This window comes from Microcoleus sp. MOSTC5 (genome assembly GCF_036701825.1).
GTDB lineage: Bacteria > Cyanobacteriota > Cyanobacteriia > Cyanobacteriales > Microcoleaceae > Microcoleus > Microcoleus asticus.
The window spans coordinates 1-57,671 of sequence record NZ_JAUBRK010000017.1 but is presented as its reverse complement, the minus strand read 5'-3'; the positions used below and the strand labels follow the sequence as shown (position 1 = coordinate 57,671).

Here is a 57,671-nt window from a genome sequence, read left to right as displayed (position 1 = left end):
TCGGCATGGCCCAAAAGACTGTGGAAGGCAAATTTCTGTTAGTCAATCAAAAACTTTGCGAGATTTTGGGCTACACCCGCCAAGAATTGATGGAAAAAAGATTTCAGGAGATTACTTGGCCGGAGGATTTGGCAAGCGAACTGGAAATTTTGCGCCAATTGTTAGCAGGAGAAGTTGAACATTATGGTATGGAAAAGCGCTACGTCCGCAAAGATGGAGAGTTGGTATGGGCAAACTTAACGGTTTCGGTGCTGCGAGAACAAGATGGCAGTCCATTTCTGATGGGTGTGGTAGAAGATATTAGGGAACGCAAACAAGCTGAGGAATCGTTGCGGTTGCGCGCTGAAGAATTGACTTGGACGGCGCAGATGCTGGCTAAAACGACGAATGTTTTGAGAAAGCGGAATCAAGAATTAGACCAGTTTGCTTATGTAGTTTCTCACGATTTGAAAGCGCCGCTGAGGGCGATCGCAAATCTCAGCAGTTGGATAGAAGAAGACCTCAGCGAGTCGATGACAGAGGATACTCTGCACCAAATGAACCTGCTGCGCGGCAGAGTTCACCGCATGGAAGGTTTGATTGAGGGACTGCTGCAATATTCCCGCGTCGGACGCATTCAAGTGTCTTCAGAAAATGTACAAGTTGAAAAGTTATTAGCAGAAATTATTGATTCGTTGGCACCGCCGCCTGGATTTGAGATTAAAATTGCACCGGGAATGCCAACTTTTGTGACCGAAAAATTGCCGTTACAGCAGGTTTTTTCTAATTTAATTAGCAACGCCATCAAGCACAATCGATGTGAATCGGGTAACGTAAAAATATCGGTTAAAGAGTTAGATGATTTTTACGAGTTTTCTGTAGAGGATGACGGGCCCGGGATTGCTCCTGAATATCACGATAAAGTTTTTGTAATTTTTCAGACCTTGGAAGCTCGGGATAAAGTTGAAAATACTGGCATTGGTTTGTCGCTGGTGAAGAAAATTGTCGAAGGTCAAGGGGGTACTATTTCCCTAGAATCTGCCGAAGGTCAAGGAGCAACTTTTCGGTTTACTTGGCCGAAGCAATCTATTAGCAAAGACGGAAAATAAAACTACTCAAAACCTCGGGTGCGCGCGGAGCACCCCGATCGAAATAGTAAATGTATGGTGCGCACGGCTCACCGCCAGCCCGATAGCGACTGTTTAAACTGCATCACAACGGATTTCAATGATAAATCCATCAGGATCGTAAAAGTAAATGCCGCGTCCTGTAGCGCGAGTGACGGGGCCGCTGTCGATCGCAATTTGATTTGACTTTAGCACTTCCAGAGCGCGATCGAACAAATCCGGCTCGATATCGAAGGCTAAGTGGTTGGCGCGAGTAAAAGCCTTCTCCGGGTCAGGGTTTGGCGGTTCCAAGTCTGGCTGCCAAAATAGGTCAATCACAGTGCCGTCTGGGGTGACGAAATTAGCGACTTTACCAGCGGCTACCATTTCTGTTAAAGTTGCGGGGATTTCTGCACCTGTGAGTTCGTGCAAACCGAGAATTGTACCGTAGAAGTAGCGGGAAGCTTTCATGTCGCGCACGTTTAAAGCGATATGGTGAACGCGCCGCAAGTTCCCCGGCGCCAGGACAATTTTGACGGTATTTTCGGTAGTTTGCATGATAGTCAATTGCGAATGTGTTAAAATTGAATGCTGTTATATTTATTCAGATCGTGTCCGGGAAAATAACCGTTTTAAGTTGGTAGTTAGGACTTCATTCCTCTGATTTCTATGAGGACTTCACTCCTCACTACAAACACTTTTATTAAGGGCGTGCGATCGGACATAATATCAATTCTGGTTATTTTTCTTTAGGGAACGATGCCATGCCTACAAATAGCATTGCCAACCCGCCTGCAAGAATTGCGAAGGCAAGTAAACCCACAACTAAATCTAATCCCGATGTATTTTCCATTAAATTAAACCGTTCTCCAATTCAATCCCATCATGGGTATTTGTTAATTGCTGAGTGCTTCCAAACAATGGGGAAGAGAAGAAAAAAAGAAGCTCTCAACTTAGAAAAGAAGCATCTTAAGTTCTTCCCTCTTCCCTAAACATCCATCCGTTAAATCCGTTAAATCCTATAGACTGCTTCGTCGCCTAACTTCTTATTTTGCCAATTCTCGATCGATCGCAGCGATCAATTCTGGCGAATCTGGGCCCACGCTGCTGCGGAATCTGGCAACCACTTCACCCTCTTTGCTAACTAAGAATTTCTCAAAATTCCAGGAAACCTCACCCTTGGGTTCGACTGCACTCGTAAGCTTGGCGTACAGCGGATGCTGCTGACTGCCGATCGCGCGTACTTTGTCAAATAATTCAAAGCTGACACCGTATTTTGTAGTACAGAAATTGACTATTTCTGAATTACTTCCGGGTTCTTGAGCTCCGAAGTCGTTGCAGGGAAATCCTAAAACGCGGAGTCCAGCCGCGCCGTACTTCTGGCTCAATTCTTCGAGTCCTTTGTATTGAGGTGTATAGCCACATTGGGAAGCTACGTTAACTATCAAGAGTACCTTGCCAGCGTACTCTCCTAGCTGCTTGTCTGCGCCTGCGATCGTTTTTACTTGAATATCGGAGATTGTGCTGGGCATTTTCAAATACTTTTAAATTTGACCAGCATAATTTTACCGCAATTGGGTACAATTTTGTCTAGATGCCGATCGCTAAAAATTTAAATATCCCGACCGGACCGAGTTTACGGATCTCGGGCTTAATATTATAGATATTGGTGAACCCGCCCCTACCAAAATAACGGTTAATTTACCGAACACGATCTTAGTAGATGCGGGAAAAATTTGTCCGCAGAAACGATCGCCACAATCCGCTATGAGATTTAAGTTTCTCGCTAATAGCTAAAATCCACACCGAAAAGGACGAATAGTTTAACTCTCTGAGTGGTGTTCCGTCATCCATTTTTGGTAAGTATCCTCAAGTTGCTTGTCTTCCAGAACGAGTTCTAGGCGGACTTTGACGCAACCGTGGCGGGGTTGAGAGGCGATCGAATTTAAGATTTTGCTAGCTTTCTGCACAGAGGTAAATTCAGCCTTAACTGTCGGTTCCTGGCGATCGCTCTTAATCTCCGTCAAATCTATACCGGTGATGCTTCCCTCGCCCAAATCTATTTCTGCCAACACCTTCGGATCGTCGCCGACTTGTTCGACAATCAGCTTTTCCCACTGGATAGGCACTTGTACCATCCGAGTTTCAATTTCTTTGCGCACGATGACTTCGCCGACTTTGCGCTTGCTGCGATTGATCACCAATCGTTCTTCTAGCAGGCGAATTACTTCTCGATCGACAATATCCAAGTTTTCCTCATCCTCAGCGGTCTCCACATTTTCATCTGTGCGATCATCGGCATCTGTTAGATTCGACATAACTGTTGAGGGATTCGTTAACTCGCTGTTGTTAAATTCATTATGCGATTCTGAGGCATTTTCTAAAGACTCGCGTCCGCCATTTGCCGATGCAGGCTGCAGCAGATCGACTTGATCCGAATTAATACTTACAAACAGCGCTTTTTGGTGATAATCTACTTTTTTTAGCAGCTTAATACTTAGTAAAAAAGTGCGCGTATTTTCGCTGCCTAGCCCTGCCACCACAAAGTTCAACTGACCGTTAGGATCAAAATAGACATCTTTAACTTTGCCTACCAAGTGACCTTGGTTGTCTTTGACTGTAAAACTTTTTAGCTTAGTTCTGACTTTTTCCGGAACCCGGTTGAGACGGGCAATTGATTTTGCAGTTGCTATCTTTTCTGCTGAGGCTTGACCGTTCATTTTTTAAAATTTCCTGAAACTTTTCTGCTTGGGGATTTCTCTTAGGAATTGATCGAGGCGGGAAAAGTGCATAAAGTTTGCCAAAACCAGACAATTTTTGTACTTCACCCGCCCCGTTCTATAGGAATTGCGCGATGCCACAAATCTCACCTGCGCAGTGCCAGAATTATGTGATTCATGCGCAATTCCTATGCAATACCTGTTGCGGTTGGTTTAGATATCTTTATTATCTACAACCGCAGTTCCGTCGCTCTTAACGTCTAATTCTTCACGACGCAAGGTTTCTTCGCCCTCAACCGTGCTGCGAACCACTTCTTTTCTGACGTTGACTTCTTCCCGCACGAAAGCTTCCTTGTGAATGTCGGCGGTTTCTTCGTAAACTTCCATGCGTGCAACTTCCCCTGATTGGAAGTCAGCGTCACCGACTGAAACTACTCGACCCGCTTCTACGGGCGTTACTCGCTCGATTACCACTCGTTCTTTTTCAATGGGTACTGAAGCTCGCGCTGTTTCAGTTTCTACGCGCTTGCCAACTGCTACTTCGCCTGTCTTTGCGCGGTGTTTGTTAGCAATCAAGCGTTCTTCATAAAGCTTGAGATTTTGGTGCTGCTGTTCGTTGGTTTCGTAGAGGGGGCGGTCGATATCGTAGCTGTAGCTGCTGCGATCGTAGCTAGCAGGAGTTGCAGTGCTTGCAGCGGTAGTATCTTGATTGCGGTAAACGCCTCTTACCTGTTCTTCGCGATCGTAATCTACTGCTTCTAATTCATTGTAAGCCGGCAATTGTTCTGCTTGAGCTTTGCTCCGAAGGCCTGTTGCGTACACGCGACGGGCTCCGTAGTCGAAGCGAGCAGAGCCGATTGGCAGCAATACTTTTTTGCCAAAAATCCAAATACCGGTATCAATTACCAGATAGCGGAAACGACCCGTGTCATCAACCAAAGCGTCATAAACGGTGCCTACTTTTTCATCAGAGTCGCCAGCATAAACATCAAATCCCTTGATGTCGTCTCCCGCAAAGATTTCTTCCTGATAATTAGGATAAAATTCTGCTAATCTTTGAAGTGCCATGTTTTTTTTCCTCTTTGCTCTACTTAAATTAATAGTAGAAATTAATTCGTTCAGTTCCCTCTCCCTAAAGTCAGAAGTGTATAATTTAGTGCCTTTAATACTATAGGAATACTACGGCATCTCTTTTTCTGTGCTAGCGCGCTCAGCTATTTTAAAGATTGTAAATTCCTCTAGATGCAAATAGTGGCTGTTGGCAAACTCAGCATTACACGAGTTTACATTAATTTACATTAAACAGGACTGACGCAGAAAACAGGTTTCTTATACCAATTCTGACAAGTAGTGCTACATATAGATGGTGCGCGAGCATCTGTAGGAACATAGCAATGGGGTGTCCTTATCGCGAGCTGCTACTGTTAATAATTGTTAAGTAGATGGTTACAAATGAACATTACATAGTGAGCTACAAAAATCAAAGCCCCTCATCTTGCAGGAGAGGGGCTTCGGGAAAGCTAGAAATTTGAAGTTCAGAGGTGATTTAGTTGAGTTCTGATAGTTTCTATCCTTTTGCGGTTAACTCCTAAATCTGACTCTCCCAGACGCGAAGCCGATCGCACGTGGATGACTTTTGCTGCATCATCTACCAAAAATTCAACGTCATCAACAAACCCCATCAAAGCACTGGTGAACTCCGCATATAGGTAATTATCCGTTGCCGTGATAATTTTAGTTTTTCCCAAAGACTCGATCGCCCCTTTGAGCTTGGCCATCGCTTCAGCAGGGGACGAAGTGTATGCCAAAGGCTCAATTTTGTGTTCCGCATCTTGACTGAAGCTGCTGACGCAGTTGGGGGAACTCGGGCACGCTGCAAGTTTTCCTGACACAATCCCGATATTGGCAGGTCTTTTTCCAGCAAACATTGTTTTTTCTCCGGGTATAGCGATAAAAGTAGCGATCGACAGTACCGCTACTGCTAGCAATGACATTAAAATAACTAAGACTCTTTTCAATGCTGTCGGCGATTTTGTTTCAACTGTTTGCAAAGGATTAGCCCTCCTGAAAGTGCAAATTTAATTTAATTTAGATATTAATTGAAATTAACCTCTAAAAATCACAAAAATTTACTTTGTGCTTCAATCAACCAGTAAGTCAGGATTCTTCCTTTACCTTTAACCGGGATATGACCCCGTTCTTCAAAAACAAACTGCTCTTTCAAACGCTCGTAAGTCTGCACCGTCACTTGAATTTTACCAGGCAATCCGTTCGACTCCATCCGCGAAGCAACATTAACAGTATCCCCCCATAAATCATAGCTAAATTTGCTAATCCCAATAATTCCCGCCACCACCGAACCGCTGTGAATTCCGATCCGCAATTGAAAATTTTCTCCCATTTTGACATTAAACCTCCTCAAAGCTGCCTGCATCTCCAAAGCTAAAAGTGCGATCGCCTCAGAGTGATCTTCCCGCGGCGTCGGCAAACCCCCAACCACCATATAAGCATCCCCAATAGTCTTAATCTTTTCCAACCCGTGCAACTCCGACAACCGATCGAATTCCGAGAAAATTCCGTTCAAAATTTCTACCAACTGGGTCGGACTTTTGTGAGAAGAAAACTCTGTAAAACCCACCAAATCAGCAAACAATACGCTCACCTCATCAAAATGATCTGCTATCAACTTTCGCTCTTTTTGCAAGCGCTCGGCAATAGGTTTCGGTAAAATATTCAGCAGCAATTTCTCTGTTTGCTCTTGCTGCAATTTCAGCGCTGCCTCAGCTTGTTTCCGCTGAATCAGCGAACCGAGCTGCGTAGCAACCGCGCTCACTAATTCCAACAACCGCGGCTGACCTTTCAGAACTTTCTCGCGATAAAAAATCAAAATAGCTAACACTTGGTTGTCCGCCAAAATCGGCACTCCAAAAGCCGCTTTTAATCCCACATTCACCGCGATTTCCGATCGCAAAAAAACTTGTTCCGGTGCAGTAGAAACATCCTCGATCCATTCACACTGCTGCGACTGCCAAATCCTCCCCGGGAGTCCCACACCGGGAGCAAAAATTAACTGCCAACTTTTTTGTCGGAATTCGGCAAAACTCAAGTCGCTGATGTACCTGCCTGTAGCGCATTTTAAAAAGCCGTCACTGCAAGGAATCCAAGCTTCGCCCAGATTCCATTCAATAGTTTGGCAAATTAAACCTAAAATCACATCTATAGCAGACTCAAAATCCTCAGATTTGCTAATAGCTTGAGTAGCCTTCAGCAGCAATCTCGTTTCCATTTCAACCTGGCGGCGCTCAGCGATTTCCTGGTGCAACTGGAAGTTTTGATCGGTCAATTTTTGATTTTTTTCTTGCAATTGCATTTGCAATAAACGCACAGTAAGTTGATTGCTCACTCGCGCCAATACTTCTTTCACCTGAAAAGGTTTTGTGATATAATCTGCTCCGCCGACTTCAAAAGCTTTTGCCTTATTTATTCCTTCTTCTAGCGCGCTGAGAAAAATGATCGGAATTTCCCTATATTGCGGGTCTGATTTCAGTTTTTGACAGAGTTCGTAGCCGTCAATATCCGGCATCATAATATCTAGTAAAATCAAATCTGGTGCGCTAGATTCAATCGCATCTAGGGCAGAAAAACCATTAGTAACAGGTCGAACTTTATAGCCGTTTTTTTGCAGAATTCTAATCAACAAACGCAGATTATCTGGCGTATCGTCAACTACTAAAATATCTGCTTGATAGTTTTCAGTTTGTTCCGCCTCGATCTGCATTATCTGATTCCTCCGTCTCGGTAATTACATTGAAAATTTTCTGGTAATCAAAATTATCGAGATGACCCTGGAGGATTTCGGCAAATTCAGGATGAGCATCCCTTATTCCCTCGATTGTCCTGGAAATTAAGTCAAAATCAGCACTGCGGATTACCTGCTTAATGTTGTTTATCCATTCTGCGGGAAGTTTGGGCAAACAAGCAAGCTCAGCATTAGAGGGGGAAGCAGATAGATTATTTCGATCGCCTGTTGAGATAAAGTCCGTTGAGTTAGAGTAGACATACTTCACCCCCAAATGCTTGTTGAGGGTATCAAATATATCTTTTTTGCAGAAAGGTTTGCTAATAAAATCGTCGCAGCCGACCAATAAAGCAAACGATCGCCTTCCTTCAATTGTACTAGCTGTCAAAGCAATAATCTTGGGAATTGGGGATTCAGGATCGGAAATATTCATTTCCCCATTTTTTTGCTGCTCTTGCTCTCTCTGCTGTATACTCGCCTTAATTTTTTTAGTAGCTTCGTAGCCGTCCATCACTGGCATTCGCACATCCATCAAAATTAAGTGCGGGTGCCAATTTTCCCACATTTCTATTGCTTCGCGGCCGTTGGTTGCTTGTTGCAGCCCGAAACCCAAGGGAGAAAGCATTTTGACTAAAAGTTGGCGGTTGTCTTCGCGATCGTCCACAATTAAAATCCGGTAGCACGGTTGATTAGGTTCCAACCCAGTAACTTCGCGGTTAATTTGCAGGGCTGGAATATCAGCATCATAAACCGCATCGACTGGAATTTCAAATTTAAAAGTAGTGCCGAGTTCCAGTTGACTCTCTACGACGATTTCTCCTCCCATCAGGCGGACAAATTGACGGCTTATATTTAATCCTAAACCCGTGCCTTTATGATTTTTTTGACCGGAAGCTGTTTGCACAAATGCCTTAAAAATATTGTCCAGTTCTTCCGGAGCAATGCCAACTCCTGTATCTTCTATTTTAAACTGAAGGAAAAAACCCGGAACTGTTAAATCCTCAGCCTCTTCCTTCAAATCAACTGTTTCAAAATTACTGCGAGTTCTCGAAAAATCCCGAATACTTATTGTGGTGTCAAAGCAAGCTATGGGAGTTTCTAATAAATTAATAAATTCCGAATTCTCTAACTTTGTAACTTTTAAAATAATTTCGCCTGATTGCGTAAAATGAATCGCATTACTGAGAAGATTAATCAGCACTTGCCGCAGTTTAGTATCATCGGTTCGTACGTACTGGGGAACGTCAGGAGCGCGCTGGAAAAGCAACTGCAATTCTTGATTTTGGGCCCGCAGTTGAAACATATCTTGCAAATCGTCAAGCAAGCGGTAGAGATCGAAAATTTTCGGGTCGATCGTCATCCGCCCCGCTTCGATTTTTGACAAGTCTAAGACTTCATTAATCAAGGTCAGCAAGTGTTCGCCACTACGGCGAATAATTCTCATATTTTCTCGGTTTTCCAGAGTAAGATTCGGGCTGGGCTCCATGATTTGCGCAAAGCCGAGTATGGAATTGAGAGGGGTGCGCAACTCGTGGCTCATATTGGCAAGAAACGTGCTTTTAGCTGTGTTTGCTGCTTCAGCAGCTAATGCGGCTTGTTGCAGTTGTTCTGTGCGTTCGTCAATTTGAGCTTCTAAGGTGCGCTGGTAATCTGCTAGTATTTTTTCGGCTTGTTTGCGATCGCTAATATCTTGAAAAGCTGCGATCGCATAAGCAACATTTCCGCTAGCGTCAAAAATCGGCGTGGTATTGATCTCGATCGCAATTATTTTTCCATCTTGACGGATTTCTACATCGTCAACCTTGACAAATTCTCCTTTCAGTGCGCGCAAAATTGGCAGATTATCCGGCGGGTAAAGCTCATCAGTATTGGCAACATAAAGTTGATAAGTTGCAGCTAATTGTTCCGCAGTGCTTTCCGAGATAGTGTCTGCACCCAGCAATTCCCCCGCTGTCTGGTTGAAATAGGCGATCGAGCCATCGGGATTATAAACAGATACCCCCACGGGCAAAGCTTCTAAAAATTGCCTCAGGCGGCTTTCACTCGCAGACAGGGCCTCATTTACTAGCTTTAACTCCTCGTTTACTTCTTGCCGTTTCAGGATTTCATCTGTTAACTTTTGGTCTTGCAAGTAACTGTGAACTGCTTCTACTACCGTTAATTTTAAGTCCTCATTTTGCCAAGGTTTAGGGATATAACGGTACAATTTAGCATACTTGATAGCATTGCTCAAAGCTTCCAAATCAGCTTGCCCGGTCAGCATAATCGTCAGCGTCTCCGGCGAGTTTTCGTGGATTTTTCGCAGCAGTTCGTCCCCTTTAATATCCGGCATGATATAATCGGAAAGCACCAAAGCAATCTCGTATTCATCCGCCTGCAAATCTGCGAGCAACTCTAAAGCATCAGCGCCCCCTTCAGCCGTTTCAATAATACACCGATCGCCGATCGCCTTTTTTAGTTCAATCTTTAAACTGTTCAAAACATCAGGTTCATCATCAATACAAACAATCACAGGTTTTTTCATAACTTAGCCAGCCCAGATTTTATAATCTTTATTAAGTCTTTGCTTTGCCACGGCTTGTACAAACAACAGTATAAATCGGCTTCTTCTACTGCCCGCTGAAGTGCCGCTGCATCAGCTTGTCCCGTCAACATCACCTTAATAATTTTAGGATATTTTTGGTGAACTTTAATTAAAAGTTCGTCACCTTTGATTCCGGGCATCAGCCAATCAGAAACAACCACAATTACCTGAGCTTCTTCTTGAAAATCCTCAAGTAAATCTAAAGCTTCATCACCGCTTTCCGCTAATTCATAAAAGTAATCATTTTTAAATTCATTTTTTAGCTGCATCTTGAGAGTATTCAAGATATCTGGTTCATCGTCAACGCAAAGAATTACAGGCTTATTCATCTTTTCCTCTCTGCTTTAATTTTAGTGGTTTACCGACATGACTTGCTTCTACATTATTGATTTCTGACGAGGATGCACGAGATATGTCCCCTATCTTATACCATTTGAGATTTGAGATTTGAGGTTTGAGATGCGGAACGACTAATTTCATAAGGGTTGGGAACTTGCCTAGAGTTACATTTTTTTAAAAGTGGTATTATTTTAATAGGACTTCCGAACAGAAACTCGGTTTATCGCCCTAAATCTTGTCTTTGTCAGGGAGACAGCAACGAGTTTCACCGGGAATCAGACCCCTACAGATAATTTTTGTTTAATAGATAGGCAGCGATACTGTAAAAGTTGTCTGCCCCGGTACAGAAGCTACAGCAATTGTGCCTTCGTGTTTTTCAACAATTTTTCTCACAATATCCAATCCCAAACCGCTACCTTCGCCCGCAGATTTAGTCGTAAAAAATGGCTGAAAAACTTTGGGAATAACTTCTGGGGGAATGCCTTTGCCGTTATCAGTAAATTTGAGGAAAATATTTGCCTCTTCCTGCTGAGTTTCAATTGTCAAAATACCTTTATAATCCATTGCTTGCAGGGCATTGTGAACGAGATTGGTCCAAACTTGATTTAAGTCATCTGGATAGCACATAATTTTGGGTAAATCTCCATAATTTTTAACTACTTCTATACCGTGTTTAAGTTGATTTTGATAAAGCGTTAACACAGTTTCAATGCCGTCGTGCAAGTTCGCCTGGACTTTTTCTTGTTTGCTATCGAAATGAGCGTAGGTTTTCAAGGCAAATACTACTTTGCCAGACTTCGCTGTCGCTCTTTGGATCAAGCTAATACTTTTTTTAAAGCTAGCAAACTGGTAAGCAGTATTTAAAACTACTTCCCAATCCGGCAATTTAAAAAGTGGCAACAAGTTTTCTATGTTTTCGTAGATTTCCATGTCAACTAAAGTATCGGCAATGTCTTCCGGGTTTTCAACAGATTCTGCCATCAGAACCCCCGTCAACTTCTGCTTGAATTTCCGCTTCTCTTTGCTGGTAAATAAAGTTTCTTGATGGGTAGATCTATACAGCAAAGTTAAAAAATAAGCTTGGCTTTCTTCAGAAAGGTTTTGAAAAATTTGAGGCATTTTTTCTAAAAACTCGTCTCCAAAATTAGCTATATTATTAATAGACGAACCTATAATGCCCAGTGGAGTATTGATTTCATGGGCAATGCCGGCAATCAGTTGTCCCAGGGCTGCCATTTTTTCCGACTGAACCAAATGCTCTTGGGTGGCTTGCAGTTGGTGGATCGCAGTTGCTAAATCTTGATTTTTTTCTTGCAAAGTTTGTTGCAGCGAACAAATTTTTAAATGAGTTTCTATTCGCGCTAAAACTTCTTCAACCTGAAACGGTTTAGTAATAAAGTCTACTCCGCCAACGCCAAAAGCTTTAACTTTATCCATCACGTCGTTAATTGCACTGATGAAAATCACCGGAACGTCTTTTGTGACTTCAGAATCTTTGAGCTGCTGACAAACTTCATAACCGTCCATCTCCGGCATCATAATATCCAGCAGCACTATATCAGGGGGTATTTTTTGGGCTGCAGACAATGCTAGCTTGCCGTTGGGAACCGGGCGAACTTGATAGCCTTTTTCGCTCAAAATTCCTGTCAGCAGCCGCAGGTTTTCTGGAGTGTCGTCCACTACTAAAATATTAGCTCGATTGGTGTTCGGTAAAGTAGAAGTCATCGGGTATTTACTGGTTCTCACTGATATCGATTATGTTCAGAATTCTGTCATATTCAAAATTATTAATGCAATCTTGAAGCGTGTCCGCAAGAGAGGAGTTGACAGTGCGGATTTGTGCGATCGAACTGGCGATCGCGTCCATGTCCACACTCAAAATATTCTGCTTGAATTGGGCTATCCAGTCTGGAGAAAGAGAGGCAAAAGCCTCCGGTGTCAGCACCTCCTGACTTGACTCCCCTATACTTGCCCCACTGACTACGCTTGGATCTTCATAAATATAGCGTACTCCTAAATGTTTTCCCATTGCCACAAAAATATCCTCCTCTCGGAATGGTTTCCGCATAAAATCATCGCAACCAGCCGAAAGAATCACCGCCCGTTCTTCCTCCAAAACGCTAGCAGTCAAGGCAACAATCGCCGTTGCTTGCCCGCCAGTTGTAGTTTTAATTTGTTTCGTTGCCTCGTAGCCATCCATCACGGGCATTCTCATGTCCATCCAAATCAGATGCGGTTCCCACTCCATAAAAATATCCACCGCTTCTTTACCGTTATTAGCTTCTCTTAACTCAAACCCTAGTGGACTGAGAAGTTTTACCAACAGTTGGCGGTTCAAAGGTTTGTCGTCCACAATTAGCAAGCGATAACTTGGCTGATTCGGTTCGAGGGCAACCACTCGACGTTGAGTTTTTTTGCTTTCAATATCACCAGCTTCAACCAGATGAACTTGGATATCAAACTGAAATACTGCACCCTTTCCGAGGTTGCTGGCAACAGTAATTTCACCTCCCATTAATTGCACGAACTGGCGGCTAATCGCTAAACCTAAACCCGTTCCTTCCTGAGAATCTTTACCTGTTTTTGTCTGCACGAATGCTTCAAACAACTGATGGATTTCATCAGGAGCAATGCCTGCACCGGTATCTTGAACTTCAAAATGTAGCGAGTAGCGATCGGGCAATCGATCGCGGCTATTTTGGTCTACACCCCGCCTTCCTCCTTTGATTTGCACCGAGACTCCGCCTTGTGAAGTGAATTTAATTGCATTGTTGAGCAAATTAATTAAGACTTGGCGCAATTTCACTTCATCGGTACAAATGTAATGGGGTACTTCCGCGCCTCGCTCGAACACTAATTGCAAGCCTTTTTCCTCAGATTTGAGAGCAAACATATCTTCTAAATCGTCGAGCAGCCTGTACAAATCGAAGTTTTTTTCATAGAGAGTAGTGCGTCCAGCTTCGATTTTTGACAAATCTAAAACTTGGTTAATTAAAGCCAGCAAATGTTCGCCGCTGCGCAGGATAATTGCGACATCTTCTTGATTTTCAGGAGATAGAGTTTTACTGCGCATCATGACTTGAGCAAAGCCGATGACCGCGTTCAAGGGCGATCGCAATTCGTGGCTCATATTGGCGAGAAACGTACTCTTAGCTTTGTTTGCTGCTTCCGCCGCTTCTTTCGCCTGCTGCATTTTGATTTCCGCTTGTTTGTTATCAGTAATGTCTTTAATAAAACCTTCGTAGTAAAGTAAATTTCCTGCTTCATCGCAGACAGCGCGACAATTTTCGGAAATCCAGATTATGCTGCCATCTTTGCGGTAAATTTCCGATTCAAAGTTTGATAGTATCCCGTACTCGTCGATCAGCGCTGTAAATTCGTCGCGGCGGTTGGGCTTCACGTAAAGCTGGTTCTTGAAATTGGGCTGTGCTGCTATTAATTCTGCGGGCGATTCGTAACCGTAAAGCTGAGCTAAGCCGGGGTTAGCACTGATGTATTTCCCGTCACTAGCAGTTTGAAAAATTCCATTCAAAGCATTTTCATAAATGTTGCGGTACTTTTCTTCTGCTTCCCGGAGGGCAGTTTCTGCTTGTTGGCGATCGGTAATATCGCTAGAAATCGACAAAAAACAAGCTTCTCCGTCAATATCGATGGTTTCTATCGACAGCAGCGCCGTCCTTTCTGTACCCTTTCTATTGCGAAACCTCAGTTCGTAATTGTGAATTGCCGTCTTGTCTTTTAACATTTGAATCATGCGATCGCGCTCTCCCAAACTCGCCCAGAAATTGAGCTGCACCGCTGTTTTACCGATAATTTCTTCCTGACTGTAGCCCATCATCCGGCAAAAACTTTCATTAACTTCTAGGTGGCAGCCATCACAGATTCTCGTGATCGTAATCGCATTCGGACTAGAACGAAAAGCTTTAGAAAATTTTTCTTTTGCTTTGGCAAGATCGGCGGTGCGTTCTGCAACTTGCACTGCTAAATTGTGGTTGTATTCCCTTAATACTTTCTCCGCTAGTTTGCGTTTTGTAATATCTTGAAAAGCGCACATTCCATAAATAATATTTCCTTGAGCGTCGTAAATAGGAGTTCCCCAAATTTGCAGGGGAACAGTTTTGTTATTGGAGGAGATTTCAATGTCATCAACAGTGACACTTTTGCCCTGCAAAGCATTTAAAATAGGGTCGCGTTCCGCCGGGTAAATTTCCTGAGTTCCAGCTAAATAAACTCGGTATAATTGGCGCAAGCTTTCGGCATCTGCTGGCACAATTCCTTGAGATAAAAGTTTCTCTCCTGTAGGGTTAATGTAGTGAGGTTGACCGTTTGGCTCTGCAATAAAAATGCCTAGCGGTACTGCATCGAGAAATTGTTTGACTCGGCTTTCGCTTTCCGATAGGGAAGTAAATGAATGCTGCAATTGCTCTGCCATGCTGTTAAAAGCAGCAGCAAGTTCTCCGAGTTCATCTTCGCGACTCAGAGTGAGCTTTGTATCCCATTCATTCCGCGCCAAAGCTTTCGCCGCCGCATTCAATTTTAAAATCGGCTGAACTACCCATTTAGCAGTAAAAATTCCCAGAATTGCCGCCCCAATCAAAGCTGCAACCGACAACAAAAAAGTCGTGCGCGTGTTGAGGTTAATTTGCTCCATAAAATCGGACTCGGGTACAACTACTACAATCAGCCAATCCAACCCTCGCTCGTCTTTAAAAGGAGCTACCTGAATAAAATTTTTCTTGCCGTCAACATCAAAACTAAGCTGTTGAGAATTAGAAATTTTAGCTAAGTTCTCGTAGGATTTCTCTAAATACTGTGCGGTTTGGCGAATTACCGGATTCTCGCTTTTTGAAGCTTTGATGCGTCTTGTTTCTTTACCTTCCACCACGAATTCTTGACTCGCCGTTGAAGTGGCGATTAACATCCCCGATCGCTCCATCACAAAAGTTTGCCCCGACTTGCCAATTTTGAGGTTGACGAGAAATTCTTTGATTCGGGAAAACAGCAAATCGCTGCCAGCTACTCCTAACAGTTTGCCAGCGTCATCGTAGATAGGCAAAGCAGCAGTAATTGCCAGTTCCCTAGTCAAAAAATCTGTATAAATTTGACTCCAAATAGGTTTTTTTGCCGCTACTGCTGCTATGTACCAAGGGCGAACTCGCGGGTCGTAAATATCGGGTGAAATTTCCACTAATTGAACGCGCTTTCCCTGAGAGTCAGCAGTATATCGAGCTAATTTATTGCCAGTAGAGCTGTCAGCAGCCGATATCAAAGTCCGATCTTTAGTGCGGATTGCTCCCGAGTGGTCTCCATTTTCTGTGGCTGTGTAAATGATGCTGATCGAATCAAAATATTGAATTTGTTCGAGGAAATGAAGTTCTAGTTTTTGTTTGTCTTCTAGGCTCAACTGCCCCACTTTTATACCTTGAACGTTCAGGTGATTGACTATGTGGGGAATTGACATATAATTTTCAATACGGTCTTTGATGCGATCGCTAATTTCTCCCCGCAACTGAGCGGCAACATCGTTGACCGCCCGCTGACCGTTTTGGAACGACAGCCAACCTACAACTCCTACGATGCCGACAATTTGCACTAAAAAAGGAACTACTAGCACAGTTTGTAATGGAACTTTGCCGATAATTCTGGTAACAAAGCGATTGAGCGGTGTAGGAAACATATTCATTCTATGCAATTATCAAGTGAGTGAGGTACAGATTTGTAATCGTAATTTGTAATTAGTAATTGGTAATTGATAAGTGTTAAAATGCGAGGTTTATTTGTTTGGAGTGCGTGACCTCAGAAACCCGGTTTATTTCTGCTGGATTTCTCGTTATTTAACCAGAATTTTTTCGTAGAAACCGGGTTCATCGCCCAAGTTTATTAGGCTTATTGCATAAATTTTTTGTATTGAAAAATAAAGCGCAGATCCAACGCAGATGCAACGCAGAGGCATTTCAAGATAGGAGAGCGCATACCTGCAATTCAAGTCTATTGTGGTTGTTCGAGCGGACATGATAAAGCGCTTCCCTGAAAAGTGCTTTATCGTGTACACCGCCTACTTATTCCAGGCAATGGAAATTACTATGAGCGCAGGACTGGGATTGTAAGTTACTGACAACAGTACAGGTATGAATTTAAATTACTATAGCGTATTTCTGCGGAAAGGGAGAGTACGATCGCCCTATCTACAGCCGCGCGCACCATAAAAACCTGCATTTACCTGCGATTCAACTCCATCCTTTCGCCGTAACGTAACAGCATATCCAAACTCTCCAAACGATTTTGCCAAGTTTGAACTTGATAGCTATTTTCTGCAGAATGCAAGCGCATCGAAGATTGAAATTGAGATTGAAAACTTCTTAACAATCTTTTAGCAGTTGCTAAACTTTCCGTTGAAGGATTTGCCGCCAATTTGCTCAAAGCTTGCGCCAATTCATCCGATCGACTTTCCAAAACTTTCAGTTCAGATTCCGACACCCGCAACTGATTGTTAGCCAACAAAAAACTCCATTCCTGCTTGAGAGCAGTATACCGCGAAGCCGCCGCCGCAAACGGCTGCCGGTAAGGAATCGGCTCCGCAGCAGAAGTGGAACGCACCGGCCGGCCTTGAGTGCGGTTAAAAAACCCCTGCATCGCGCTGCTGATACTTTCTACCGCAAAAATAGCATAGCCCCCAGTCGGCAAATCGCGCAAAGCTTGAATTTGGTCGATCGCCACAACTTCCGGGAGAGTCAATAACTTAACCGACGGAGAAATCAAAGCCGAACCGAGAATTTGTTCCTTTACCAGCGGTTCGGTGATGCGCTGAAGTCGGTTCGTATCCAAAGCATAAGTCATCGGCACAATCAAATCTACAATGCCCTGACGAGCCCAAACTTCCCAATTTTGCTGAATTTTGTAAATCCGCTGACTTTCCGGGTGCGGGAACACCGCCACCGACAGAATTGTGCGCGGATAATTCTGCCGCAAAAGCTGAGAAACTTCAGCTACAAAAGTATTAATTTGATTAGTTTTAAACTCAACCCACTGCCGCCACAAACTGCCGTCCCTGGGGGAAATATTCACCGGATCTGCACCAGTCAACTGCCTAAATTGCTGCCTTGCCGCAATACCGTAACCGTAAGTAAAATTCGCATTGTCATCTTGAAAAGGATAGCGAATATAGTCTAATTGTACCCCATCTACTTTGTAGTTGTTGGCAATTTCGCTGACAATTTGCAGCACATAATTCCGCGCTTCCGGGTTAGCTGGATCGAGATAAAATTTACCGTCGTTAGGATGTTGCGTGCGTCCTTTATTGTCAATATTTGCCCACTGTGGATGAGCGGAAAGCACCGGCCCGGGATAAGAACTAGGCTGGCCAATTAAAGTATTGTGGCGCTTATTTCCTGTGGCAAAAACCCAAACCCAAGCGTGCAGTTCCATGCCTCGCTCGTGGGCTAATTTAACCGCAGATGCCAGCGGATCCCAGCCAACAGTCAGGGGATTTTGTTGCGGTGCAACTTGACTCGGATAAATCGTATATCCGGCATTCAAAGTTTCAAAGAAAACAGTATTGATACCGGCGGCGGCGAGCCGATCGAACACTGCCGCCAAACCCTGTTCAGATCGCGCTGCGACGATCGTACCGCGATCGAGCCAAACCGCCCGAATTTCAGCCCCAACCCGCTGCCCTTCCTTCGGGTAATTTTGCCACAGCAACTGTCGCGCTTCCACCCACTGCTTTCTAGCCTCCGCATAGTTTTGCTCTTGCAGCAGTTGGTCAAAAGTTTGTAAAACCTGCCGCGCTTGGGCGATCGCCCGCGCCGTTGCCCCTTGCAGAACAGGCGGGCGGCTGGCTGCCGGGCCGCCGGCACTGTTGCTTGCAGCCACCAGTTGAGGGGGGGTAGCAGCATTGAGATTGACGGCGGTATTGGCTGAATTAGCTGCTGTCAAGGCGCTTTCAAACCTGCCAAGGAGGTTGGTGAGTTCTTGGCGCATCAAATAGGCTTCAATGCTGACGATCGGCTTATTGGAATTTGCCTGCACGTCCAAACCCGCCGGCGCAGACTGATCGGAAGGGTCTGTAAAAGTTGCAGGTACTGGATCGGGAAGCGCACCCGAGGGAGAAACTCCGCTCAGCGGGGTACTGCGCGGCGAACTAGGCGTGTTTCTAGTGACTCTGGAGGGGGGATTTGGTAGCGGGGTCGCGGCAGCAGTGGGCGGCGCTACAGGCTGCGAAGCGATTGTGCCTCCCCAGCGGGCGATCGAGGCTTGCAGCCAAGCCTTATCTACATTTGCCGAACCGTCGCTACCCCAGCGCCAGCCGAGATATGTAGCGCGGTCCGTGGCGATGGCTGCGGAGGAACCGGAACTATCTTTCCAAGTAGCAATAGTTTGACTGTTTGCATCAGCCGGAATCAAGACACCGCCTTGGACTGAGGCATTTTTTTGTTCTGGTGGCACCCAACTGCTAGAAGTAGTGCAAGCCAGATCCCGACAGCGGCTGCGCGGTTGCGGGGTCGCCGGTTGGGTTAACGGAAAAGCCCAATAGGCCCCGAGGAGCGATCGCAAAGACTGGCGCACCAAGGCCGGGGAACTCCGGCCGACGGGCCCCGAAGCAATCAAGCGACCGCCCTGGGAGGCCCAAGCTTCTAAAACTTTAATTTGTGCCGGAGTCAAAGTTTCAATGTTGGGCAAAAACAGCACGTTAACGCCTGCTAAATCCGCCGCATTTTTGATTTCTTCGAGATTGATTGGTTTGTAAGCAATGCCGCTTTCCCAGAGGCGCGTGGTAATCTTCACCCAGTCGGGAGAATTCTCGGAACTGCGAACAACGCCCAGAACTACTTCTGCGAAACTCGGAGAGGGAAATAGGATGAAGAGATTGAGTAACGTACTAGCTAGAGTTCCAATTAAGACTCTTTGCAAGAAAGTGAAAAAGCGAATTTTTTGAACCTGGGAGCAGGCATCAGGCATTTGATGAGGCTTATTGATTTGTTGCATAAATATGAGAATTACTCACCACACCACTAAAGAAAAATTCAATAACAATTAAGAGCGATCGAGCGATTTTAGATTTTAGATTTTAGATTTTAGATTTTAGATTTTAGATTTGGGATTTAAATCTTGGTCTATTCCTCATGACAGTTGACAGGTGACTGTTTGGAAATTTGAACAATACCGATGTAACCGGAAACGATTTTAGATTAAAACCTAGGTGCATTTGGGTTGAAAAACCCCAAATACAATTTAGATGCCGCACAGCTTACAGCCAACAGTCAACTGTCAACAGCCAACTGTCAACTGTCAACTGTCAACTGTCAACACTTTTCTAAGTTGCAGCTTCATTCACCGGAAATCTATCAATTAACTGCATCGCCCGACAAGCATTCCTCCGCAAAGAATCCGAAACATGAGGAACATGAGGAATCTGAGACAAGAAATCCAAAGTCCGGCGCAAAATCCGCACCACATCCCCTTCATCCAAACTCGTATGGCTAATCAGTTCCAGCCATTCAACGCCTAGAGCCCACTGTTCGACCAAAGTCACTAAATCCCGTTCCAGCCAAATCGGGATCGCAGCTTCGTGGCGGTACTGAACTTGAAACAACCGGCGGCGCAAGCCTTTTTGCAGATTGTCCAAAGGTGCTAAAACTTCAGGCGACAGCGAGTAGTGAGTCCAACTGTCGGGCCTGGAAACTTCTGTAACTAAGGCCGCGCAAGCAGCAGCTAGGTGGTGGGGGTCGAGTTCGTCAAACTCCGCAGACATCAGCGACAAACCCAGCCACAGTTCGTTATCGCCCCGAATGGCGGCGCAAGCTTGGCCCAAGATTGTGGGCACCAACCTGTCGGAGGATTCATCTCGGTTTCCAGTTGCCGAAACTACTTTTTCCAAGCAGCCGAAATTCAGCAAGATGTCGATTAAGTTGAGAAATTGCTCCCAGTAGCGAGCTCGCTGCTTTTCTAACTCTTGTTCGCTTTTGCGGATTTCTTTTTTCAATTCTTCCCGGCGGCGCTGGCGTTTGAGCAAAGTACCAGGATTGCCCCATTCTAGAACCGGGTGAATTTCTAGCTGAGCTTCTAGGGCTGCGATTTTCTGCTGTTGCTCGATCGCCTCTGGGCTCGGTTCCGGTGTCGGCAATTCTGGGATCGATGCAGCAATTGAAGCAGTTTCTTCATTTGCCAAGCGGCACTGGCCGAGTCTCAGGGGCATTTCCGACGGCGGGTTCAAGGTATCTGCAACGCTCAAGCGGGGTAATTCGGCGTGCAGGGTAGCGACATCGCTAATGGCGACGATATACCAGCGGTTATCTTTGCCCAAGCACACCAAATTTGGAGCTTGGCCGGAACCTGCGATTTTGGCAACCAATACGGCGGGTACAGGAGTTGTGTGCGATCGTTTGGCTGTCGGAACGTGCTTACCTTTGAGACTCAGAACCGTGCCGAGCACTGCAAAAGCCACAGCTACGGACATTTCCTTAAATCGCGCTTCTTCAGCTTGCTGCAATAAAGTTTTCAGCAAACGTTTGTCTTCTTTGAGTCTTCCCTGCAATTTTTCGTAATGGGCGAGCTCTTTTTCCAGGGTGGAGACATTTCCTCCGGCCGCCAGGGACTCTTCCAGCACCGCCAATTCTGTTTGCAATCGGTCTAATTCTGCTTGCTGCGGCTGCAAGTACAAGGTAGACAGGTATTGACCAAAACTCCGCTCTACCAACTCTTGAGCTTCGTCGAGAGTGTGAGTTTGCAGCAAATTCAGCACCATGCCGTAGCTGGGAGTAAACTGACTGGCGAGGGGGTCGGCTTTGGCTGTTGCCAAATAAGAGGCTTCTTTTGCGCCTTCAAAGCGCGTCTGAACTGCGACTACGTGCCCGAGCTCGTCCATCCCCCGCCGACCCGCCCGACCGGCCATTTGCAGGAATTCTGAAGCGTTTAGCAGTCGGTGTCCCTTGTCGGTGCGCTTGGACAGGGTGGAAATGACTGTGGTGCGGGCGGGCATATTAATCCCGGCTGCTAGGGTTTCGGTGGCAAATACGACTTTAATCAAACCTCTGCCAAAGAGTTCTTCTACTAAACCTTTCCAAGCGGGCAAAATACCTGCGTGGTGGGCGGCGATGCCTTTTAAAAGTGCTTCTTTTTGACCGAAGCGTTCTGCTTCTGGGTTTCGCTGTAAAAAATCGTCAATGATGCGTTTGAGTTCGGCTGTTTCGGCTTCGTTAACCAGGGAGAAATTGCCGACTTCTGCGACTGCTTGGTCGCACCCGCGACGGCTGAAGATGAAGTAAATTGCTGGTAGCATATCTCGATCGTCCAACCGGGCCAAAACATCGGTCAAACTCGGAGTGGGGATGCTGCCTCTTTCTACTTTTTGCTGCTTCTTTTTGGGGACTAACCGGACATTAACTCTTTTGCCGGTCTCGTCTAGCAGGGGAAATATCCCTTTTTGGTTGGCGAAGTGGAATTGCAGCGGCACTGGCCGAAAGTCTGAGTAGACGAGCTCTGTGGGCCCGTGGACTTTGTTAATCCAGTCTGTGAGTTGCTCGCTATTGGCAACGGTTGCTGAGAGGGCGAGCAGTTGAATTTCGCTCGAACAGTAGATGATGGATTCTTCCCAGACGGTACCGCGCTGGCGATCGTTCATGTAGTGACACTCGTCGAGCACCACGGTTTCGACTCCGGTGAGGGAAGTACCGACTTCTCCTATAGGCGTACCGTAGAGCATATTCCGAAATATTTCGGTAGTCATCACCAAAATCGGCGCATCTCGATTGACGGAGATGTCGCCGGTGAGCAAACCTACGTTGTCGTCTCCAAATTGATTGCGGAAGTCGCGCAGCTTTTGGTTGGACAGAGCTTTGAGGGGAGTGGTGTAGAAGACGCGCCGCCCCCGATCGAGTGCTTGATGGATGGCGTATTCCCCGATTAACGTTTTCCCAGAGCCTGTGGGAGCGCACACGACAACGGATTTACCTGCATCGAGGGCGGCGATCGCCTCTCTCTGAAAGTTATCTAGCTCGAAGGGAAATATGGTCTTCAGATCCAGCTCTGGGCGGTTCTGGGCAGTGTCTGGCACAAGGATTATTATAAGGTTTCAGGGTAAGTATGCTTAAATCTTGCTGAAAGCAAGTCAGCAGAGGACTGTATTGATTTTAGACCTTCGTCAGCAAATCGGCTATGAAGGAATAAGTCTGTTGGCAGTTGGCAGTTGGCAGTTGGCAGTTGGCAGTTGGCAGTTGGCAGTTGGCAGTTGGCAGAAGAAATAAAAAAAATTGTGCCTTCTTCCTTCTTCCTTCTTCCTTCTTCCCTCTTCCTGACATCCGTTACATCCGTTACATAATCCGTTGCCGAACTTCCCTCTTCCTTCTTCCTTCTTCCTTCTTCCTTCTTCCCTCTTCCTTCTTCCTTCTTCCTTCTTCCTTCTTCCTTCTTCCTTCTCTATGATTCCAGTTATTTCGACTATTCCTGTGGTGCAGCTTGCTTCGGGCGATCGGCTTTCACTGCAAGTCTATCAGTTCCAAGGTGCGATTCCCGGCAAAAAAGCTTATCTCCAATCTAACCTCCACGGTGCTGAGATTAGCGGTAATGCGGTGATTTACCAATTAATTGAGTTTTTAAGGTCTTTGGACAGCAGCCAGTTAAGCGGCGAAATTTGGCTAGTTCCTGTTTGCAATCCTGTGGGTGTGAGTCAGCGATCGCACCATTTTTCCCCTGGTCGGTACAATCTTTATGATGGGGTAAATTGGAACCGAATTTTCTGGGATTTTGAAAAACAAGGGGAAGATATTCTGGGTTTTGCTAATTCTCACATTCATCTCGATGCCGATACTGTCAAAGTTAATTACAGAAAAGCGATTGCTTTGAGTTTTGCCAAAGAGTTGGCAAAAATTAACGCTCCTAGTTGCCGCCCCTACAGCGAACTTTACCGATATCAGCTACAATCTTTGTGTTTGGATGCTGACTATGTGCTGGATTTGCACAGTTCTACGAATCAAAGTTTAGATTACCTTTACTGTTTTAATTCCCGCGAGGAGAGTGCAAAAGCTTTTTTGCTCGATCGCACAATCTTGTTTGACGAGTACGATGGCGATGCTTTTGACGAGGCGTTTATCAAGCCTTGGCTGGCTTTGGAGAAGATTTTGGCCGAGTTGGGAAGTGCGATTAAATTTGACGTGGAAGCTTGGACTTTAGAATTAGGTTCGGGGATGGAAATGAATCCCGAGTCGGTGGCGAATGGCTTGCGGGGCATCAAAAATTACTTAGCAAGTAAGGGTTTATTGAAAATTGATGGATTTCCTCTCCCGGAAACTGCGGCGCATCAAGTTATTTTCACCCCCAAAAATTCGGTTAACAAATACTACGCGCCAGCAGGCGGAATGATTCAAAATCGAGTGCAATTGGGTAGTTATGTCAAAAAGGGCGATCGGCTTTATCAAATTCTCAGCTTTAATAAGAATGGGGAATTTCCGAGTTTGGTTGATGTTTGTGCTGAGTCGGATGTTTTCATTTTTGATGTTTCGACAAATCAGTCAGTAAATCAAGGAGAGTATGTGTTGTCTGTGATGGCAGATTGAGAATACCAAGAAACCCGGTTTCTTGAATAAACCGGGTTTCTGAAAACCTATTGCTAGTCGAACCATAATTTACGATCTAATATTGAATAGGGCTTGTTTAAATTCCGCTGCACTTTTATAATAAATTTCAGGATTGTCAATTAAAGCGCGATCGATAACTGTGGCTAGCGGTTGAGGAATAGCAGAAGTGCGATCGTCCACAGGAACCCCATCATTTTGTAAAACCGTCAAAAACTGGTCTTGACCCTGCAAATTTCGCGGGAAATATCCCGTTATCATCACATACAAACAAGCCGCTCGATTTGGGATTATAGAAAATTTTACTCCCCCCCTTAGCAAGGGGCTAACTCTTACTCCCCCCCTTAGCAAGGGGCTAACTCTTACTCCCCCCCTTAGCAAGGGGGGGCTGGGGGGGTAAAATACCCGATGTTCTCAACGATTTAATCTAATCTACCTTTCTAACTCTTACTCCCCCCCTTAGCAAGGGGGGGCTGGGGGGGGTAAAACACCAGAAGTTCTTAGCGATTTAATCCCCTCTACAATAACATCTAAAACCCCATCCAAATTATGATAAACATCCTCATTAGTAAACCTCAAAAATTTAATTCTGGCCGACTCAATAAAGGCCTGCCTTTCTGCATCATATTCTACAGCGCCCTCCACAAAATGGCTGTCACCATCAACTTCTAGTGCTAACTTGATTTCCTGTGAGTAGAAATCTAGCACAAATGCTGCTACACTATATTGTCTGCGAAATTTACAATTTTCAAGCCGTCTGTTTCTAATGTGTTCCCATAGTCGCTTTTCAGCTTCTGTCATTTCTGTGCGAAGCTTCTGTCGCTTGAATTTTTCTGAGGTTATGTTGTAGAGCATTGTCATTGTTATATAGGATTTTTTTGTTGGTCTTTTGGTTCTTTAACCCCCCCAACCCCCCCTTGCTAAGGGGGGGCTAAGAGTTTTTTGAGTTTGTTCGGTGGTGGTACGGTTTATGGTTGAATGAAAATACCGATCGCATTATGAACTCTCGCAGCCGTTGACGGAGGCCGATCGAGCAAACTACCTCCCAAATACAAACTCGTCGAACTTCCCCCATCCAAATTTAAAGCCTCCACAGCACCCATTTGCTGCAATATCTGCGCCAGTTCTGCAAAATTTGGCCCCGCCCCGCCCGCGCGATTGTGCACGGCTACAATCAGCAAATTCCCCGCAGCAGTTCGCCCGATCGCACTTCTAATTGCTGTCTGCCTAACATAGGCATCGCTAAACCCTTCCGCCTTCGCATCCAGCACAACTCGACTGTTTTGTACCAACACCGGCCCGCCGCCGAGAATGTACGGAAAACGGTTGAAATCAGCAGGAAAAGTGTTAGTTTCTAAACGCAATAAAGTGCCGATGGATAGTTCAGATGCAGGGAAAACATCGGAACGTAAAACCAAAATATAACCGTTAGCTGGAATGGGAAAAGTTATTGTTCCCGCCGCACCTCCGGGGGATTGGCTGACAACTCTATCGTCCGCAACTGTCACAACTATTTCATTGCCAGACAACGGAGTATAAGTTGTTCCCCAATCAGAATTGTAGCGACCGATTCCCGGTTGTACGTAGGCACTATTGAGATGAGAAACTGGCAAAGTTTGATTTGCCGGAGTTATTACAGTTTCTTGCAAAGTTAAACGATCGATCGCAAATTCTCCCCCATCGTTCCAGGCGATCGCCCCCCGGTTCAATATCGGCCCGGAAAGCCATTTATTGTCGCGCCGAATTGCCCCTAAAGCTAAGCGATTTATCCGATTGAAAAACCCTGCATTAATCGCCGCAGCCGCACCCGACACTTCTGCTGTTTGCAATAAAGGTGCAGTTCCTTGAACGGCAGGCGGATTGCTGAGAATTGGTCGAAGTTTTACACCGGATTGACGCGGATTCACTTCTAGCCAAACTACTGGAAAACGAGCCGTTCCTAAATTTTGATACTGCTGCCGCCACTGCACACCGGGAGCCCAAACAATGTTTTTTTCTACTAACGAATCTGGTCGAATGTCGATCACTAATCGATTGGGATTTCCCAGGCTGAAAACTTGCGGCCGCCAACCTAAAGGAATCGTCACTTTGACTCGGGTTTGAGCGCCGTCAGGTTCGACTTTTAGTGATAGCAATTGTTTGCTGGTTTGAAAAGTGTCCTGAAGTAAGACGGGATCGATTTTGGCATCGATCGCGATCGACCATTCTTGACCGGCGATCGGCGCTGCGGGCGTTATTTGCAGCGGCAGGGCGGGTTTGGTCGGGTCGTCTGGTGTTTCGAGGTTTGGCGCTGTGCGGAGGTTTGGCAGTGGGATAGCGGGCTTTGTGGGGTCGTCGGGGGGGTTGGGTGCGGGTGTCGGCGACGGGCTTGGTTTATCGACAAAGTTGACTTGCCACGGAGTTGGTCGATCGAGATCTACAACAATGCGATCGCCCGATTCTATTTCTGCTTGCCGAATTCCGGTAACACTTGCAGTTTGAGAAGTAATTTTTAGAATATTCCCATCAACAGATATCTGCCAGCCCGCAAGTCTAGCAAAATCGGTAACATCTAAGTAACGATAGGGCCCCGTTGCCCGCGCTGCTAAGCTTTGAGCGTCAGTTAAAGATACCGAAAACCACTGCACCGGTTGTTTGGCACTGTCGGCGCTGTTGAGCAAATCCACTCCCGCACTTTGCATCAATCCAACATCAGCAATCCAAGTTCGGAAATTCGCAGAAGTGCTGTTTTCCGCCTGCTGAGTCCAACTTAGAGGGAGAATGCGGCCGTTTAGAGACACTTGGCGACCTTGCCTAATTATCGAAGAGGGCGGTACAGATTGAGCCAAAAGCCTATAGTCCGACAGGGGTTTCAACCCCTGTCTCATAGCTGAAGTTTTCTCAACAGAAGTATCGCTCAATATTTCAGTCGGTTTTAACTCACATCTTGCACCATTCTCAAGAACAGGCAAGATGCCTGTGAAGCGAAGAGTAGATTTTCTTGTGGAACGGGCATCTTGCCTGTTCATAAAAGGCTTATTGACAATGCTGCAACATCTCAGTTTTAACCGACTTTCGCTATCAGCCAGGGAATTCATTTCCTGGCGGGCTCTCGAAGCATCAATCAACCCAGCCCTCTCCCCCTCTTGTGCTATTCCGGGTTGATTCCAGAGCAAAGACGGGGCGATCGCCAGTACGGGTAAAATCGAGGCTGACAATATTGGACGCCAATAGGAAAAATTACGTTTCACAGCTTACAACTCACAATTTCATTCCTAAACGCATGGGGATCTAGAAACCCGGAATATCCGTATGTTTCTTCTTACTAAGCGGCGCTAATTGCCCTAAAGACCTACTAGCAACTGCTCACCCCGGAATACAAATCACAAACTCCGAACCCTCTCCGATGGAGGAATTCACAAGTAACGTACCTCCATGTTTTTCCACCACAATTTGGCGGGCTATAGACAATCCTAATCCAGTTCCTTGACCCACAGACTTGGTTGTGAATAAGTGGTTAAAGATGTTTTCCTTGATTTCGTTCGACATCCCCACTCCATTATCCTTAATGCGAATCAAAACCTGATTGTTGGATTCGCTCAGAGCAGTTTGAACCGTAATTTGGTTGGGTCGGGCTTTAATTTCACTAAAACTCCGCTCCTTATTTGACTCCTCTAGAGCATCAATGGCATTGGCCAGTACATTCATAAATACCTGGTTTAACTGTCCGGGAAAGCATTTCACTAGGGGCAAGTTACCATACTCTTTTACAACTTCAATGGCAGGGCGGAACTCGCTGGCTTTTAAACGGTGCTTGAGAATCAGCAGAGTGCTCTCTAGTCCGTCGTGAATATTGAAAGCAATTGGTCGATCGCTATCTGCCCTGGAAAACGTTCTCAAACTCGTACTGATATTGCGGATGCGATCGACTCCCTCCTGCATCGAGCCAATCAATTTCGGTAAATCTTCTCGCAAATACTCCAAGTCTATATCCTCAATTTTTTCTTCAACTTTAGCTCCTGGCTTGGGAAAACTATCTTGATATACATCGATTAGCTCGAACAAATCTTGTACATATTCTTGAGCTGGCTGTAAATTGCCGGCAATAAAACCTACGGGATTGTTAATTTCGTGGGCTACCCCTGCGACTAAATTTCCGAGTGCAGACATCTTCTCACCCTGCACCAATTGCAACTGCATCTGTTTGAGATCGTGAAGGTAAAGCTCTAGTTTTTGGGCATATTCCTGGGATTGCTGATACAGTCGGGCGTTCTGTAGGGAAATTGCAGCTTGCGAGCACAGGATGTTGAGGATGGTGACGCGATCGCTCGTGAATGCTCCCGTTATTAAATTATTTTCTAGATATAAAATACCTATTAACTTACCTTGATGCAAAATCGGGTTACACAAAATACTCTTGGGTTGCTGATTAATGATATATGGATCGTTAGCTAAAGTCGGATCTGCCGTCGCATCAAGTAGCACAATAGTCTGCTGGTTATGCTTGACTTTGTAGATTAGTTTTAAGGGTAGCTCTTGACAGTTTTCAATGGGAAGCTGTTGCAACACGACGGGCTCTGTCCCCAGAGTAATCGACCCTTTAATTAACAGTCGATCGTCTTGCAAGAGCATTAACACGCACTTATCGGCTCCTGCATTTTCTATGGCGATCGAAAGCAACGATGTCAGTAGTTTTTTGAGGTCTATTTCACGGGATATTGCTTGGGAAGCTTTGAGAATAGTACCTAAATCTAAAGCCACAGAAACACTACTACTGGATGTGGCCGAACTGGTGGAGGTGACACTACCCAATGTCAAGAGAATTTCGTGAGCGGAGAGAGGAGAACGGGTTTGCTCTAATATAGGTGTAAGTAGTTGAGGATAGCGAGCTTCTAAGTCAGCGACTTTGGCTTTTGCACCCCAACGAGCGTAGGCATAGTAGGCGTTCGTCATGTATTCCCCAGCTATGCGCTCTTTGCCCCAATCTAGGTAGAACTTTGCTGCCAGTTCGTTAGCAAGTGCTTCTTCTTGCATATATTCGTTGGCTTTGGCAAGAGAAATCGCCTTGTCGTAAAACTCAGTTGCTTTGACTTTTTGTCCTAACACTCGACATTTTTCCGCCTCTACCAAATCAACCTTATGTTGATAATTCATGGGTGCATGATACGCCCATTGCTGTAACTTTGTTTGGTTTTCTATTACACCCTGCAATGCTTCTGATGCTTCATCTAACTGTGGATTTAATTGTGCCAAAGTTAACAGAGAATCATAAAGATAAAATACTGGTTCGGTGACTAATCCCGCACCAGCCATAAAATAGCGCCTGACTTCAATAGCATGATTTTTCGCTATCTCAATTTCTCCAAACAAGAAACAAAGCATCAGTTTATACAAATGGAAAATATACAATCCATATCCATCTTTGGCAGACTGTAGCTGCTGGAGAAATTCTGTTTCTTCAAGGGCTTTTCCAGACAAAAGGGTGGTATGTTCTGCAAGACCTAGCAGATTTAAAACAGGTTGCCAATAGATCCGGCAATAATTTGCGGTTGTCAATTGATTTAATTGCATCAAACTATGGCAGTAGGCGCAAATATCCTGCTCTAAGGTAGCCAGGGGTTGACTGCACCAAAAAGAATTGAGACAAAAAGTGTGCCCATTATATCCAGCAAGTACCAGATTTCCAAATTCTAGGGCGCTGGTGTAACCCTCTTGCAAGAGGGGTAGTGTTTCTTTAATGTGAGATTTGCGGTGTACAATAAATATCCCCAAAATCATCAAAACATCTGTTTTACTTGCTTTGGCATCGAGTTTTGAAATAACCTGGAGTGCCAGGGAACCAAACTGCGATCCTGTATCTATTTGTAAGAAATTGCAGAGAATATTGCCATAGGTTGCATAGCCTAAAGCAGAAGTCGATGTGTTACCGTACTGAATTGATAGTTTAACGGACAAACTATTCAGCAATGGGTACAGCGCAGAACCAGTGAGGTAAGCGGCTGGGATAATGATATTGATAATTTTAAGAGTACCGAGTTTTTCTGCATCTGTCATTTCAGGCAAGTGAACCAAATCAGCGATTTCCCGATCGCCAATGAGTTCCTCAATCTCTTGGATTTCCTGTTGAATATCTGATGGTGTCGGTGTTTCTGGAAAGGTGACACCAAGCTGTTGTAAGACTGGTTGGGCGATCGCGATCGCTGATGTCAGTTTACTTTGGGAAATATGAGATTGAATTCTAATACAGTAAACATTGACTTTTTCAGGTAAGGATCGTGCCTGTTGAATGACAATATCAATGAACTGTTCCATCGCCTCAAAGTTACCGTTTAGCATTGCTACTTCCGCAGCTAATTCATATAAGGCGAGGGTCATTTCATACTGCTGCTGCCAAGTATTGTTTCCCAAAAGAGACAATCCCACTGTCGCATATTCATGCGCTGCTTGATAGGCAGTTGAAGTTTTAGCTTTGCGACAGGCAATTAAATTGAGTAGGGCTAATTCTTCTCGTTGAGTTGGTTGGGTAATTAAAGCAGTTCCGTGATTTAATTGATTGACGATTTCAAAAATACGGTCTTCTCTTGCTTCTGCGGAAATCTGTTGCAGCAGCAGTTGTCCGATTTGGTAATGAGTCGCCTGTTTTTGGTCATCGGGAATTAGGGAATAGGCTGCTTGTTGAACGCGATCGTGTAAAAACTTATATTTGGGTAATTGGTCGTGGGTAATTGATAAGTGGTCAAATTCCTGACCATTCCCGATTACCGATTCGCTATTCTCCTCTGCTTGATAAAACTTATAAATTTCACTAATGGGTAAAATTAGCCCTTCTTGCAGCGCCTTCCATAAAGCGGATGCGGTTTCTACTGGCGAATTTTCATCAACAATTGCTAAGGTCGCCAAATCGAACTGATTGCCAATACAAGCAGCTAACTTTAAAACGGACTGTGTTTTACTTGGCAACTTTCGCAACTGAAGTGCCATGAATTCTACTACATCATCCGTTAGTGCCAAGGTGCGCACTCTAGAAATATCGCACTGCCAATACCGAGCTTCACAATTAAATTCAATTAACCCATCTTCATGCAAAGATTTGAGGAATTGTGTGCTGAAAAATGGATTGCCTTTAGTTTTCTGATAAACGAGTTCGGTCAAAGGCAGAGCCAAGGCTGTAGAACAAGCTAGAGTATCGGCAACTAAACTATTTACGTCGGTTTGAGCGAGGGGAGCTAAGGTAATAGTATTTACCTTTGCTTCAGTTTTTTGAATCTCTGATAAAGTCAGTATTAATGGATGAGCTGGAAATACTTCGTTATCCCGATAAGCTCCAATTAATAAGAGATAGCGGTGTTCTGTAGCACTCATCAGCAGTTGAATTAATTTTAACGATGCTGAGTCTGCCCATTGCAAATCGTCCAAGAATATTACTAAGGGATGTTCTTTTATTGTGAATACTTTAATAAACTTTTCAAACAACAAATTAAAGCGATTTTGAGCGGCACTGCCCGAAAGTTCTAGGACTGGCGGTTGCGGCCCGATAATACGTTCGAGTTCGGGAATTACTTCAATTATCGCTTGAGCGCTATCGCCCAAAGCTGCCAATATTTCTAACCTGCATTGTTCAACTTTAGCATCGGTTTCCGATAGCAATTGTGCCATTAAATCGCGAAAAGCTTGGACAAACGCACTAAAGGGAAGGTTGCGTTGGAATTGGTCAAATTTGCCTTTAATAAAGTAGCCGCGCTGCCGGACTATGGGTTTGTGAACTTCGTTGACAACAGCGGTTTTACCAATGCCGGAGAAACCAGCAACGAGCATCATTTCGGCGCTACCTGCACTCACGCGGTCAAACGCCGCTAGCAGGGAGAATACTTCGCTTTCTCTACCGTATAATTTTTCGGGGATGATGAAGCGATCGCACAAATCTCGCTGCCCTATTTTAAAGTTAGTCAGCGCCCCTGTCTCTTGCCACTGGGATAAGCAAGTTTCCAAATCAAACTTGAGTCCCAGCGCGCTTTGATAGCGACATTCAGCATTCTTCGCCATCAATTTGCTGACAATCTCAGACAGCACCAATGGAACGCTATTGTTAACTCTTGAGGCTGCCACTGGCTGTTTGGCAAGGTGGCAGTGTACCAAATCCATTGGGTCGTCTGTTTGGAACGGTAACTTTCCTGTTAGTAATTCGTAGAATGTTACTCCTAGCGAGTAGAAATCTGTGCGGTAATCAATGCCTCTGTTCATTCGCCCAGTTTGTTCGGGAGATATGTAGGGTAAAGTGCCTTCGAGGACGTTAGGATTTTGAATTTCTTGGGTTTCGCGCGGCAGCAGGGAAGCGATGCTGAAGTCAATTAACTTGACTTCTTTGCTGACCGGGTTAATCAGAATGTTGGCAGGTTTGAGGTCTTTATGGATGACTCGGTGGCGATAAAGTCCGTCCAGGGCGTTGGCAATTTGAATCGCCACGGGCAGAAACTCGTTAACGGGCAGGCCTTCTACAGGTTCGTTGCTAGCGGATGCTAGATTAGCCTGGTAGCTACTTAAGGAAATTCCGCCAAAGTCTTCCATCACCAGAGCATAGTGGTTCTGGTACGTTTCCAGGCTGTATGCCTTCACACTTCCGGGGATATCTAAGTTTTTAGCAATGATGTACTGGTTGCGGAAATGAACCAGTTCGTTGAAGCGGGGAAAGTCATTTCGCAGCAGTTTGATTGCGACGGGCTGCCCATTTTCCGTGCGAATGCCGCGATAAACTAAAGTTCGATTGCCTGCGTATATTTGCTCGTTAATGTGATATCCTAGGAAAAGCTTTGCGATCTTAGTCATATCTACGTATTCCTACTACTTCTGTCAACCCTGAAGTTTCTGAGAGTTGCTATCTACTATTTTCGCTCTATCTGTCATGCTATTCATAAATTACATTTTTCTTAACATTGGAGAGCAAATTATGAAACAGCGATTTGAAAAACAAGACTTAATGTTTTAGGTAAGAGCTGTTGATCCTTCAGTTGAAACTAAGTACAAAATGACGACGCGAACCCTGATTGAACGACAGCAGTTCATGGCAGAGGAACTTAATCAGCTAATCTCGTAGTTGCTAGGTGGCACTAATTGTGCTAATTGCCCTAAAGACCTACTAGCAACTGCTCACCCCGGAATACAAATCACAAACTCCGAACCCTGTCCGAGGGAGGAATTCACGATTAACGTACCTCCATGTTTTTCCACCACAATTTGGTGGGCTATAGACAATCCCAATCCGGTTCCTTGACCTACAGACTTGGTTGTGAATAAGTGGTTAAAGATGTTTTCCTTGATTTCGTTCGACATCCCCACTCCATTATCCTTAATCCGAATCAAAACCTGATTGTTGGATTCGCTCAGAGCAGTTTGAATCGTAATTTGATTTGGTCGGGCTTTAATTTCACTAAAACTGCGCCCCTTATTTGACTCCTCCAAAGCGTCAATGGCATTGGCCAGTACATTCATAAATACCTGGTTCAACTGTCCGGGAAAGCATTTTACTAGGGGCAAGTTACCATAATCTTTCACAACTTCAATGGCAGGGCGGAACTCGCTGGCTTTTAAACGGTGCTTGAGAATCAGCAGAGTGCTTTCGAGTCCGTCGTGAATATTGAAAGAAACGGGTCGATCGCTATCTGCCCTCGAAAACGTTCTCAAGCTCGTACTGATATTGCGGATGCGATCGACTCCCTCGTTCATTGAGCTAATCAATTTCGGCAAATCTTCTCGCAAATACTCCAAGTCTATATCCTCAATTTCTCCTTCAATTTCTACTCCCGGATTGGGAAATTTTTCTTGATACAGATCGATCAAGTTGAACAAATCCCCCACGTAGTCTTGAGCCGGTTGCAAGTTGCCGGCGATAAAGCCTACGGGATTGTTAATTTCGTGAGCCACGCCTGCCACCAGATTGCCGAGAGCAGACATCTTCTCATTCTGTACCAGTTGCAGTTGCATCTGTTTGAGATCGTTGAGATAAAGCTCTAGTTTTTGGGCATACTCCTGGGATTGCTGATACAGTCGGGCGTTCTGTAAGGAAATTGCTGCTTGGGTACAGAGGAGATTGAGGATTTCAACGCGATCGCTGGTAAAAGCACCCATAGCAAGGTTGTTCTCCAGATAGAGTACGCCTAGCAGTTTTCCCTGATGGAGAATCGGCGCACACAGCAGGCTCTTGGGCTGCTGGCGGATGATGTAAGGATCTGCCATCAGCGAAGAATGAGTGATTGCATGACTAATCACTAACGGTTGTAAGGTACGTTTAACCCTCTGGATTAGCGTAATGGGAAGCTCCTGACTTTCCTCAAGCGGAATTGATAGCAGCACAGTTGAGCAGCAAACGACTGTGCTAGTTGCTTCAACGATTAATCTGTTCCCTTTGAGCAATAACAAGGCAGATTTGTCAGCGCCGGCATTTTCAATGACCACTTGCAGCAGCGTCGAGAGTAATCGCTCTAGATGAATTTCGCTAGAGAGGGTTTGGGAAGCTTTGAGAACAGTTTTTATATCTAATACAGCAGATATGTTACGGCTGCTAGAACTGGACGATCTGTTAATCGTATGGGATGTAAAGGTATTCGTTTCATGGAGCGTTATTTCTGATGCGAGCTGTAATTCATCCGATTGCAAGATTAATGCTAAGAGTTCAGGATAAGATTGCTCTAGCTCCCTCACCTTAGCTGCGGCTCCCCAGTGGGCGTAGCTATAGTAAGCATCGTGCATGTAGTCTCTAGCAACGCGGGGTTTTCCCCACTCTAAACAGAATTTGGCCGCTAATTCATTTGCCAGGGCAACTTCTTGGAGATATTCGTTTTCTGTCGCTCCAGCGATCGCGCGATCGTAGAATTCCAATGCTTCTAATTTGTGCCCTAATACTCGGTATCGTTCGGCTTCTACTAAATAAAATTTGTGCAGGTAATTGGCTGGATCGTGGTCAGCCCAAGTTTTCATTTTTTCTTGGTTTTTAGCCACCCGATCCAGAATGCATTGCTGTTGTGTCTCGGAAACCCGAACATAAATTGCTAGATGGGCTAGAGAATCATAAGTGTAGCAGAGCGGAACGATGAATAAGCCTGTAGCCCCACCTATATAATTTTCGGCGGCAATTGCTGCTTCCACCGCCAACTCAAACTTGCCAAACAGGTAACACAGATTCAGTTCGGTGGCATAGAAATAGTACAGCGCAGTTAGATGGTCCGATCGCTCCAGGACTGGCAGGGTTTCCTGGCGATCGAAGGCATCTCCAGTCAGTTGCCAAGGTTCAGCACCATTGCCTACCAGATTCAAAATTGCTTGCTGAAAAACCGTCAAATGACTGGTAAGCCCTTCTTGGTTGAGGAGTCTGAGTTGCTCTCGGAAAGCAGCGCTCTCTTGGCTGAGATCGCTTAGTTCTCGACCGATAAACCAACAGTATGAGATGTAAATAAATCCGCAAATAGCAGCCGATTCTAAATCTCCCGTTTCCAATCCAACTTCGTAGCCTTCCCGGAGAAACGCTAAGCTGTTCTTGAGCGGCTCTTTCCAATGCCACACGCTACAGTAAATTCCGACATAGACTCTCGATTTCAGTTCTTTGGCATTAAAATGTTCGAGCAACTTCAGTGCTAGTTTTGCACACTGATACCCAAATTCAATCTCTCCTGTCATGCCACAAAGTATCAGTCCATAGTAGGCATAACCAATTGCAGAAAATGAACTATTGCCATATTGAACGGATAAATTGACCTGTTCGAGGACAATAAACGGTAACAGCGCTGGAGTAACAACAAAGGCAGCAGCAGAAACAGCGGCAAGAATCCGTACAACTGCTAACTTGTTAGGATCTCTCATCTGTGGCAGAGTCATTAAGTCCAGAGGTTTTCTTCCAGCCAAGATGGATTTAGTCGCCTCGAATGCTTTTACAATATCTAATTGACTGGGTTGCTCTGGAAGACTGGTTCCCAAACGTTCCACAATCTTCAGGGCAATCTGCACGGCCTCTAGAAATTGATGTTGGGCTTGAGCAGCTTGAATTTGAATTTCATAGACCTTAATCGTATCCAACAGAGTTCTAGAGCGTTCTGCAATGACTGCCGCCAATTGTTTCATCTGCTCGAAGTTGCCGCTGAGGTAAGCTGCTTCAGTGGCAGCTTCGTAGAGGGCTAGGGTTATTTCGTACTGGGTTTGCCAGCTATCTTCAGCTAACAAGGCGATGCCTGTCGTGCAATACTCAAATGCGGCTGTATAGGCAGTTGCAGCTCTGGCTTTTTGTCCGGCTTTTAGATTGAGTTGTGCGAGTTCTATTTGCTGCGATGGCTCGACAATCAGGGATTTGCCGATATTTAGTTGGTTGACGATCTCAAACAGTTTTTCTTCTGTTTCGGCAGCGGACGTATGAGTCAGTAATAGTTGTCCGATTTTTAAGTGAGCGATTTGTTTTTGCTCGTCGGGAATCAGGGAATAAGCTGCTTGCTGGACGCGATCGTGCAAGAATTTATAAGAACACGAGTCAGAATCGAGAAGTTCCGAGCTAGATGAATTTTGTACCCTCAATTGAGACTTTTCCTGAAAAAACTTATAAACCTCACTGGTGGGTAAAACCAATCCCTCTTGTAATGCTTTCCATAAGTTTGAAGCAGTCTCAGCTTGTGATTTTTCGTCAACTATCGCCAGGGTTGCTAAGTCAAACTCGTTGCCAATGCAGGCGGCAAGTTTAAGTACAGATCGAGCCGGTGCGGGCAACTTCTGCAACTGAAGCGCCATAAATTCAACCACATCATCAGTCAGCGCCAGCGAGCGAATTTGAGCAATGTCACACTGCCAGAAACCAATCTCATTGTTAAATGCAATCCATCCCTCATCATGTAGCGCTTTGAGAAATTGGGTGGCAAAGAAGGGATTACCTTGAGTTTTTTGGTACACCAATTCTGTCAGAGGTGCAGCAATCTCTTGCGAACAGCTCAGGGTATCTGCAACCAGGTGGTTGAGGTCATTTTGCAGCAGGGGTTTGAGAGTAATGGTGTGGACTAAGGCACCGCTGCTGCAAACTTCATCTAGCGTCAGCATTAGAGGATGAGCAGCAGAAACCTCGTTATCCCGGTAAGCGCCAATTAACAGGAGGTAGCCAGCGTGAGTGTCGCTCATTAACAGGTGCATCAACTTGAGCGATGCCGAATCTGCCCACTGCAAGTCATCGAGAAAGATGACTAAGGGATGGTCTTGGGTGGTAAAGACTTGAATAAACTTTGGAAATAACAAGTTGAAGCGATTTTGACTGGCATTTCCCACCTGTTCGGCAATGGGTGGCTGTTGACCGATAATTCGTTCGAGTTCGGGGATGACTTGAATGATGACTTGTCCGTTTTCTCCGAGTGCGGAGAGAATTTTGGCTTTCCATCGCTCGAGTTGTTCGTCTGTCTCGCTCAACAGTTGTGCCATTAAGTCGCGAAATGCTTGGACAAAGGCAGCGAAGGGAATGTTGCGGTTGAACTGGTCAAATTTTCCTTTGATGAAATAGCCGCGCTGCCGGACAATGGGTTTGTGGACTTCGCTGACTACAGCCGTTTTTCCAATCCCGGAAAACCCGGCAACGAGCATTATTTCGCTGCTTCCTTCACTGACGCGATTGAAGGCATTGAGTAGAATTTCTACTTCTGTTTGCCGGCCGTAGAGCTTTTCTGAGATGAGAAAGCGATCGCAAATATCCCGCTTTCCCAACTCAAATAGTGCGATTTTTCCGTCCTGTAATTGTTGCAAACATCGCTCTAGATCGTGTTTGAGCCCAAGAACATTTTGATAGCGGTCTTCCGCATTCTTTGCCATTAACTTGCTGACGATATTTGAGAGTACCAAAGGGATCTTTGGATTCACGCTGTGGGCCGTAGGCGGTTGCTTGGCAACATGACAGTGCACCAATTCCATTGGATCGTGGGATGGAAACGGTAGTTGGCCGGTGAGCAATTCAAAGAAGGTGACACCGAGCGAATAGAAATCGCTGCGATAGTCAATTCCCCGGTTCATGCGCCCGGTTTGTTCTGGGGAGAGATAAGCTAGGGTGCCTTCTAGTCCGTTTGGATTTTGAGTTGTATGGGTTTCGCGAGGCAGCAAAGACGAAATGCTGAAATCAATCAGCTTGACTTTTTTGGTTTGGGAATTAATCAGGATATTGGCAGGTTTGAGGTCTTTGTGAATGACTCGGTTTCGGTATAGTCCGTTGAGAATGTCAGTTATTTCAATGGCGATCTCCAATATTTCTACTAGAGTCAGCGAGCGCTCTTGGGCGTACTGTCGCAGAGAAATGCCGCCAAAATCCTCCATCACTAGGGCATAGCTGTTGCGGTAGGGTTCTAGAGTGTAGGCTTCAACGACTCCTGACAGACATAGATTTTTGGCAATGGCATATTGGTTGCAAAATTGCAGCAGTTCGCTGAAGTTGGGATAGTCTCGCTTCAGCAGTTTGATCACAACTGGAAGCCGATCTATTTCTCGGATGGCTCGATAAACTAGGGTTCGGGAACCGCTGTACAGTTGCTCCGTCAGACGGTAGCCGGGAATGGTATCGATCAAATTTACAGTGGCATTCATTATGGATTGTCCTAATCTTCAATATTGGCTTTTAACAGTTAATCTGGACTTCGATTTGCGAGGTTGAACGGTGATAGCACTTCGACCTCACCCTTTCACCGGCAACCTGATTACAAATTCTGTTCCTTGATGGAGTGCAGAGTTTACCTCCAGCTCCCCCATATGTTTTTCTACTACAATTTGGCGGGCGATCGCCAATCCCAATCCCGTTCCTTTACCTACAGATTTGGTGGTAAATAAGTGATCGAATATTTTTTGCTTCACTTCATCCGACATCCCTACTCCATTGTCTTTAATCCAAATCAAGACCCGTTTGCCTTCTTTGTCCGTAGCAGTTCGGATCGTGATTTGGTTAGGATTCGCTTTAAGTTCACTAAAGCTACGTTCCTTACTTGATTCTTCCAGCGCATCAATCGCATTAGCCAAAATATTCATAAAAACCTGATTCAACTGTCCGGGGAAACAGTCCACTAGAGGCAGCTTGCCATACTCTTTCACCACTTCAATAGCAGGCCGGCGCTCGCTGGCTTTTAAACGGTGCTTGAGAATCAAGAGAGTGCTGTCAAGTCCGTCGTGAATATTAAAAGGAACCGGGCGATAGGTATCTGCCCTCGAAAAAGTTCTCAAACTCGTACTGATATCGCGAATGCGATCGGCACCCTCATTCATGGATTTAATCAGTTCGGGCAAATCTTCTCGCAAATACTCTAAGTCTATGGCCTCGATTTTTTCTTCAATTTTGGCTCCCGGCTTGGGAAAATGATCTAGATAGAGATCGATTAGCTCCAACAGATTTTGTACGTATTCCTGAGCCGGTTGTAAGTTGCCGGCAATAAAGCCTAAGGGATTGTTAATTTCGTGGGCTACCCCTGCGACGAGATTGCCGAGAGCAGACATTTTCTCACTCTGCACCAGTTGCAACTGCATCTGTTTGAGATCGTGAAGATAAAGCTCTAGTTTTTGGGCATACTCCTGGGATTGCTGATACAGTCGGGCGTTCTGTAAGGAAATTGCAGCTTGCGAGCACAGGATGTTGAGGATGGCGACGCGATCGCTGGTAAAAGCGCCGATAGCAAGGTTGTTCTCCAGATAGAGTACGCCTAGCAGTTTTCCCTGATGGAGAATCGGCGCACACAACAGGCTCTTGGGCTGCCGGCGGATGATGTAAGGATCTGCCATCAGCGAAGAATCAGTTGTTGCATTACTAATCAGCGATGGTTGTAAGGTACGTTTAACGCTGTTGATTAGCGTAATAGGAAGCTCCTGACTTTCCTCAAGCGGAATTGATAGCAGCACAGTCGAGCAGGAAGCGAATGTAGTCATTGCTTCAACGATTAATTTATTCCCTTTGAGCAATAACAAGGCAGATTTGTCAGCGCCGGCATTTTCAATTACCACTTGCAGCAGCGTCGAGAGTAATCGCTCTAGATGAATTTCGCTAGAGAGGGTTTGGGAAGCTTTGAGAACAGTTTTTATATCTAATACAGCAGATATGCTGCAGCTGCTGGATGTTGATGATTTGCTAATCGTATGGGATGAAATGGTATTCCTTTCAGGGAGCGTTATTTCTGATGTAAGCTGTAATTCATCCGGTTGCAAAATTAACGCTAAGACTTCAGGATAGGATTGCTCCAGCTCCCTCACCTTAGCTGCGGCTCCCCAACGAGCGTAGCTATAGTAAGCATCGTGCAGGTAGTCTCTAGCAACGCGGGTTTTTCCCCACTCTAAATAGAATTTGGCTGCTAATTCGTTTGCCAGGGCAACTTCTTGTAAGTATTCATTCTTTGTCGCTCCAGCGATCGCGCGATCGTAGAATTCCAATGCTTCTGATTTGTGCCCTAATACTCGGTATCGTTCGGCTTCTACTAAATAAAATTTGTGCAAGTGATTTTCTGGCGCATGGTCAGCCCAAGTTTTCATTTTTTCCTGGTTTTTAGCCACCCGTTCCAGAATGCGTTGCTGTTGTGCCTCAGAAACCTGAGAATAGAGTGCCAGATGAGCTAGAGAATCGTACGTGTAGCAGATCGCAACAATGAATAAGCCTGTCGCGTTACCTATATAATTTTCCGCAAAGAGCGCGGCTTCCACCGCCAACTCAAACTTGCCAAACAGGTAACACAGATTCAGTTCGGTGGCATAGAAATAGTACAGCGCAGTTAGATCGCGCGATCGCTCCAGGACTGGCAGGATTTCCTGGCGATCGAAGGCATCTCCAGTCAGTTGCCAAGGTTCAGCAGAATTGCCTACCAGATTCAAAATTGCTTGCTGAAAAACCGTCAGATGGCTGGTAAGCCCTTCTTGGTTGAGGAGTCTGAGTTGCTCTCGGAAAGCAGCGCTCTCTTGGCTGAGATCGCTTAGTTCTCGACCGATAAACCAACAGTATGAGATGTAAGTGAATCCGCAAATGGCAGCCGATTCTAAATCTCCCGTTTCCAATCCAACTTCATAGCCTTCCCGGAGAAACGGTAAGGAGTTCTTGAGCGGCTCTTTCCAATGCCACACGCTACAGTGAATTGCAACATAGACTCTCGATTTCAGTTCTTTAGCATTAAAATGTTCGAGCAACTTCAATGCTAGTTGTGCGAACTGATAGCCACAGTCAACGTCTCCTACCACCCCACAAAGCATCAGCCCATAGTAGGCATACCCATTTGCAGAAAATGAACTATTGCCATATTGAACGGATAAATTGACCTGTTCTAGGACAATAAACGGTAACAGCGCTGGAGTGGCAACAAAGGCAGCAGCAGAAACAGCGGTAAGAATCCGTACAACTGCTAACTTATTGGGATCTCTCATCTGAGGCAGAGTTATTAAGTCCAGCGGTTGCCTTCCAGCCAAGATGGATTTAGTAGCCTCAAATGCCCGCGTAACATCCGATTGACTGGGTTGCTCCGGAAGCTTGTTTCCCAAACGTTCCACACTCTTGAGGGCAATCTGTACGGCTTCTAGAAATTGATGTTGGGCTTGAGCAGCTTGAATTTGAATTTCATAGACCTTAATCGTATCCAACAGAGTTCTAGAGCGTTCTGCAATGACTCCCGCCAATTGTTTCATCTGCTCAAAGTTGCCGCTGAGGTAAGCTGCTTCAGTGGCAGCTTCGTAGAGGGCTAGGGTTATTTCGTACTGGGTTTGCCAGCTATCTTCAGCTAACAAGGCGATGCCTGTCGTGCAATACTCAAATGCGGCTGTATAGGCAGTTGCTGCTCTGGCTTTTTGTCCGGCTTGGAGATTGAGTTGTGCGAGTTCTATTTGCTCCGATGGAGCGACGATCAGGGATTTGCCGATATTTAGTTGGTTGACGATCTCAAACAGTTTTTCTTCTGTTTCGGCAGCGGACGTATGAGTCAGTAATAGTTGCCCGATTTTTAAGTGAGCGATCTGTTTTTGCTCGTCGGGAATCAGGGAATAAGCTGCTTGCTGGACGCGGTCGTGCAAGAATTTGTAAGAACACGAGTCAGACTCGAGAAGTTCCGAGCTCGATGGATTTTGTACCCTCAATTGAGACTTTTCCTGAAAAAACTTATAAACCTCACTGGTGGGTAAAACCAATCCCTCTTGTAATGCTTTCCATAAGTTTGAAGCAGTCTCAGCTTGAGTTTTTTCGTCAACTATCGCCAGGGTTGCTAAGTCAAACTCGTTGCCAATGCAGGCGGCAAGTTTCAGCACTGTTTGAGCCGGTGCGGGCAACTTCTGCAACTGAAGCGCCATAAATTCAACCACATCATCAGTCAGCGCCAGCGAGCGAATTTGAGCAATGTCGCACTGCCAGAAACCAATCTCAGTGTTGAATGCAATCCATCCCTCATCATGTAGCGCTTTGAGAAATTGGGTGGCAAAGAAGGGATTACCTTGAGTTTTTTGGTACACCAATTCTGTCAGAGGTGCAGCAATCTCTTGCGAACAGCTCAGGGTATCTGCAACCAGGTGGTTGAGGTCATTTTGGAGCAGGGGTTTGAGAGTAATGGTGTCGACGGCGGCACCGCTGCTGCAAACTTCATCTAGCGTCAGCATTAGAGGATGAGCAGCAGAAACCTCGTTATCCCGGTAAGCGCCAATTAACAGGAGGTAGCCAGCGTGAGTGTCGCTCATTAACAGGTGCATCAACTTGAGCGATGCCGAATCTGCCCACTGCAAGTCATCAAGAAAGATGACTAAGGGATGGTCTTGGGTGGTAAAGACTTGAATAAACTTTGGAAATAACAAGTTGAAGCGATTTTGACTGGCATTTCCCACCTGTTCGGCAATGGGTGGCTGTTGACCGATAATTCGTTCGAGTTCGGGGATGACTTGAATGATGACTTGTCCGTTTTCTCCGAGTGCGGAGAGAATTTTGGCTTTCCATCGCTCGAGTTGTTCGTCTGTCTCGCTCAACAGTTGTGCCATTAAGTCGCGAAATGCTTGGACAAAGGCAGCGAAGGGAATGTTGCGGTTGAACTGGTCAAATTTTCCTTTGATGAAATAGCCGCGCTGCCGGACAATGGGTTTGTGGACTTCGTTGACTACAGCCGTTTTTCCAATCCCGGAAAACCCGGCAACGAGCATCAATTCTGATGTGCCATTCGCCACGCGCTCAAAGGCAGTTAGTAAGGTTTCTACTTCAGTTTGCCGTCCGTAAAGCTTTTCTGAGATGAGGAAGCGATCGCAAATATCGCGTTGCCCTAACTCAAACAGTTCGATTTTTCCGTTTTGTAATTGCTGCAAACATCGCTCTAGATCGTGTTTGAGTCCAAGAACATTTTGATAGCGCTCTTCGGCATTTTTCGCCATCAGTTTAGTGACGATGTTTGACAGCACCAAGGGAATGTTTGGATTCAAGCTACAAACCGTTGGCGGCTGCTTGGCAACATGACAGTGCACCAATTCCATTGGATCGTGGGATGGAAAGGGTAGTTGGCCGGTGAGCAATTCAAAGAAGGTGACACCGAGCGAATAGAAATCGCTGCGATAGTCAATTCCCCGGTTCATGCGCCCGGTTTGTTCTGGGGAGAGATAAGCTAGGGTGCCTTCTAGTCCGTTTGGGTTTTGAGTGCTATGGGTTTCGCGAGGCAGCAAAGACGAAATGCTGAAATCAATCAGCTTGACTTTTTTGGTTTGGGAATTAATCAGGATATTGGCAGGTTTGAGGTCTTTGTGAATGACTCGGTTTCGGTAGAGTCCGTTGAGAATGTCAGTTATTTGAATGGCGATCTCCAATATTTCTACTAGCGTCAGCGAGCGCTCTTGGGCGTACTGTCGCAGAGAAATGCCACCAAAATCCTCCATCACTAGGGCATAGCTGTTGCGGTAGGGTTCTAGAGTGTAGGCTTCAACGACTCCTGACAGACATAGATTTTTGGCAATGGCATATTGGTTGCAAAATTGCAGCAGTTCGCTGAAGTTGGGATAGTCTCGCTTCAGCAGTTTGATCACAACTGGAAGCCGATCTATTTCTCGGATGGCTCGATAAACTAGGGTTCTGGAACCGCTGTACAGTTGCTCCGTCAGACGGTAGCCGGGAATGGTATCGATCAAATTTACAGTGGCATTCATTATGGATTGTCCTAATCTTCAATATTGACTTTTAACAGTTAATCTGGACTTCGATTTGCCAGGTTGAACGGTGATAGCACTTCGACCTCACCCTTTCACCGGCAACCTGATTACAAATTCTGTTCCTTGATGCAGTGCAGAGTTGACCTCCAGCTCCCCCATATGTTTTTCTACTACAATTTGGCGGGCGATCGCCAATCCCAATCCCGTTCCTTTACCGACTATCTTGGTGGTAAATAAGTGGTCAAAAATGCGCTCTTTTACCTCTTGATTCATCCCAATGCCATTGTCAGAAATGCCAATTGTTACCCACTCCTGATTCTTTTTTTGTGTGCTACTAATCGTGATGCGATTCGGATTGGCTTTAATCTCAGAAAAACTGCGTCCCTGGTTCGATGATTCTAACGCATCAATCGCGTTTGCCAAGATATTCATGAACACTTGATTGAGCTGCCCGGGGAAGCACTCAACTGCTGGCAGGTTCCCGTATTGTTTGACAACTTCAATTTCTGGACGGTCATCATTTCCTTTCAAACGGTGTTTGAGAATCAGAATGGTACTATCGATTCCTTCGTGAATATTAAAAGGAACTTTATAATCTCGGTCAGCTCTCGAAAAGGTTCGCAGGCTGGTGCTAATACCGCGAATCCGTTCGACTCCCAGATTCATTGAATCAATTAACTTGGGCAAGTCTTGCCTCACATATTCTAAATCGATTGCTTCTATTTCGGATACAATTTCAGCATCGGGATGAGGTAGCTTTTTCTGATACAGGTCAATCAGCCCAAATAGGTCTTTGATATAATCTTGGGCTGGTTCAAGGTTGCCGGCAATAAAGCCTACAGGATTGTTAATTTCGTGAGCCACCCCTGCCACCAGATTGCCGAGAGCAGACATCTTCTCATTTTGTACCAATTGCAGTTGCATCTGTTTGAGATCGTTGAGATAAAGCTCTAGTTTTTGGGCATATTCCTGGGATTGCTGATACAGTCGGGCGTTCTGTAAGGAAATTGCTGCTTGCGAACACAGGATGTTGAGGATCGCGACGCGATCGCCCGTGAATACCCCAGTTGCTAAATTATTTTCTAAATACAAAATCCCCATCATTTTGCCTCGCTCGCCGATCGGAGTGCAAAGGAGGCTGTGAGGTTGCTGTTGGATCATGTAGGGGTCAGATGCAAATCTTGGTTGATTGCTAGCATCGTCAAAAACTAGGGTTTCTTTTGTACGTTTGACGTAGTTGATCAGGGTTAAAGGAATTACTTCGCTCTCCTCAACCGGAATTGATTGCAGAAGGCAGTCTTGACGGTTTGTGCAGTGGACGTTTATCCTCCAGTTTCCCTCTTCCATCAAAATTAATGCTCCGGTTTGTGCTCCGGCATTCTTCACCACCACTTGCATGAGGGTAGTGAGCAATTGATCGAGTTGAATTTCGCTAGATAGAGCTTGAGAAGCTTTGATAACTGTCGGCAAATCTACTAACTCCCAACTGCTGGTGCTACCGACAAGTGTTCTATTCGTGTGAGATAGAGATGATTCACTATTGCTGGAGGTGTGAATTGTTTCGCTGGGATATTGGCGAGTTCGCTCCTGTTGCAGGATCGGAGCAAGCAATTGGGGATAGCGCTGTTCTAGATGGTCAATCTTCGCTTTTGCTCCCCAACGAGCGTAGGCATAGTAGGCATCGATTAAATATGGTTTGGCAAGTTTTTCTTTTCCCCATTCTAAGTAAAATTTGGCGGCAAGTTCGTGAGCTAGTGCTTCTTCGTTGATGTACTCGTTTTCTTGGGCGAGGGCGATCGCTTTGTCGTACATCTCGATCGCCTCTACTTTTTGGTTTAAAACCCGATGCCGTTCTGCTTCCACTAGATAGAATTTATGCAGATGATTCATGGGGGCATGATGTGCCCAGTTTTGCATTTTTTCTTGATTAGCTCTTACTCTGTCGAGAATTTCCTGTTGCTCTGAATCTGGAGTATCCGAGTACACCGCCAACCTGACTAGAGAATCGTAAAAATGGAATAGAGGAATAAGAGGCAATCCTACCACTGCGTCCAAATACTTCTCTGCTAAAGCAATATTTTCAATCGCTTTTGAGTAATTTTCAAACCAGTAACTAAGTAAAAGTTTGTTCAAATATATGTAGGCAACACCCAACCTGTCGTTTGCTTGCTGGTGCAATGATAACGTAATCTGCTCATCGCAGGATTCACCCTTTAGAATGCAGGCACTTTCACTTTTTCCGAGCAGATTTAATGTAGCCTGCCAATAGGTTTCTATATAATGAAGCGCTGTTTTCTGCTTAATTTTATGAACAGCATCTCTGTAAGTTGCCATCTCTCTTTCAAGGACTGTCAGTTCTTTGCCGCTAAAGTAACAGAAACACGAGTACATTAGTAGACCATAGGCAGCAAACTCTAAATCACCTGTCTCCAGTCCGCTAGAGTAAACTAACACTAAAGGTTCTAAGGTTTCTCTCAGATGATCTTTCCAAGGTCGAATAAATATATTTACTATGAGGAGTGTCTTGGCTTTAATTTCTTGAGCATTTAACTTTGAAACTAGAGTTAAAGCCACTTGACCGAACTGATAACCTGAATCAATATCTCCCACAACTCCGCACAGCAGAAGACCGTAATTGGCATAAGCAAAGGGAGAGACGGAAGCATTACCATATTGAACGGATAAATCTACTTGTTTGCACACCGTCAAGGGCACCAGTTCTGGGGCTGCTATATATGCAGGAGCAAAGATAATTGATAAAAGTCTTATGGCTGCTAGTTTATAGGGATCGCTCATTTGAGGCAGGTCAATTAAATCCTCTATTCGCTTCCCGTTCAAAATTGACGCAGTTTCCCCTAGTGCCTGCTCAATATCTGACGGGTTCACTTTAGAAGGAAATTCTACTCCCAACAGCTTTAAGACTTGTAGCGTTGTATTAACTGCTTCTAGTAACTTGTTCTGAGCTATATAAGCTTGAATTTGGACTTCGTACACTTTTACTTTGCCCAGTAGCGTTTTGGCGCAGTTGTCCACGACTGATGCTAATTTTTCCATCTGCTCAAAATCACCGCTTAGATATGCCGCTTCTGCTGCTTTTGTAGACAGCGCTAATGTTAGTTCGTATTGGTTCTCCCAACTATTTTCTGTCAGTAATGCCCTACCAACCTTTAAATATTCAACCGCAGCAGAATAGGCCGTAGCAGCTTTGGCTTTCTTTCCAGCAACCAGATTCAACCGTGCTAATTGCTCGCGTTCTGCCTCCTGCGTAATTAGCTCAACTCCCACATTTAAGTGGTTGACAATATCAAAGATTCTTTCTTCTCGATCGGCTTCGGGCGTATTCTTTAACAGCAGTTGACCTATTTTTAAGTGAGTCGATCGCTTTTGGTCTTGCGGAATCAGGGAATAGGCTGCTTGTTGGACGCGATCGTGTAAAAACTTATATTTGGGTAATTGGTCGTGGGTAATTGATAAGTGGTCAAATTCCTGACCATTCCCAATTACCGATTCGCTATTTTCCTCTGTTTGATAAAACTTATAAACTTCGGTAATGGGTAAAATTAGCCCTTCTTGCAGCGCCTTCCATAAAGCGGATGCGGTTTCTACTGGCGAATTTTCATCAACAATTGCTAAGGTCGCCAAATCGAACTGATTGCCAATACAAGCAGCTAACTTTAAAACGGACTGTGTTTTACTTGGTAACTTTCGCAACTGAAGTGCCATGAATTCTACTACATCATCCGTTAGTGCCAAGGTTCGCACTCGGGCAATATCGCACTGCCAATATCGCTCTTCACAATTAAATTTAATTAGCCCATCTTCATGCAAAGATTTCAGGAATTGTGTGCTAAAAAATGGATTGCCTTTAGCTTTCTGATAAACCAGTTCTGTCAAAGGCAGAGCCAACGCTGTAGAACAAGCTAGAGTATCGGCAACTAAACTATTTACGTCGGTTCGAGCGAGGGGAGCTAAGGTAATAGTATTCACCTTTGCTTCAGTTTTTTGAATCTCTGCTAAAGTCAGCATTAATGGATGCGCTGGAAATACTTCGTTATCCCGATAAGCTCCAATTAATAAGAGATAGCGGTACTCCTTAGCAGTCATCAGCAGTTGAATTAATTTTAACGATGCTGAGTCTGCCCATTGCAAGTCGTCCAAGAATATCACTAAAGGATGTTCTTTTGTTGTGAATAATTGCAGGAATTTTCCCAACAACAAATTGAAGCGATTTTGAGCGGCACTGCCCGAAAGTTCTGGGACTGGCGGTTGCGGCCCGATAATACGTTCGAGTTCGGGAATGACTTCAATTATCGCCCCAGCGCTATCGCCCAAAGCTGCCAATATTTCTAACCTGCATTGTTCAACTTTAGCATCTGTTTCCGATAGCAATTGTCCCATTAAATCGCGAAAAGCTTGGACAAATGCACTAAAGGGAAGGGTGCGTTGGAATTGGTCGAATTTGCCTTTAATAAAGTAGCCGCGCTGCCGAACTATGGGTTTGTGAACTTCGTTGACCACAGCGGTTTTGCCAATGCCGGAGAAACCTGCAACGAGCATCATTTCAGTGCTGCCTGCACTCACGCAGTCAAATGCTTCCAGCAGGGAGAATACTTCGCTTTCTCTACCGTATAATTTTTCGGGGATAGTAAAGCGATCGCACAAATCTCGCTGCCCCATTGTAAAGTTAGTCAGCGCCCCTGTCTCTTGCCACTCGTGCAAACAAGTTTCCAAATCAAACTTGAGTCCCAGCGCGCTTTGATAGCGCTCTTCAGCATTCTTTGCCATCAGTTTGCTAACAATTTCAGACAGCACCAATGGAACGTTCTGGTTGATAATTGAGGCGGAGAGTGGCTGTTTGGCAAGGTGGCAGTGTACCAAATCCATTGGATCGTCTGTTTGGAACGGTAACTTTCCTGTTAGTAATTCGTAGAATGTTACTCCTAGAGAGTAGAAATCTGTGCGGTAATCAATGCCTCGGTTCATTCGCCCAGTTTGTTCGGGAGATATGTAGGGTAAAGTGCCTTCGAGGACGTTAGGATTTTGAATTTCTTGGGTTTCGCGCGGCAGCAGGGAAGCGATGCTGAAGTCAATCAGCTTGACTTCTTTGCTGACTGGGTTAATCAGAATGTTGGCGGGTTTGAGGTCTTTATGGATTACTCGGTGGCGATAAAGTCCGTCAAGGGCGTTGGCAATTTGAATCGCCACGGGCAGAAATTCGTTAACGGGCAGGCCTTCTAAGGGTTCCTTGCTCTCGATAGCTAAACGAGCAAGGTAGCTACTTAAGGAAATTCCGCCAAAGTCTTCCATCACCAGAGCATAGTGGTTCTGGTACGTTTCCAGGCTGTATGCCTTCACACTTCCGGGGATATCTAAGTTTTTAGCAATGATGTACTGGTTGCGGAAGTGAACCAGTTCGTTGAAGCGGGGAAAGTCATTTCGCAGCAGTTTGATTGCGACGGGCTGGCAATTTTCCGTGCGAATGCCGCGATAAACTAGAGTTCGATTGCCTGCGTATATTTGCTCGTTAATGTGATATCCTAGGAAAAGTTTTGTGATCTTAGTCATATCTACGTATTCCTACTACTTCTATCCAGCCTAAAGCTTCTTAGAGTTAATATCTAATATTGTCGCTCTATCTGCCATGTTCTTCAGTGAATTACATTTTTCTTAACATATTTTGGAGAGCAAATTATGAAACAGCGATTTGAAAAACCCGACTTAATGTTTTAGGTAAGAGCTGTTGATACTTCAGTTCAGGCTAAGTAGAAAATGGCTCCGCGAACCCTGATTGAACGACAGCAGTTCAGTTTCTTGGAGAGGAACTTAAGAAGCTGATTAATAAGCGTGGCATCTTTATGGGATGATTTTTGACACTCTGGGCCCTTAAGAAACAGAGGTTCTTGATTCACAGAGGTGACTTGCTGATACAGGATTTCTCCAGCCTCAGTAGAGGCTATGTATAGACAAGCATTTAGGGTGTTCCCCCAAGTTCGCCTATGCCCTGCGGTACGCATTTTCTCCGGGAGGATATTTCTAGCACGATCGGCATCATCCAAAACACACTGTCCGTAACGTTCCGTTAACAGCACTAAACTGTTATTCTTTGCCCGATTTTTTTAAATAAGATTAATTCGATTGCTTACGATAAATTTGTAATAACATTAACCTGATAAATATTGAACCATTGATTTCAATGTTTTAGAAAGATTGACTCTTGACTGAATTCCCCCGTGTTCCTTGCATCAAGCAGACTAAAGTCTGGCTCGTTTTCTGCTCGCCGACTTTTTCTTATAAAAAATAGAAATGAAATGCCCCAAATGCCAATACGCTCAAATCTGTAAAAAGGGCCACCGTCGATCTAAACAACATTACCAAGGCAAACTTTGTGGGCGTCAGTCGAATTGAAATTTGAGATTTGAGATTTACTGCACAGATGAATCTGGGAGCTTTAACAAAAGTCTAAAATTTGTTACCTCTCCACGCCTGCTGTCAGAAAGCAAGTATCCGTTTTTGGGCTATGTCAAAAGGTTGCGCTGGCTCTAGCAGATGCTCCTAAGGTGTCAGAAATCCTTGAAATAGTTTTCATTGATGAGTTAGAAACGTTTGTAGGTAAAAAAATATAAATTAGGGTTATAGACAACTGTCAACCTTTTTCGGCCAGGCATCTTAGGCTGGGTTCTGGGCGATCGCTTACAAGACTTGCGCGCAAACTCTGACTGTAATCGGTGAAATTTTATCAGTTTCTTGATAGAATTGATGTTTGCGGCCCGAGAGTTGACTGCACAATAAGACAAGTTTCACCAGTTGTGAACCGCGCTGCTACATTGCACCTACCGACTGAGCGGGCAGGTGGGTTTTGTGTCTGCAGGCGCTGACGAAAGCAACTCAACAGCGCAGCAAGCAAAATAACGCTAAAGTTACTATCTACCTGTGTTCGCTGCAAGGCTACCCTTGCGGACTCAGGAAAAACACACACAAAAAACTCGTGAAGCGCAGCTATCCCGTAGGGAATCGCCAGCAATGTATCTATTTGCAGGGCGGCGATTTCCCAAAGAATCACTGCTTTTTAACAGCAGGGTATTCTAGGAGACATCTCCGAGACGATGCGAGCGAGATAATTTAAAATCTGCAAACAGGGTTTCAGTGCTAAGTACAGGCAGCATCGACGTAAATTTTTATCAAATCAGCTTCCAATGTGCTGTTTTAAAGTTTACTAGGCTCCCACCGCTCGGCAGCTTTCTCTCCCCGAGCTATAAAAACGCATCAAGCACACAATCACGGAAATAACATTCAATCAACATGGGTAACACGATCGATCCAAACAGAAACGTGCATCAGACTGAGCGAGGAACTCCCTATGCCGGCCAAAGCTGGTTAGTGGAAGAAAGAGATGCCTGCGGTGTGGGGTTTATTGCCAACCAAAGCGGCGAAGCTACCCACTCGATTATTGAGAAAGCGCTCCCAGCTTTAACTTGTCTGGAACACCGCGGCGGTTGCAGCGCCGATCGAGATTCCGGCGACGGTGCGGGTTTGATGACCGCGATTCCTTGGGAATTGCTGGATGCTTGGTTTGCCGAACAGGGAATTGTGCCTCCCGCACGGGAAAACTGCGGCGTGGGAATGCTGTTTCTGTCTCAAGATAAATTTCAAGCGACTATAGCGCGGCAGGTGGTTGAGCAAGTTCTGGCCGATCGCGGGCTGACACTTTTGGGGTGGCGCAAAGTTCCCGTTGTACCGTCGGTTTTGGGCGAGCAAGCGCTAGAACATCAACCTCAAATCGAACAAGTAATAGTCAGTTCACCGCACTTAGCCGGAGACGAACTCGACAGACACCTATTTCTGGCGCGCCGCACGATCGGACACGCGCTGTCAAATCGCCCCAACTTCACCCGCCGAGAATTTTATACTTGCTCTTTTTCCTGCCGCACGATCGTCTATAAAGGCATGGTGCGATCGGCCGTACTGGCAGAATTTTACCAAGACCTGAAAAATCCCGCTTATAAAAGCTCCTTTGCCGTTTATCACCGGCGCTTCAGTACCAACACCATGCCCCGCTGGCACTTAGCCCAGCCGATGCGCTTGCTGGGACACAACGGGGAAATTAACACGCTGTTGGGCAATCTTACCTGGATGACGGCGCGGCAAGCGAATTTAGCTCACCCGAATTGGAGTCAAGCTGATATCGACACGTTCAACCCAATTGTCAAATCCGAAAGCAGCGATTCGGCAAACTTGGACAACGTGATGGAATTGTTGGTGCACTCCGGCCGCACCCCCCTAGAATCCCTGACAATTATGGTGCCCGAAGCCTACAAAAATCAGCCGGATTTGGCTCCTTATCCAGAAATTGTCGATTTTTACGAATATTACAGCGGCATTCAAGAACCTTGGGACGGCCCGGCACTGCTGGTGTTCAGCGACGGCAAACAAGTAGGTGCTACGCTCGATCGCAACGGTTTGCGGCCGGCCCGCTACTGCATTACTAAAGACGGTTTGGTAATTGTGGCTTCCGAAGCCGGAGTTGTCGATATTCCCGAAGCAGATATTGTCGAAAAAGGCCGTTTGGGGCCCGGACAAATGATTGCAGTTGACCTGCAAACCAACGAAATTCTCAAAAATTGGCAACTCAAGCAGCGAATTGCTAAGCGGCATCCCTACGGCGAATGGCTGAAACAAAATCGCGAAATCTTGCAGCCGCAGCCTTTTGCCGAAACAGCAACCCTCGACTCGCAAACGCTGTTAGCAACCCAAACTGCTTTCGGCTATACAGCAGAAGATTTGGACATGGTGATCGTCGAGATGGCGAGTTCTGGGAAAGAACCGACTTTCTGCATGGGCGACGACGTTCCCTTAGCTGTGTTGTCAGAAAAGCCTCAGTTGCTGTACAACTATTTCAAACAGCGGTTCGCTCAAGTGACAAATCCGCCGATCGACCCCCTGCGCGAGGGGATGGTGATGTCGCTGACGATGAGTGTGGGTCTGCGGGGCAATTTACTGCAAGCAGTGCCGGAAAATGCCAAGCGGCTAAAAATTGATTCGCCCGTACTCAACGACGCTGAACTGTCTTTCTTGAAAGACCAAAAGTCTTTCCCAGCTACGGAATTGTCAACGCTTTACAAAATTGCTGCCGGGCCTGGAGGTTTGAAAAGCGCAGTCGAACAACTTTGTCAAGAGGCGGCTGCTTCGGTGCGCGAGGGTTCGAGAATTCTGATTTTGAGCGATCGAGCTTTGAAGGAAGAAGGAAGAAGGAAGAAGGAAGAAGGAAGAGGGGAGAAGGAAGAAGGAGATGTATCTTCTGCTGTGGGATTGAGTGCTGAATATACTTATATTCCGCCTTTCCTGGCAGTTGGCGCGGTTCACCACCACTTAATTAGCGTCGGCCTGCGGATGCAAACTTCCCTAGTTGTCGATACCGCCCAGTGCTGGAGCACTCACCACTTCGCTTGTTTGCTCGGTTACGGGGCGGTGGCTGTTTGCCCTTACCTGGCATTGGAAAGCGTGCGCGCCTGGTGGTCTGACGCCAAGACTCAAAATTTGATGCAGCACGGCAAAGTTCCCAATATTACCGTGACACAAGCTCAAGCTAGATACCGCACAGCGGTGGAAAACGGCTTGCTGAAGATTATGTCGAAAATGGGGATTTCGCTGCTGTCTAGCTATCAAGGAGGGCAAATCTTTGAGGCGATCGGCATTGGCGGCGATTTGCTCGATTTGGGTTTCAAAGGCACTGTTTCCCGCATCGGCGGTTTGAGTGTGGCGGAACTGGCTAACGAGGTAATGTCTTTCCACAGTCAGGCTTTCCCAGAATTGCACCTCAAAAAGCTGGAAAATTACGGCTTTGTGCAGTACCGCCGGGGCGGTGAATATCACATGAACAGCCCGGAAATGGCGAAGGCTTTGCACAAGGCTGTGACTACTTTTAACGAAGGAAGAAGGAAGAAGGAAGAAGGAAGAAGGGAAGAGGAAGAAGGAAGAAGGAAGAAGGAAGAAGGAAGAAGGAAGAAGGAAGAAGGAGGAAGGGAAGAGGAAGAAGGAAGCAACGGTAACGGTAATTCAGTCCTTGGCGCGAGCGGGGACGATCGCACTGAGGCAAAAACGGCTTACGATCACTACGAGGTTTACAAGCAACTGTTAGAAAATCGCCCGGTAACGGCTTTGCGGGATTTGCTGGATTTCCAGAGCGATCGACCTTCCATCTCTGTCGAAGACGTAGAATCTGTAGCAGATATTGTCAAACGCTTCGCCACGGGCGGAATGTCTCTCGGCGCTTTGTCCCCGGAAGCCCACGAAACGCTAGCGATTGCCATGAACCGCATCGGCGGCAAATCCAACTCCGGCGAAGGCGGCGAAGACCCGGTGCGCTACAAAGTGCTAAACGATGTGAGCGCAGCCGGTTTGTCACAAACGCTACCTCACTTGAAAGGTTTGCAGAACGGCGATACAGCTTCTTCATCCATCAAACAGGTAGCTTCGGGACGCTTCGGAGTGACTCCTGAGTACCTGATGAACGCCAAACAAATCGAAATTAAAATCGCACAAGGTGCGAAACCGGGTGAAGGCGGTCAATTGCCGGGGGCGAAAGTGAGCGAGTACATTGCTTATTTGCGCCGCTCGAAACCGGGTGTGACGCTGATTTCGCCTCCTCCTCACCACGATATTTATTCGATCGAGGATTTGGCGCAGTTGATTTTTGACTTGCACCAAATCAATCCAAAAGCAGGAGTTTCGGTGAAGTTGGTGTCGGAAGTCGGCATCGGGACTGTAGCCGCGGGTGTCGCCAAGGCAAATGCTGATGTGATTCAAATTTCCGGCCACGATGGCGGCACCGGTGCTTCGCCTTTGAGTTCGATCAAGCACGCAGGTTCTCCGTGGGAACTCGGTTTGACAGAAGTTCACCGGGTGCTGATGGAAAATAAATTGCGCGATCGAGTTTTGCTGCGCGTTGACGGTGGCTTTAAAAGCGGCTGGGACGTGGTTGTAGGCGCTTTGATGGGCGGCGAAGAGTACGGTTTCGGCACGGTGGCAATGATTGCAGAAGGCTGTATTATGGCTCGCGTTTGCCACATGAATACTTGTCCGGTGGGGGTGACAACTCAACAAGAACACTTGCGGAAACGGTTCCCCGGTACGCCGGAACACGTGGTTAATTTCTTCTATTTCGTAGCACAAGAAGTGCGGAGTTTGCTGGCGAAATTGGGTTATAAGTCGATCGCGGATATCATCGGCCGCGCGGATTTGCTGACAATGCGCGATGGGGTGAAACTAACTAAAACCCAAGCGATTAATTTGGATTGTTTGACCAAGTTACCGGATACTAAGAGCGATCGATCTTTCTTGATCCACGGCGACGTACACACCAACGGGCCAGTGTTAGACGATGATTTGCTCTCGGATGCTGAGATTCAAAGTGCGATCGCGAATCACGGCACTGTTAGCAAGAGTGTAAAATTGGTGAATACCGATCGCACTGTGGGAGCGCGTTTGGCAGGTGCGATCGCACAGCAACACGGCAACACCGGTTTTAGCGGTCAAATCACCCTCAATTGCACCGGTAGCGCGGGCCAAAGCTTCGGCGCGTTCAATTTGCCGGGGATGACGCTGGTACTGTCAGGCCAAGCCAACGACTACGTTGGTAAGGGGATGCACGGTGGCGAAATCGCGATCGCACCGCCGGCTGGTGCGACTTATGATGCTTCTGAAAATGCGATCGTCGGTAACACTTGTTTGTACGGTGCGACGGGCGGAACTCTGTTGGCTGCGGGTAAAGCTGGCGAACGGTTTGCGGTGCGCAACTCGATGGCGAAAGCAGTTATTGAAGGTGCGGGCGATCACTGCTGCGAGTACATGACTGGCGGCGTGATTGTGGTGTTAGGAAAAGTCGGCCGCAACGTCGGCGCTGGAATGACTGGCGGCTTGGCTTATTTCCTCGATGAAGATGGGAGTTTCCCGGCTCATGTCAACGGGGAGATTGTGAAGATGCAGCGCGTTTGTACGGCGGCTGGGGAGGCGCAGTTGAAGGAGTTGATTGAGGCTCAGTGCGATCGAACTGGCAGCAAGAAAGCTGAGAAGATTTTAGCAAATTGGTCGGAATATTTGCCTAAGTTCTGGCAAGTTGTGCCGCCGAGTGAAGCTAATTCGCCCGAGGCTTCGGAACAAAAGATTGCTGTGGAAGCTTAATTTTCCAGTTCGTTAAATAGATGAGGGGCGACGCGAGTTGCCCCTTTTTTAATCTTCACATACTCAACAATTTCTGATTATTTGCGGTTGGCTAAAACAAAATTTGCGATCGCACTTTCTTTTCTATTTGCAAAAATTGCTATAGCGATCGTAAATCATTCATAAATCGATCGAGAGTTCGAGCGAGCAGTAGTTTCATGAGAATGTTGGCTCAAAATCACCAAATTTGTGTAGCTTGGGAAAGTCAAAACTTTGCTCCTGTATGGTAAAATTAAAGAACCATTTAACTAAGGAAAAAGAACTCAGACGCTTCCCAAATTTTCTCAACCAAGTCTTGGCATTTAGCCAAATATCTTCTACGGGATTCTGCAGGCGGAGCATTGGGAGCAAACAATATACAAGTTAAAGGCCATTCATCCTTCTCCTTACCGAGATTAATTTCTTCTAGATAAGCTTTCATCTCTTTATATCTGTGATAGCTAGCTCCATCCCAAATAATCAAATGTCGCGATGCCGGATTTAAAGATTGTAAATCCTTGAGGAAAGCGACCGTATTTTCGGAATTTGCACTCGCATATTCTCGCAGAACCAACTGTTTTCTTAAAAGATTTATTGCGCCATAATAAGTTTGTTTTTCTGGCTCTTCTGGAGTCAAGGTGATCAGCAAAACTAATTAGAAAAGCAAGCTAATAGCCTCGCCCGAAAGTTATCAAAGTTGACAAAGCCATAGGCTTGCCGCTTAATCAACTTGATTCGATTGTTAATTCCTTCCATCACGCCACTCGTGGTTCGGTTCAAAAAATAGTTGCAGATTCCATCCAGATGATTACGAATCGTTGTGAGGACATCACAGTAAACCGAATGGGCTTTTTTTAGCCATGCGAGGAGTTGCTCCTGTCCAGCTTCGACCGTCTCAGAGCGTTCAAAAATATCTCTGAACTCTTCTTTTAGTTCCTGGGGGGGTAACAACCCGCCCCAAACCCATACTTTGTAAGGATTGAGCCCAAGTGTGCTAAAAAAAGATAGGCAGCATAATTGTTACACGCTTGCCTATCTCAAAAATAATGATACCAACATTCTACCTCATTCATTTAAAAAAACAACTAAGTTCAGCTCAATTTAAACTGATTGAAATCTTGCTACCCTTGATACAATCAGAAAAACAAGTGAGATTAGAACGGCTCTCCAGGGTATTTCCCTATCCAATTACAACAGAAAGTCGGCGTAGAAAACTACAAAGGTTTCTCGATTTGCCTCACTTAACTATCTCACTAATTTGGTTCCCATTAATTACTTATTGGT

General features: G+C 45.6%; 24 protein-coding genes and 4 pseudogenes (1 of these 28 running past the window's edge). 6 read left to right on the top strand and 22 right to left on the bottom strand.

Going from position 1 to position 57,671, the window contains the following annotated elements; genetic code table 11:
• Window positions 1–1,088: the 3' portion of a PAS domain S-box protein gene (locus QUA54_RS11570; RefSeq protein WP_333414750.1), read on the top strand. It extends 1,498 nt beyond the left edge of the window; the window shows 1,088 of its 2,586 coding nt (coding positions 1,499–2,586); its start codon lies beyond the left edge, outside the window; it ends in the stop codon at window positions 1,086–1,088.
• Window positions 1,089–1,181: 93 nt separating this feature from the next.
• Here QUA54_RS11570 and QUA54_RS11565 read toward each other — a convergent pair whose 3' ends face one another.
• Window positions 1,182–1,643, bottom strand: a complete 462-nt coding sequence (locus QUA54_RS11565) for a VOC family protein (RefSeq protein ID WP_333196896.1) — start codon at window positions 1,641–1,643, stop codon at window positions 1,182–1,184.
• 206 nt (window positions 1,644–1,849) lie between these two features.
• Here QUA54_RS11565 and QUA54_RS11560 point away from each other — a divergent pair, with 206 nt between their 5' ends.
• Entirely contained in the window at window positions 1,850–2,077 is a 228-nt protein-coding gene (locus tag QUA54_RS11560; protein WP_333414749.1) for a hypothetical protein, read from the top strand.
• A 54-nt stretch (window positions 2,078–2,131) separates the two neighbouring features.
• Here the strand turns inward: QUA54_RS11560 and QUA54_RS11555 are convergent, their stop codons facing one another.
• The 12 genes from QUA54_RS11555 to QUA54_RS11500 all read right to left on the bottom strand — a co-directional run bounded on the left by QUA54_RS11555 (window position 2,132) and on the right by QUA54_RS11500 (window position 22,823).
• On the bottom strand, window positions 2,132–2,617 hold the full coding sequence (locus QUA54_RS11555) for a glutathione peroxidase (RefSeq protein ID WP_333196892.1): 486 nt from the start codon (window positions 2,615–2,617) through the stop codon (window positions 2,132–2,134).
• A gap of 291 nt (window positions 2,618–2,908) precedes the next feature.
• Window positions 2,909–3,805, bottom strand: coding sequence for a PRC-barrel domain-containing protein (locus QUA54_RS11550; protein ID WP_333414748.1), 897 nt, complete (start codon window positions 3,803–3,805; stop codon window positions 2,909–2,911).
• Window positions 3,806–4,018: 213 nt separating this feature from the next.
• Window positions 4,019–4,873: a DUF2382 domain-containing protein gene (locus QUA54_RS11545; protein WP_333414747.1), complete on the bottom strand. Its 855-nt coding sequence runs from the start codon at window positions 4,871–4,873 to the stop codon at window positions 4,019–4,021.
• Between the two features lie 467 nt (window positions 4,874–5,340).
• Window positions 5,341–5,856 carry a DUF1499 domain-containing protein gene (locus QUA54_RS11540; protein WP_333414746.1) on the bottom strand — a complete coding sequence of 172 codons (516 nt, stop codon included), beginning with the start codon at window positions 5,854–5,856 and terminating at the stop codon, window positions 5,341–5,343.
• Between the two features lie 68 nt (window positions 5,857–5,924).
• On the bottom strand, window positions 5,925–7,583 hold the full coding sequence (locus QUA54_RS11535) for an adenylate/guanylate cyclase domain-containing protein (protein WP_333414745.1): 1,659 nt from the start codon (window positions 7,581–7,583) through the stop codon (window positions 5,925–5,927).
• Complete coding sequence (locus tag QUA54_RS11530) at window positions 7,558–10,128, bottom strand: response regulator (protein ID WP_333414744.1); 2,571 nt, start codon at window positions 10,126–10,128, stop codon at window positions 7,558–7,560. Before QUA54_RS11530 ends, QUA54_RS11535 begins: the two co-directional genes overlap by 26 nt.
• The gene (locus QUA54_RS11525; RefSeq protein ID WP_333414743.1) at window positions 10,125–10,517 is read right to left on the bottom strand and encodes a response regulator; all 393 of its coding nucleotides are present in this window, start codon (window positions 10,515–10,517) and stop codon (window positions 10,125–10,127) included. The genes QUA54_RS11530 and QUA54_RS11525 overlap by 4 nt, the downstream gene beginning before the upstream one ends.
• A 310-nt stretch (window positions 10,518–10,827) precedes the next feature.
• Window positions 10,828–12,252, bottom strand: a complete 1,425-nt coding sequence (locus QUA54_RS11520; RefSeq protein ID WP_333414742.1) for a response regulator — start codon at window positions 12,250–12,252, stop codon at window positions 10,828–10,830.
• Between the two features lie 7 nt (window positions 12,253–12,259).
• The gene (locus QUA54_RS11515; protein WP_333414741.1) at window positions 12,260–16,204 is read right to left on the bottom strand and encodes a PAS domain S-box protein; all 3,945 of its coding nucleotides are present in this window, start codon (window positions 16,202–16,204) and stop codon (window positions 12,260–12,262) included.
• Window positions 16,205–16,743: 539 nt separating this feature from the next.
• Complete coding sequence (locus tag QUA54_RS11510; RefSeq protein ID WP_445301548.1) at window positions 16,744–19,485, bottom strand: family 10 glycosylhydrolase; 2,742 nt, start codon at window positions 19,483–19,485, stop codon at window positions 16,744–16,746.
• Window positions 19,486–19,840: 355 nt separating this feature from the next.
• Window positions 19,841–22,579: a DEAD/DEAH box helicase gene (locus QUA54_RS11505; protein ID WP_333414739.1), complete on the bottom strand. Its 2,739-nt coding sequence runs from the start codon at window positions 22,577–22,579 to the stop codon at window positions 19,841–19,843.
• A 76-nt stretch (window positions 22,580–22,655) separates the two neighbouring features.
• A complete protein-coding gene (locus QUA54_RS11500; protein WP_333414738.1) occupies window positions 22,656–22,823 on the bottom strand; it encodes a hypothetical protein in 168 nt (55 codons plus the stop codon).
• 120 nt (window positions 22,824–22,943) lie between these two features.
• Here QUA54_RS11500 and QUA54_RS11495 point away from each other — a divergent pair, with 120 nt between their 5' ends.
• Window positions 22,944–24,077, top strand: coding sequence for a succinylglutamate desuccinylase/aspartoacylase family protein (locus QUA54_RS11495; RefSeq protein ID WP_333414737.1), 1,134 nt, complete (start codon window positions 22,944–22,946; stop codon window positions 24,075–24,077).
• Between the two features lie 69 nt (window positions 24,078–24,146).
• On the opposite strand, the gene QUA54_RS11490 is transcribed toward QUA54_RS11495, so the two are convergent.
• From QUA54_RS11490 to QUA54_RS11460, 7 genes are all read right to left on the bottom strand, one after another.
• Window positions 24,147–24,359: a hypothetical protein gene (locus QUA54_RS11490; RefSeq protein ID WP_333414736.1), complete on the bottom strand. Its 213-nt coding sequence runs from the start codon at window positions 24,357–24,359 to the stop codon at window positions 24,147–24,149.
• Window positions 24,360–24,554: 195 nt separating this feature from the next.
• A complete protein-coding gene (locus QUA54_RS11485; RefSeq protein ID WP_333414795.1) occupies window positions 24,555–24,950 on the bottom strand; it encodes an endonuclease domain-containing protein in 396 nt (131 codons plus the stop codon).
• A gap of 113 nt (window positions 24,951–25,063) precedes the next feature.
• Window positions 25,064–27,325 carry a phosphodiester glycosidase family protein gene (locus tag QUA54_RS11480; protein ID WP_333414735.1) on the bottom strand — a complete coding sequence of 754 codons (2,262 nt, stop codon included), beginning with the start codon at window positions 27,323–27,325 and terminating at the stop codon, window positions 25,064–25,066.
• 115 nt (window positions 27,326–27,440) lie between these two features.
• Window positions 27,441–32,897 carry an AAA family ATPase gene (locus QUA54_RS11475; protein WP_333414734.1) on the bottom strand — a complete coding sequence of 1,819 codons (5,457 nt, stop codon included), beginning with the start codon at window positions 32,895–32,897 and terminating at the stop codon, window positions 27,441–27,443.
• 321 nt (window positions 32,898–33,218) lie between these two features.
• Window positions 33,219–38,657 (bottom strand): AAA family ATPase, encoded by a 5,439-nt coding sequence (locus QUA54_RS11470; protein ID WP_333414733.1) that lies wholly within the window; start codon window positions 38,655–38,657, stop codon window positions 33,219–33,221.
• 87 nt (window positions 38,658–38,744) lie between these two features.
• Window positions 38,745–44,189, bottom strand: a complete 5,445-nt coding sequence (locus QUA54_RS11465; protein WP_333414732.1) for an AAA family ATPase — start codon at window positions 44,187–44,189, stop codon at window positions 38,745–38,747.
• A gap of 87 nt (window positions 44,190–44,276) precedes the next feature.
• Window positions 44,277–49,757 (bottom strand): AAA family ATPase, encoded by a 5,481-nt coding sequence (locus QUA54_RS11460; protein WP_333414731.1) that lies wholly within the window; start codon window positions 49,755–49,757, stop codon window positions 44,277–44,279.
• A gap of 1,019 nt (window positions 49,758–50,776) precedes the next feature.
• On the opposite strand from QUA54_RS11460, the pseudogene QUA54_RS34450 reads away from it, so the two are divergent.
• Both QUA54_RS34450 and QUA54_RS11455 read left to right on the top strand, forming a co-directional pair.
• Window positions 50,777–50,879 (top strand): annotated as a pseudogene (locus tag QUA54_RS34450) (IS1 family transposase); the annotation flags it as partial.
• Window positions 50,880–51,491: 612 nt separating this feature from the next.
• Complete coding sequence (locus tag QUA54_RS11455; protein ID WP_333414730.1) at window positions 51,492–56,369, top strand: glutamate synthase-related protein; 4,878 nt, start codon at window positions 51,492–51,494, stop codon at window positions 56,367–56,369.
• 195 nt (window positions 56,370–56,564) lie between these two features.
• Here QUA54_RS11455 and QUA54_RS11450 read toward each other — a convergent pair.
• Window positions 56,565–57,012: pseudogene (locus QUA54_RS11450) on the bottom strand (transposase); the annotation flags it as partial.
• Between the two features lie 26 nt (window positions 57,013–57,038).
• Window positions 57,039–57,323: pseudogene (locus QUA54_RS11445) on the bottom strand (ISL3 family transposase); the annotation flags it as partial.
• Window positions 57,324–57,433: 110 nt separating this feature from the next.
• Here QUA54_RS11445 and QUA54_RS11440 point away from each other — a divergent pair.
• Window positions 57,434–57,671, top strand: a pseudogene (locus QUA54_RS11440) (IS4 family transposase); the annotation flags it as partial.

What these genes read in the sequence shown, in the direction of transcription:
- QUA54_RS11565 (WP_333196896.1), bottom strand. Translation starts at nt 1,643, where the DNA reads ATGCAAACTACCGAAAATACCGTCAAAATTGTCCTGGCGCCGGGGAAC.
- QUA54_RS11560 (WP_333414749.1), top strand. Translation starts at nt 1,850, where the DNA reads ATGCCTACAAATAGCATTGCCAACCCGCCTGCAAGAATTGCGAAGGCA.
- QUA54_RS11555 (WP_333196892.1), bottom strand. Translation starts at nt 2,617, where the DNA reads ATGCCCAGCACAATCTCCGATATTCAAGTAAAAACGATCGCAGGCGCA.
- QUA54_RS11550 (WP_333414748.1), bottom strand. Translation starts at nt 3,805, where the DNA reads ATGAACGGTCAAGCCTCAGCAGAAAAGATAGCAACTGCAAAATCAATT.
- QUA54_RS11545 (WP_333414747.1), bottom strand. Translation starts at nt 4,873, where the DNA reads ATGGCACTTCAAAGATTAGCAGAATTTTATCCTAATTATCAGGAAGAA.
- QUA54_RS11535 (WP_333414745.1), bottom strand. Translation starts at nt 7,583, where the DNA reads ATGCAGATCGAGGCGGAACAAACTGAAAACTATCAAGCAGATATTTTA.
- QUA54_RS11530 (WP_333414744.1), bottom strand. Translation starts at nt 10,128, where the DNA reads ATGAAAAAACCTGTGATTGTTTGTATTGATGATGAACCTGATGTTTTG.
- QUA54_RS11525 (WP_333414743.1), bottom strand. Translation starts at nt 10,517, where the DNA reads ATGAATAAGCCTGTAATTCTTTGCGTTGACGATGAACCAGATATCTTG.
- QUA54_RS11520 (WP_333414742.1), bottom strand. Translation starts at nt 12,252, where the DNA reads ATGACTTCTACTTTACCGAACACCAATCGAGCTAATATTTTAGTAGTG.
- QUA54_RS11515 (WP_333414741.1), bottom strand. Translation starts at nt 16,204, where the DNA reads ATGTTTCCTACACCGCTCAATCGCTTTGTTACCAGAATTATCGGCAAA.
- QUA54_RS11510 (WP_445301548.1), bottom strand. Translation starts at nt 19,485, where the DNA reads ATGCCTGATGCCTGCTCCCAGGTTCAAAAAATTCGCTTTTTCACTTTC.
- QUA54_RS11500 (WP_333414738.1), bottom strand. Translation starts at nt 22,823, where the DNA reads ATGTCAGGAAGAGGGAAGAAGGAAGAAGGAAGAAGGAAGAAGGCACAA.
- QUA54_RS11495 (WP_333414737.1), top strand. Translation starts at nt 22,944, where the DNA reads ATGATTCCAGTTATTTCGACTATTCCTGTGGTGCAGCTTGCTTCGGGC.
- QUA54_RS11485 (WP_333414795.1), bottom strand. Translation starts at nt 24,950, where the DNA reads ATGCTCTACAACATAACCTCAGAAAAATTCAAGCGACAGAAGCTTCGC.
- QUA54_RS11475 (WP_333414734.1), bottom strand. Translation starts at nt 32,897, where the DNA reads ATGACTAAGATCGCAAAGCTTTTCCTAGGATATCACATTAACGAGCAA.
- QUA54_RS11470 (WP_333414733.1), bottom strand. Translation starts at nt 38,657, where the DNA reads ATGAATGCCACTGTAAATTTGATCGATACCATTCCCGGCTACCGTCTG.
- QUA54_RS11465 (WP_333414732.1), bottom strand. Translation starts at nt 44,189, where the DNA reads ATGAATGCCACTGTAAATTTGATCGATACCATTCCCGGCTACCGTCTG.
- QUA54_RS11460 (WP_333414731.1), bottom strand. Translation starts at nt 49,757, where the DNA reads ATGACTAAGATCACAAAACTTTTCCTAGGATATCACATTAACGAGCAA.
- QUA54_RS11455 (WP_333414730.1), top strand. Translation starts at nt 51,492, where the DNA reads ATGGGTAACACGATCGATCCAAACAGAAACGTGCATCAGACTGAGCGA.